Origin of the sequence: Massilia sp. AB1, from assembly GCF_018119385.1 — a bacterium.
GTDB lineage: Bacteria > Pseudomonadota > Gammaproteobacteria > Burkholderiales > Burkholderiaceae_D > Telluria.
Map to the genome: position 1 here is coordinate 1 of NZ_JAGKSG010000040.1, position 40,656 is coordinate 40,656.

The 40,656-nt window shown below is 66.2% G+C and carries 41 protein-coding genes; 23 read left to right on the forward strand and 18 right to left on the reverse strand.

The genetic code is table 11. The features are described from left to right. Positions 1–31: 31 nt before the first annotated feature. Positions 32–538 (reverse strand): Dps family protein, encoded by a 507-nt coding sequence (locus J8847_RS18950; protein ID WP_211526273.1) that lies wholly within the window; start codon positions 536–538, stop codon positions 32–34. A 12-nt stretch (positions 539–550) separates the two neighbouring features. On the opposite strand from J8847_RS18950, the gene J8847_RS18955 reads away from it, so the two are divergent. Next, on the forward strand, positions 551–718 hold the full coding sequence (locus tag J8847_RS18955; protein ID WP_211526274.1) for a hypothetical protein: 168 nt from the start codon (positions 551–553) through the stop codon (positions 716–718). A gap of 99 nt (positions 719–817) precedes the next feature. Beyond that, a complete protein-coding gene (locus J8847_RS18960) occupies positions 818–1,603 on the forward strand; it encodes a hypothetical protein (RefSeq protein ID WP_211526275.1) in 786 nt (261 codons plus the stop codon). Here the strand turns inward: J8847_RS18960 and J8847_RS18965 are convergent. From J8847_RS18965 to J8847_RS18975, 3 genes are read right to left on the reverse strand one after another with little or no spacing between them, the layout of a single operon-like run. Then, on the reverse strand, positions 1,600–2,025 hold the full coding sequence (locus J8847_RS18965; protein WP_211526276.1) for a thioesterase family protein: 426 nt from the start codon (positions 2,023–2,025) through the stop codon (positions 1,600–1,602). The genes J8847_RS18960 and J8847_RS18965 overlap by 4 nt on opposite strands. 12 nt (positions 2,026–2,037) lie before the next feature. Continuing rightward, positions 2,038–2,994 (reverse strand): Hsp33 family molecular chaperone HslO, encoded by a 957-nt coding sequence (gene hslO / locus J8847_RS18970; protein WP_211526277.1) that lies wholly within the window; start codon positions 2,992–2,994, stop codon positions 2,038–2,040. A gap of 3 nt (positions 2,995–2,997) precedes the next feature. After that, the gene (locus tag J8847_RS18975; RefSeq protein ID WP_211518816.1) at positions 2,998–3,522 is read right to left on the reverse strand and encodes a gamma carbonic anhydrase family protein; all 525 of its coding nucleotides are present in this window, start codon (positions 3,520–3,522) and stop codon (positions 2,998–3,000) included. A gap of 146 nt (positions 3,523–3,668) precedes the next feature. Between J8847_RS18975 and J8847_RS18980 the strand changes: the two genes are divergently transcribed. Beyond that, on the forward strand, positions 3,669–4,607 hold the full coding sequence (locus J8847_RS18980; protein ID WP_211526278.1) for an alpha/beta fold hydrolase: 939 nt from the start codon (positions 3,669–3,671) through the stop codon (positions 4,605–4,607). On the opposite strand, the gene J8847_RS18985 is transcribed toward J8847_RS18980, so the two are convergent. Then, positions 4,588–5,712, reverse strand: a complete 1,125-nt coding sequence (locus tag J8847_RS18985) for a sensor histidine kinase KdpD (protein WP_229513033.1) — start codon at positions 5,710–5,712, stop codon at positions 4,588–4,590. The two genes, J8847_RS18980 and J8847_RS18985, sit on opposite strands and share 20 nt — an antisense overlap. 248 nt (positions 5,713–5,960) lie before the next feature. Between J8847_RS18985 and J8847_RS18990 the strand changes: the two genes are divergently transcribed. Together J8847_RS18990 and J8847_RS18995 are read left to right on the forward strand one after the other, a co-directional pair. After that, positions 5,961–6,794, forward strand: coding sequence for a 3',5'-nucleoside bisphosphate phosphatase (locus J8847_RS18990; RefSeq protein ID WP_211526279.1), 834 nt, complete (start codon positions 5,961–5,963; stop codon positions 6,792–6,794). A 224-nt stretch (positions 6,795–7,018) separates the two neighbouring features. Then, positions 7,019–7,228 (forward strand): cold-shock protein, encoded by a 210-nt coding sequence (locus J8847_RS18995; protein ID WP_211526280.1) that lies wholly within the window; start codon positions 7,019–7,021, stop codon positions 7,226–7,228. A gap of 78 nt (positions 7,229–7,306) precedes the next feature. Here the strand turns inward: J8847_RS18995 and J8847_RS19000 are convergent, their stop codons facing one another. Both J8847_RS19000 and J8847_RS19005 read right to left on the reverse strand, forming a co-directional pair. Beyond that, a complete protein-coding gene (locus tag J8847_RS19000) occupies positions 7,307–8,560 on the reverse strand; it encodes a sodium:proton antiporter (RefSeq protein WP_211526281.1) in 1,254 nt (417 codons plus the stop codon). An 18-nt stretch (positions 8,561–8,578) separates the two neighbouring features. Further along, positions 8,579–8,869 (reverse strand): hypothetical protein, encoded by a 291-nt coding sequence (locus J8847_RS19005; protein ID WP_211526282.1) that lies wholly within the window; start codon positions 8,867–8,869, stop codon positions 8,579–8,581. A 172-nt stretch (positions 8,870–9,041) separates the two neighbouring features. Between J8847_RS19005 and J8847_RS19010 the strand changes: the two genes are divergently transcribed. The 9 genes from J8847_RS19010 to bamC all read left to right on the forward strand — a co-directional run bounded on the left by J8847_RS19010 (position 9,042) and on the right by bamC (position 16,856). Then, positions 9,042–9,458, forward strand: coding sequence for a CopG family transcriptional regulator (locus J8847_RS19010; RefSeq protein WP_211526283.1), 417 nt, complete (start codon positions 9,042–9,044; stop codon positions 9,456–9,458). Between the two features lie 10 nt (positions 9,459–9,468). Continuing rightward, on the forward strand, positions 9,469–10,572 hold the full coding sequence (locus tag J8847_RS19015) for a PHB depolymerase family esterase (RefSeq protein ID WP_229513035.1): 1,104 nt from the start codon (positions 9,469–9,471) through the stop codon (positions 10,570–10,572). Between the two features lie 88 nt (positions 10,573–10,660). Beyond that, positions 10,661–11,536 carry a protease HtpX gene (htpX, locus tag J8847_RS19020; RefSeq protein ID WP_211526284.1) on the forward strand — a complete coding sequence of 292 codons (876 nt, stop codon included), beginning with the start codon at positions 10,661–10,663 and terminating at the stop codon, positions 11,534–11,536. Between the two features lie 27 nt (positions 11,537–11,563). Next, a complete protein-coding gene (locus J8847_RS19025) occupies positions 11,564–12,187 on the forward strand; it encodes an L-threonylcarbamoyladenylate synthase (RefSeq protein ID WP_211526285.1) in 624 nt (207 codons plus the stop codon). 64 nt (positions 12,188–12,251) lie between these two features. Further along, positions 12,252–12,908 carry a site-2 protease family protein gene (locus J8847_RS19030; protein WP_211526286.1) on the forward strand — a complete coding sequence of 219 codons (657 nt, stop codon included), beginning with the start codon at positions 12,252–12,254 and terminating at the stop codon, positions 12,906–12,908. 1 nt (position 12,909) lies between these two features. Next, positions 12,910–14,124, forward strand: a complete 1,215-nt coding sequence (locus J8847_RS19035; protein ID WP_211526287.1) for a tryptophan--tRNA ligase — start codon at positions 12,910–12,912, stop codon at positions 14,122–14,124. A gap of 8 nt (positions 14,125–14,132) precedes the next feature. Continuing rightward, positions 14,133–14,720 (forward strand): bifunctional 2-polyprenyl-6-hydroxyphenol methylase/3-demethylubiquinol 3-O-methyltransferase UbiG, encoded by a 588-nt coding sequence (locus tag J8847_RS19040; RefSeq protein WP_229429944.1) that lies wholly within the window; start codon positions 14,133–14,135, stop codon positions 14,718–14,720. A gap of 54 nt (positions 14,721–14,774) precedes the next feature. Beyond that, a complete protein-coding gene (gene dapA, locus J8847_RS19045; protein WP_211526288.1) occupies positions 14,775–15,659 on the forward strand; it encodes a 4-hydroxy-tetrahydrodipicolinate synthase in 885 nt (294 codons plus the stop codon). Between the two features lie 42 nt (positions 15,660–15,701). Continuing rightward, positions 15,702–16,856: an outer membrane protein assembly factor BamC gene (gene bamC, locus J8847_RS19050; protein WP_211526289.1), complete on the forward strand. Its 1,155-nt coding sequence runs from the start codon at positions 15,702–15,704 to the stop codon at positions 16,854–16,856. 263 nt (positions 16,857–17,119) lie between these two features. Here the strand turns inward: bamC and J8847_RS19055 are convergent, their stop codons facing one another. The 3 genes from J8847_RS19055 to J8847_RS19065 all read right to left on the reverse strand — a co-directional run bounded on the left by J8847_RS19055 (position 17,120) and on the right by J8847_RS19065 (position 19,285). After that, entirely contained in the window at positions 17,120–17,398 is a 279-nt protein-coding gene (locus tag J8847_RS19055; protein ID WP_373888841.1) for a hypothetical protein, read from the reverse strand. Positions 17,399–17,666: 268 nt separating this feature from the next. Then, a complete protein-coding gene (locus J8847_RS19060; protein WP_211526291.1) occupies positions 17,667–18,146 on the reverse strand; it encodes a hypothetical protein in 480 nt (159 codons plus the stop codon). A 17-nt stretch (positions 18,147–18,163) separates the two neighbouring features. Continuing rightward, complete coding sequence (locus tag J8847_RS19065) at positions 18,164–19,285, reverse strand: cupin domain-containing protein (RefSeq protein ID WP_211526292.1); 1,122 nt, start codon at positions 19,283–19,285, stop codon at positions 18,164–18,166. Positions 19,286–19,362: 77 nt separating this feature from the next. Between J8847_RS19065 and J8847_RS19070 the strand changes: the two genes are divergently transcribed. Next, positions 19,363–19,902 carry a peptidylprolyl isomerase gene (locus tag J8847_RS19070; RefSeq protein ID WP_211526293.1) on the forward strand — a complete coding sequence of 180 codons (540 nt, stop codon included), beginning with the start codon at positions 19,363–19,365 and terminating at the stop codon, positions 19,900–19,902. Positions 19,903–20,021: 119 nt separating this feature from the next. On the opposite strand, the gene J8847_RS19075 is transcribed toward J8847_RS19070, so the two are convergent. Continuing rightward, on the reverse strand, positions 20,022–20,969 hold the full coding sequence (locus J8847_RS19075; protein WP_211526294.1) for a hypothetical protein: 948 nt from the start codon (positions 20,967–20,969) through the stop codon (positions 20,022–20,024). Beyond that, positions 20,969–23,623, reverse strand: a complete 2,655-nt coding sequence (gene mutS, locus J8847_RS19080) for a DNA mismatch repair protein MutS (RefSeq protein WP_211526295.1) — start codon at positions 23,621–23,623, stop codon at positions 20,969–20,971. The genes J8847_RS19075 and mutS overlap by 1 nt, the downstream gene beginning before the upstream one ends. Before the next feature lie 245 nt (positions 23,624–23,868). On the opposite strand from mutS, the gene J8847_RS19085 reads away from it, so the two are divergent. Beyond that, positions 23,869–24,510: a PEP-CTERM sorting domain-containing protein gene (locus J8847_RS19085; protein WP_211526296.1), complete on the forward strand. Its 642-nt coding sequence runs from the start codon at positions 23,869–23,871 to the stop codon at positions 24,508–24,510. Here the strand turns inward: J8847_RS19085 and J8847_RS19090 are convergent. The 6 genes from J8847_RS19090 to cphA (J8847_RS19115) all read right to left on the reverse strand — a co-directional run bounded on the left by J8847_RS19090 (position 24,507) and on the right by cphA (J8847_RS19115) (position 31,566). Then, positions 24,507–25,085: an OmpA family protein gene (locus tag J8847_RS19090; RefSeq protein WP_211526297.1), complete on the reverse strand. Its 579-nt coding sequence runs from the start codon at positions 25,083–25,085 to the stop codon at positions 24,507–24,509. The genes J8847_RS19085 and J8847_RS19090 overlap by 4 nt on opposite strands. A 37-nt stretch (positions 25,086–25,122) precedes the next feature. Next, entirely contained in the window at positions 25,123–25,527 is a 405-nt protein-coding gene (locus J8847_RS19095) for a hypothetical protein (protein WP_211526298.1), read from the reverse strand. 9 nt (positions 25,528–25,536) lie between these two features. Then, a complete protein-coding gene (locus J8847_RS19100; protein WP_211526299.1) occupies positions 25,537–25,794 on the reverse strand; it encodes a hypothetical protein in 258 nt (85 codons plus the stop codon). A 60-nt stretch (positions 25,795–25,854) separates the two neighbouring features. Continuing rightward, positions 25,855–26,637, reverse strand: a complete 783-nt coding sequence (locus tag J8847_RS19105; RefSeq protein ID WP_229513037.1) for a MaoC family dehydratase — start codon at positions 26,635–26,637, stop codon at positions 25,855–25,857. A gap of 86 nt (positions 26,638–26,723) precedes the next feature. After that, positions 26,724–29,306, reverse strand: a complete 2,583-nt coding sequence (gene cphA, locus J8847_RS19110) for a cyanophycin synthetase (protein ID WP_211526301.1) — start codon at positions 29,304–29,306, stop codon at positions 26,724–26,726. An 82-nt stretch (positions 29,307–29,388) separates the two neighbouring features. Further along, entirely contained in the window at positions 29,389–31,566 is a 2,178-nt protein-coding gene (gene cphA, locus J8847_RS19115) for a cyanophycin synthetase (RefSeq protein ID WP_211526302.1), read from the reverse strand. 296 nt (positions 31,567–31,862) lie between these two features. Here cphA (J8847_RS19115) and J8847_RS19120 point away from each other — a divergent pair, with 296 nt between their 5' ends. The 7 genes from J8847_RS19120 (at position 31,863) to uvrA (ending at position 40,577) form a co-directional block, all read left to right on the forward strand. Further along, positions 31,863–34,142, forward strand: coding sequence for an ABC transporter ATP-binding protein (locus J8847_RS19120; RefSeq protein ID WP_211526303.1), 2,280 nt, complete (start codon positions 31,863–31,865; stop codon positions 34,140–34,142). Continuing rightward, positions 34,142–34,609, forward strand: a complete 468-nt coding sequence (locus J8847_RS19125) for a DUF1854 domain-containing protein (protein WP_211526304.1) — start codon at positions 34,142–34,144, stop codon at positions 34,607–34,609. Before J8847_RS19120 ends, J8847_RS19125 begins: the two co-directional genes overlap by 1 nt. A 165-nt stretch (positions 34,610–34,774) precedes the next feature. Further along, positions 34,775–35,656: an alpha/beta fold hydrolase gene (locus tag J8847_RS19130; RefSeq protein WP_211526305.1), complete on the forward strand. Its 882-nt coding sequence runs from the start codon at positions 34,775–34,777 to the stop codon at positions 35,654–35,656. Beyond that, positions 35,649–36,071 (forward strand): MarR family winged helix-turn-helix transcriptional regulator, encoded by a 423-nt coding sequence (locus J8847_RS19135; RefSeq protein WP_211526306.1) that lies wholly within the window; start codon positions 35,649–35,651, stop codon positions 36,069–36,071. Before J8847_RS19130 ends, J8847_RS19135 begins: the two co-directional genes overlap by 8 nt. Before the next feature lie 96 nt (positions 36,072–36,167). Then, positions 36,168–36,707, forward strand: a complete 540-nt coding sequence (locus J8847_RS19140; RefSeq protein ID WP_211526307.1) for a pyridoxamine 5'-phosphate oxidase family protein — start codon at positions 36,168–36,170, stop codon at positions 36,705–36,707. A 6-nt stretch (positions 36,708–36,713) separates the two neighbouring features. Then, the gene (locus tag J8847_RS19145; RefSeq protein ID WP_211526308.1) at positions 36,714–37,958 is read left to right on the forward strand and encodes a glycosyltransferase; all 1,245 of its coding nucleotides are present in this window, start codon (positions 36,714–36,716) and stop codon (positions 37,956–37,958) included. 78 nt (positions 37,959–38,036) lie between these two features. After that, positions 38,037–40,577 carry an excinuclease ABC subunit UvrA gene (uvrA, locus tag J8847_RS19150; RefSeq protein WP_211526309.1) on the forward strand — a complete coding sequence of 847 codons (2,541 nt, stop codon included), beginning with the start codon at positions 38,037–38,039 and terminating at the stop codon, positions 40,575–40,577. The last annotated feature ends 79 nt before the right edge of the window (positions 40,578–40,656 follow it).

The following is a 40,656-nucleotide window of genomic DNA, read 5'->3' on the forward strand; positions in this document are numbered from 1 at the left end:
CCAGTCCGCTCGTGACGATCCCGATGCCCTGTCAGGGCGAGGACGCATCCCCCTGCATATGCCCCTTGCCGTGCTCCAGGAAGGCGCGCAGCATCCACGCATTCTTTTCATGGATCTCCATGCGGGTGGTCAGCATGTCCGCCGTCGGGTAATCGTCGATCTCGTCCGCGATGCGCACGCTGGCGCGCAGGGTACGGATCAGGATTTCCTGGCCTTCGACCAGCTGGCGGATCATCTCGCGCGGATCCGGCACGCTCGGTTCTTCCGTAATGCTCGACAGCTCCGCATAGCGCTTGTACGTCCCCGGCGCGTAGTGGCCCAGGGCGCGGATGCGCTCGGCGATGTCGTCCAGCGCATTCCACAGCTCGGTGTACTGCTCCTGGAACATCACGTGCAAGGTCTGGAACATGGGGCCGGTCACGTTCCAGTGAAAGTTATGGGTCTTCAGGTAGAGCATGTAGCTGTCCGCCAGCACTGTCGACAGCGACTCCACGATCTTCGCGCGGTCGTCGGTGCTGATGCCAATATCGATGTCCATCGTGCTTCCTCCTTGATGTCGAAGAACCAACAGCTTAGCACCGGCGCGGCCATGCTGCCGGACCGCATCCCGGTTCATTCCCGGGCCGTGAAAATTGGTGGATTTATTCCGCCGCGCAGCCGCTACACTTCCGCACTTGTCAATACAACAAAGGAAGTGCATGAAACTGCAGTTGCGTGAGAGGGGGATGAGCTACCTGACGCCGCTCAAGGACAAGGGCTGGGACGACGACAGCCTGGTCGTGTATGAATTCCAGCATGAGAAGGAAGGCGCGACGCCATGATCAATTTGCTGTTGAAGGAAACCGCAGCGAGCAGCCGATTCAAGCGATCGCTTCCCATTTTCATTGCCATTGCCTCACTCATCGGCGCACAGATCGCATGCGCCCAGGAGACCCCGGAGCCCGAACGCGTCATCAACGTCAAGGCGCGCAAGAATCCGGGCGACCTCGACTATCGCTTCTTCTTCAAGGGCCAGCAGGAGGCCTTGTCCTATATGGCGCCGGAACCGCGCCTGCTCGATTTCCTGTTCCGCATCTCCTTCGTGGAATTATCCGAGAACGCGCGCGACAGCTATGTCCCGCCGCCGCATGCGGTGACGGTCGTGAGCGAGTCAGTCGAGGAAGAGGTGCCGGTGCGGCGAGGCGGGTACTTCGTCCTGCCCGACCTGCCGAAGGCCTACGAAGAAGACGGCACGATCATGTTCAAGGAGCAGAGCAAGCGGCGCAGCATCAACGTCCTCTACCAGTTGCGCCTGGGACCGGAGCAGCGCCTTTCCTACGCCGATTTCGGCAAGGCGCTCGCGGAATTCAAGGCGATGCAGAAGCGCATCCCGATCTATAAGCTGAAGTTCGTCCACGTCAAGTTCGCCAAGGCCGAGGGCCTCCGGGCCTGCTTCCGCGAGCCGGGCGGGACGGTAACTGTCGATGGCGGGCCCATTGCGGCGACCACAGGCTTGTGCACCGAACTCACATTCGATCCGGCGAGGGCGAGCGGCGGCGAGATCGTCTTCGACGGCCCACTGGATATCGTGCTGGTGGGCGAAGTGGGCAAGGAGGGACGCTAGCCGGCGAGCGTGGCCAGCACTTCCCTGACCGCGGCCGGAATCGGCGTCGAGGTATTGCTGCGCCGGTCGACATACACGTGCACGAAATGGCCGGCCGCCGAGGGCAGGGGCTCGTCGTTGCGGTACAGGGCGATCTCGTAGCGCACGCTGGAATTGCCCAGCTTGGCGACGCGCACGCCGACGTGGACCGTGTCGGGGAAGGAAATGGAGCTGAAGTAGGAGCAGCTGGTCTCCACCACGAAGCCGACGATCTCGTCCTTGTGGATGTCGAGCACGCCGCGGTCGATCAGGAAGCGATTGACCGCGGTGTCGAAGAAGCTGTAGTAGTTGACGTTGTTGACATGCCCGTAGCTGTCGTTGTCCATCCAGCGCGTCGGCAGGGCGAGGAAGTGGGCGAAGGCGCTGCGGGGCGTGTCACGCATCGTCGAGCTTTCTTAGTGGGTGCTGCCGCTCGGCGGCATCAGGGTCTGCACCGGGCTTTCGGTGCTGAACAGCTGGGCGCAATCCACCTTGTCGAAGGAGTAGTGCTTGCCGCAGAAGTCGCAGTTGATGCCCAGTTCGCCCAGTTCGGACAGCGCGGAATTCACTTCTTCCTCGCCCAGCATCTTGAGCATGTTGCCGACCTTGTCGCGGGTGCAGCTGCAGTGGAACTGCGGGTGCGCCGGATCGAACACGCGGATGGTCTCTTCCCAGAACAGGCGGTTGAGCAGGGTCTGGATATCGGTGCTCAGCATCTCTTCGCGCTTCAGGGTCTGGCCCAGCATCACGGCGCGGTTCCAGGTCTCCAGGTCTTCCTCTTCGGTCGCCTGCTTGGTCTGGCCTTCCACGCCGCTGTGGCGCGGCAGCTTTTGCAGCAGCAGGCCGCGCGCGATCTTGTCGTCGGCGGCCAGCCACAGGCGGGTGTCCATCTGCTCCGAGCGCAGCATGTAGTTCTCGATCACGGTCGCCATGTCGTCGCCGACCAGCGGCACCACGCCCTGGTAGGGCTGCTGGCCCGGCACTTTATCGGCCGGGTCGAGCGTGATCACGAAACGGCCCTTGCCGTGCACGTTGAACAGGTCGCGCAGGCTCGCGGCATCAGGGATCTCGGCTTCCGGCGCCAGCTTGGCCGTGGCGCGGATGCGCAGCTGGGCGTCGCACTCGACCACCAGCAGGCGCACCGGGCCGTCGCCGTGGATCTGCATGATGATGGAACCGTTGAACTTCAGGTTCGCCGACAGCAGGGCGCCAGCCGCGACCATTTCGCCCAGCACCGCGCGCACGGCCTTGGGATAGGCATGGCGCGCCTGGATCTCGCGCCAGGTGTCCGAAATCTCGACCAGCTCGCCGCGCACGGCGGCGTTGTCGAAGATGAATTTTTGCAGGGTGTCCCTGGTGTCTTGAGTCGTCATTTCTTATCCGATTTTCTTGAGCTGCGCCTTGAACAGCTGGCCGCGCGCCACATAGCTGGCGGCGCTGCCCTGCAGGCGCGTTACGTCTTCTTCCGTGAGGGTGCGCACCACCTTGGCGGGCGAACCGAGGATCAGCGAGTGGTCCGGGAACTCCTTGCCTTCGGTAACCAGGGCGCCGGCGCCGACTAGGCAACCCTTGCCGATCTTCGCGCCGTTGAGCACCACGGCCTGGATGCCGATCAGCGAACCGTCGCCCACCGTGCAGCCATGCAGCATGGCCTGGTGGCCGATGGTCACGTTCTTCCCGATCGTGAGCGGGTAGCCCATGTCCGTATGCATCACCGTGCCTTCCTGGACGTTGCTGTTCTCGCCGATGGTGATGCGCTCGTTGTCGCCGCGGATCGTGGCGCCGAACCAGACCGAGGCATTCGCCTCGAGGGTCACCTTGCCGACCAGGGTGGCCGAATCGGCCACGAAGGCCGACGCATCGATCTCGGGGGCATGCTCGCCCAGCTGGTAAATCGCCATGGATGTGCTCGCGGAAGGGTTGATATACCGCTATTTTACCCCCTGCGCTTTCGCATCGTCCGACTGGCGGCAGATGGGGACGGGGCGAGCGAAATCAACCGTTCCTCTATATAATCATGCGAACGACCGTACTATTTTGAAATGACATGAAACCGTCCCGTTCCGAATTCCTCACCTTGCGCGGCCTGCGCACCCACGTCCGCCACTGGGGCAGGGAGGGCGCGCCCAAGCTCTTCATGCTGCATGGCTGGATGGATGTCTCGGCCTCCTTCCAGTTCGTGGTCGATTGCCTGCAGGGCGACTGGCACGTGATCGCGCCGGATTGGCGCGGTTTCGGGCTGACCGAGAATACGCGCTCGGACACCTACTGGTTCCCTGATTACGTGGCCGACCTCGACCGGATCCTCGACCATTACGCGCCCGGTGAAGCCGTGAACCTGCTGGGACACAGCATGGGCGGGAATATCGCGGGCATCTATGCCGGCGTGCGGCCGCAGCGGGTCGGCAAGCTGATCAACCTGGAAGGCTTCGGCCTGCCGGCCACCCGGCCGTCCCAGTATCCAGGGCGCGTGGCGAAGTGGCTGGACGAGCTGCGCGAACCGCCTGAAATGCGCGGCTACGCCAGCCTGGCTGAGGTCGCGGGGCGGCTGCGCAAGACCAATCCGCGTTTGTCGGAGGAGCGCGCGGCCTTCCTGGCCGGGCACTGGTCGGCCCAGGGCACGGATGGGCAGTGGCGCATCCTGGGCGATCCGGCGCACAAGATGCACGGGCCGCTGCTGTACCACGTGGAAGAGATCATGGCCTGCTGGAGCGCGATCACGGCGCCGGTGCTGTGGGTAGAGGCCGAGGATACCGACATGTGGCGCTGGATGGGGCCGAAGGAGCAGGCGAGGGCGGAGATCGACCGGCGCATGGGGCATTTGCGCGAGGTGACGGCGCGCATGGTGCCGGCGGCGGGGCATATGCTGCACCATGACCAGCCGGAGATGCTGGCGGGGATGGTGGAGGACTTCCTGGCGGCCGAAGGCCTTGCACAGGCCGGGTCCGGGCCTCGGCGCGATGGTGTTACTGCCGGGGAATCCTGACGGCAAACGCCGTGCCGTTCACCTCATCGGAGTCCACGACGATATCGCCGCCGTGCGCCACTGCGATCTGTTTCGCAATGAACAGGCCCAAGCCGAGGCTGCTCGCTGGCCTTGCATTGCCTTCCTCCGCGGGAAGCTGGACCAATGATGTGAACAGATGAGGCAAGGCCTCCTTCGGAATGGCGGGCCCCCGGTTCTCCACTCGTAGCAGCACGTCGTCGTTCTGGCCAACGATCTTGATATCGATCGGTTTTCCGGGCGTCCCATATTGCGCGGCATTGTTTGCAAGGTTGGTCAAGAGTTGCTGGAGACGGGCCCGGTCGAAGGTCCCCATCAACTCACCGGTCGCATGCAGGTCGAACCGGGCATCCGGATGCGCGGCCTGGGCGTCTTCGACAGCCCATTGGCACATTTCCAGGAGGTCGCATTCTTTAGGTTCGATGGGAATCCCCTCGCCTAACTGGGTACGTGCAAGTCCCAGCAGGTTGTCGACCATGCCGCTCATCGTGGCTGCGCCGCGTTTGACGCGGACGCCGATCTGCCGGACGCGGTCGTCGAAGGCGCCGGGCCTTGCCAGGTAAGTGCCCGCCGTCGCGGTCGCCGCCAGCGGACCGCGCAGGTCGTGCCCCAGAATGGCCAGGAAGGTGTCCCGCGTCTCGTGGAGTTTATCCGAGTAGGCAACGGCGGCGTCGGCGAGCGATTGATCGATCGCCTCGTTAAAACGCATCATGTCCTCGGCATGCCGGGCTGAAAATACACCGCAGTCTTGCTGCCACAACTTGAGCACGCTCGCTCGCAGGGCGCGGTATTCGGCGATCAGTTGCAGCAGCGTAAAGCCGCTGGCGAAACGGAGCTTGCCGTGAATGACGGAGGCGCTATCGTCCGTCCCCGGCGCGGACGTTCTTCCATGCGATTTTCGCTCCGTCTGTTCCGCGGACTCCTCACGCTGGATGTCCCGTGCAACGAATTCAAGGATTTGCTTCGCGTGATCGCGCAGTTCGAGACTGGACATGTTGTCCGCGACTGCGCCGAAACTCGTGGCGAACGCCTCCCATTCCACCAGGAGCTGCTCCATATGGTCGGTGATGAATGCTGAAATCGTCATGGTGTGCCACCTCGGGGCTGGATGGGCGGAGGGGCAGAGCAGGCGCCCTCATCGAAGCATGCAGCTTACCCTACATTTCCTGCCGATCCGTTTCTGGGGCATGTGGAAGAAGCGGCCGCAGCGGTCGCCACTCGCCCGGGGCCCCATGCGGCAGCCTCGCCGACGCGGATCGAGGCGCGTCGGGCGCCGCAAAGCGCGTACAATGCTTCGTTTCAGAACGCGTTATTGCATATGTGCTTTTCGGGACCATGTTGAAAGTCGACCTCCACTGCCATTCCAACGTCTCCGACGGCGTGCTCGCACCGGCCGCGGTGGCCGCCTACGCCCGCAAGGGCGGCGTGGACGCCTGGGCACTGACCGACCACGACGAGGTCGGCGGCATCAAGGCGGCGCGCACGGCCGCGAACGAGCTGGGCATGCGCTTCGTGGCCGGTGTCGAGATCTCGGTAACGTGGGCCAGCGAGACCGTGCACATCGTCGGCCTGCGCATCGACGAAGACAACCGCGCCCTGATCGACGGCCTGGCCGCCACCCGCAACGGCCGCGAAGCACGTGCCCGCGAAATTTCCGCCCAGCTCGAGCAGGCCGGCATCCCCGGCGCCTACGAGGGCGCGCTCAACTACGTAGGCAATCCGGACCTGATGTCGCGCACCCACTTCGCCCGCTACCTGGTCGAGATCGGCGTTTGCGGTTCGACCTCGGAAGTGTTCCGCCGCTACCTTACCGATGGCAAGCCGGGCTATGTGCCGCACCGCTGGGCCTCGCTGGAGGATGCGGTGGGCTGGATCCGCGGCGCCGGCGGCATTCCCGTGATCGCCCATCCGGGCCGCTACAAGTTCAGCGAGACGGCGCAAGGCGCGCTGTTCGACGCGTTCCGCCAGCTGGGCGGCAACGCGATCGAGGTCGTGACCGGCAGCCATACGCCCGACCAGTACGCCACCTATGCCGAACTGGCGCGCCGCTACGGCTTCCTGGCTTCGCGCGGCACCGATTTCCACGCCCCCGGCGAGGCGCGCGTCGAATTCGCCGAGCTGCCGCCGCTGCCGGCCGGCCTCACGCCCGTCTGGCACGATTGGTTCTGAACAAGTGTGCGGACGGCAAGTTCTGCACTCAGCAGTAAAAAATCTGCGAAATGATTAGGCGAACCGGGTGCTGTCCTGTATCTTTGATCGGGCACTACATCAAGTCGTCTCGTTGGTCTCTCTCCCGTCTTGCCTTTGGGCAGTCCTGTTTGATTCCCTACTTTGTACCCGCTTGCTTGCATGTGCGTTTCGGCATTTTGCCCAATTCACTCAAGGTTCTTAACATGACTACTCAAACCGGCACCGTCAAATGGTTCAATGACTCCAAGGGCTTCGGCTTCATCACCCCTGACGCAGGCGGCGGCGACCTGTTCGCGCACTTCAAGGACATCCAGTCGGACGGCTTCAAGAGCCTGGCCGAAAACCAGCGCGTCTCTTTCGAGCGCGCCAATAGCCCGAAGGGCGAGAAGGCCAGCAACATTCGCGCGATCTGAGCGCAGCCGGATGCCCGCGGGCATCTGGAATAGACAAGCCCGCCTCGGCGGGCTTTTTTCTTCCATGGACCGCCAGGCTCAGTCCCAATAGCGGTCCAGCAAGGCCTTGACGCTGGCGCCGTGCACCACGATCGACAGGATGATCGTGGCCAGCGTGATCGTGACCAGCTCGCGGGCGAGCGCAGCCGGCACGCCGTGGTTGATGGCATACATCAGGTAATAGATCGAACCGATGCCGCGCACGCCGAACCAGGCGGCGATGGCGGTTTCGCGGGTACCGGTGCCCGAACCGGCCAGGCTCAGCACGACGCTGAGCGGGCGCGCCACGAAAATCAGGAAGACAGCCACCAGCCAGGCCCGCGGCGAGAACAGGTCCGCGGTCATCGCGCCGCCCAGCAACAGCACCAGTCCCAGCTCGGACAGGCGTTCCAGATGCTCCTTGAAGACCAGGCTGCCATGGCTGACCGTGGCCTGCCCGCTGGCGCCGGCGTCGCCATGGACCAGCCCGTGCCCGTCCGGCGGCGCCTCGGTCAGGCGCCATTCGGTCTGGCGCAGGGCCACGCCGGCGAAGAACACCGCCAGGAATCCCCATCCGCCCAGCAGCAGGGCAATGCCGTAGGCCAGGGCGATCAGGCCAAGGCCGAGCAGGTCGTCGAGCAGCTGGTGGCCGGGATGGTGGCGCCGGATGACGTAGCTGCAGCCCGCCATCGCCGCGCCGCACACCAGGCCGGTGCCGACGCCGACCAGGGTGGCGAGCAGGGCGTCTTCCCAGAACCAGTGGGCCAGGTCGGGCCCTTCCAGCCCCAGCAGCAGGCCCAGCACCACGAAAGGAAAGGCGGTGCCGTCGTTCATGCCGGCTTCGCAGGTCAGGGCGAAGCGCAGGGAGTCCTTGTCGCCCGCATGGCGCAGCTGCACGTCGGTGGCAAGGACGGGATCCGTGGGGGCCAGCATGGCGCCCAGCAGGATGGCCGCTCCGGCCGGCAAGCCGAGCACCGCCGCGGCGAACACGGCGCACAGCGCCACGGACAGGCTCATCGCCACCACCGCCAGGCGCAGCGACACCGCCCAGCGCCGCAGGTTGAAGGGTACCGGCAGCTTGACGCCGGCGGAGAACAGCGAGACCAGGATCGCGACTTCGGTCAGGGTCTCGAGCAGGGGCGCTTCGCGCACGGGATCGAAGGAGAATACCCCCAGCACGGCCGGGCCCAGGACGATCCCGATCAGGAGGTAGATACTGGCCGAGGTGAAGGGCAGGCGCGCGATGGTCGAGCCCCACAGGCCTCGCGCTAGCATCAGGCTGCCGACCAGCACGAACCAGTGTGCGATCTCCATGGGCGGAAGGCCGGCGCCTCAATGCAGCACGGGACTGGACAGCCAGTCCAGGCGTCCGAGCCGGGCCAGCAACTCCCGGGTGCCGTTGCCGCCGTTGGCATCGGTATCGAATTCGTGAAGGTAATACACGCTGGATTCGTAAGTGGCGACCAGCACGCACGGACTGTCGAGCAGGTAGGTGCGTCCCTGCAAGTCCAGGATGGCGTTCTCGGCGCTGCGCGGATCGGTGGTCAGGGTGTCGGTCCATGCGAGGATCGCGCCTTCTCCATCGCGCACATAAATGCGGAAGGTGCCGGATTGCCGTTTCATGCTCGCTTTCCGAAGTCGCCGACGAGGAGGAGAACCCATGGTACACCCCATTTCCACGCCGCGCCGGACGGCAGGCGCGCCGTGCCGGGGGCCAGGAAAGAATCCGGTCCCGCCCCTTGAAATACTCCGGCTATACTCCATATGGAGTATAGAAAACGAAAAGGGGATGGCCATGAAGCTCGTAGCATCGCAACACAAGCTGCCCGACAGCGACAAGGTCACGGTCAATGTCGGCCTGGTCGACCTGGCCCAGCTGGACCTGCTGGTCGAGGAAGGCTTTTATTCCAACCGCACCGATTTCGTGCGCACCGCAATTCGCAACCTGCTGCAGGTCCACGCCGAGACGATCCGGCAAACCGTGGTGCGCAAGCGCTACGTGATGGGCATGCACCGCTACTCGCGCCGCGAACTCGAGCAGGTCGCGGCCGGCGGGCAGCAGCTGGACATCCAGGTGCTCGGCCTGGCCGTCATCGAGGACGACGTCGCTCCCGAGCTGGCCCGCACGGCCATTTCATCGGTCCAGGTCCTTGGCGCATTCGTCGCCCCCCCAGCCGTCAGGGAAGCCCTGGCGGACCGCATTCACATTTAGAAGGACAGGCATGAAACCTATCGATCGCTTTATCTCCCAGATGGTGGAGTCGGCCAGGCTCGCGCAGACGCAGGACGCGTCGGCGGCCACGGCATTGATCCAGAAGGCGCTGGCCGAATCCGGCCTGCTGCCGCATGGCGTCCAGGCGCCCCAGGCGCCTTTCGCCAACCCGGGCCAGGCGCCCTTCGTCGATCTCAACCCGGCGCCCCGATGGAGCGCACGGATGGGCCGCCGACACGCGCCGGGCGCACGCCAGGCCAAAGCGGACCCGCGCGCTCCCGGCCGCTTCATCGATGGCAGCTTCAGCTGCGGCGCCGGCACCCGTCACTACAAGCTCTACATCCCGGCGCAGCCCGCGAAGCAGCCGCGCGCCCTGGTCGTGATGCTGCACGGCTGCACCCAGAACCCGGACGATTTCGCGACCGGCACCGCCATGAACGCGCTGGCCGAGGAGCACGGCTGCCTGGTGCTCTATCCGGCGCAGGACAAGGGCGCCAACCACAACGGCTGCTGGAACTGGTTCGAGACCGCGCACCAGGCGCGCGAGCAGGGCGAACCCGCCATCCTGGCCGGCATGACCCGCCAGGTAATGGCCGAGCATGAGGCCGACCCGGCGCGTGTGTTCGTCGCCGGCCTTTCGGCGGGCGGCGCGATGGCGGCCATCCTGGGCGCCGAATATCCGGACCTGTATGCGGCGGTCGGCGTCCATTCCGGCCTGCCCGCCGGCAGCGCCAGGGACATGATGTCCGGGCTGAAGGCGATGCGGGAGCCGGGCAAGGCGAAGAGGCTGCGCAAGGGCGTAGCGGCGATCGTGATCCACGGCGACGCCGACCACCTGGTCAACGCCGGCAACGGCGAAGCGGTGCTGGGCCAGTTCCTGAAGGCCCAGGCGGCGCCGCTGCACAAGCACAGCGAGGCGCACGACCACGCCGGCCGGCGCTGTACCCGCAGCACCTGGCGCGACGAGGGCGGACGCACTGTACTCGAGCACTGGCAGCTGCACGGCGCCGGCCACGCCTGGTCCGGCGGCAACCCGGCCGGGTCGCATACCGATGCCTCGGGACCGTCCGCCTCTGCCGAAATGCTGCGTTTCTTCCTGGCCCAGGGCGCCTGAGTCCCGCTCTGCCGCGGCGCCCTTGAATTTTCCGCATTGCAGCCCAATCTTGGCATCCTGTCATCGATAGCTGTCAGGAGGCCTTCTCATGAAGCGCATTGTCCTCTTCCTTGCCACCAACCTGGCCGTGGTGCTGGTGGTGTCGCTCGTGCTGAACCTGCTCGGCGTGGGCCGGGCCGTCACGGGGCAGGGGATCGATGTCGGCGCGCTGGCGGTGTTCTCGCTGGTGGTCGGCTTTACCGGCTCCTTCATTTCCCTCCTGCTGAGCAAACCCATGGCCAAGTGGTCGACCGGCGCGCGCGTCATCGACCAGCCGGCCAACTCCACCGAGATGTGGCTGGTCGATACCGTGCGCCGCCTGTCGGAGCGCGCCGGCATCGGCATGCCGGAAGTCGCCGTGTACGAGGGCGAGCCGAACGCCTTCGCCACCGGCGCCTTCAAGAATTCCGCCCTGGTGGCAGTCTCCACCGGCCTGCTGCAGGGCATGAACCGCGACGAGGTCGAAGCGGTGCTCGGCCACGAAGTGGCCCACATCGCCAATGGCGACATGGTCACCTTGACCCTGATCCAGGGCGTGGTCAACACCTTCGTCGTGTTCCTGGCGCGCGTGGTCGGCTACTTCGTCGACAAGGTTCTGCTGCGCAGCGAAGGCGACCGTCCGGGCATCGGCTACATGGTCACCGTCTTCGTGTGCGAGATCGCCTTCGGCATCCTGGCCTCGATCATCGTGGCCTGGTTCTCGCGCAAGCGCGAGTTCCGCGCCGACGCCGGCTCGGCCAGGCTGCTGGGCAGCCCGGTGCCGATGCAGCACGCGCTGGCCCGCCTCGGCGGCCTGGCCCCGGGCGCGCTGCCGCAGTCGATGGCCGCTTCCGGCATTTCCGGCAGCGGCGGCGGCTGGGGCGCCCTGTTCTCGACCCACCCGCCGATGGAGCAGCGCATCGCCGCGCTCCAGTCGCTGCGCTGACCCTGATTCAATAAGAACCGCTGCCTGATGAGCCAATACTTCGAGATCCATCACGAGAACCCGCAACCGCGCCTGATCAAGCAGGCAGCGCAGATCGTCGGTGCGGGCGGGATCGTCGCCATTCCCACCGATTCAGCCTATGCGCTGGTCTGCCGCCTGGACGACAAGGCGGCCGTGGAAAAGCTGCGCCGCATCCGCGGCGTCGACGACAAGCACCACCTGACCCTCCTGGTGCGCGACCTGTCCGAGATCGCTCTCTACGCGCGCGTCGACAATGCCCAGTACCGTCTGCTCAAGGCCACCATGCCGGGACCCTATACGGTGATCCTCGAAGCCACGCGCGAACTGCCGCGCCGCCTGTCCCACCCGTCGCGCAAGACCATCGGCCTGCGCGTGCCGGAAAACCGCATCACCCTGGCGCTGCTGGAAGAACTGGGCGAGCCGCTGATCGGCACCACCCTGCAGCTGCCCGGCGACGACCACATGCTGTCCGATCCGGAAGAGGTGCAGGAACGCCTCGGCAAGCAGATCGAGCTGGTGATCGACGGCGGCGCCGGCACCCTGGAACCCACCACCGTGGTCGACCTGACCGGGCCTGCGCCGGAGCTGGTGCGCGAGGGCAGGGGAGACCCGTCCGCGTTCGGCCTCTGAGGCCGCATTCCCCCACCTTTTCGCCTGCCGGCCTGCCCGGCGGGCGCTCTGTTAGAATTCCCTTATGGATCCAGAAATTGTACGCAACATCGCAGTCTACGCACTGCCCGTTCTTTTTGCGATTACCCTGCACGAAGCCGCCCACGCCTATGCCGCCAAGTACTTCGGCGATAACACCGCCTATTCACAGGGGCGCATGAGCCTCAATCCCCTGGTGCACATCGACGTGCTGGGCACCATCGTCATTCCCATCGCGCTCTACCTGACCAGCGGTTTCGTGTTCGGCTACGCCAAGCCGGTGCCGGTGGACTTTTCCCGCCTGCGCAATCCCAAGAAGCAGATGGCCTGGGTGGCGCTCGCCGGTCCCGGCGCGAACTTCCTGATGGCCTTCCTGTGGCTGGTGATGGCGGCGCTGCTGGTCGCCTTCCAGGTGAACGAAGCCTTCCCGCACAAGGTGGCCCAGGCCGGTGTGTTCACCAACCTGCTGATGTTCGCCTTCAACCTGTTCCCGATTCCGCCGCTGGATGGCGGCCGCGTCGTCACCAGCCTGCTGCCGCACCGCCTGGCCTACAAGTTCGCGGCGATCGAGCCGTACGGCTTCTTCATCGTGCTGGCGCTGATCTTCTTCAAGCTGCTGGGCTTCTGGGTGATCCCGGTGATGGCGCTCGGCGAGATCATGCTCAAACTGATCGCTTCGCCCTTGTATTTACTTTTGAGCTGACATGTATCCCGACCGCGTCGTCTCCGGCATGCGCCCGACGGGCGCCCTGCACCTGGGGCACTACCATGGCGCGCTGAAGAACTGGATCACCCTGCAGGCCGAGCATCCCTGCCTGTTCTTCGTCGCCGACTGGCACGCGCTGACCACGCACTACGACGACCCTGGCATCGTCGAGCGCAGCACCTGGGACATGGTGATCGACTGGCTCGCCGCCGGCATCGACCCGTCCCAGGCGACCATCTTCATCCAGTCGAAAGTCCCGGAGCACGCGGAACTGCACCTGCTGCTGTCGATGGCCACGCCGCTCGGCTGGCTCGAACGGGTGCCGACCTACAAGGACCAGATCGAGAACCTGGCCAGGAATCGGGCAAATACGGACCTCGCCACCTACGGCTTCCTCGGCTACCCGCTGCTGCAGGCCGCCGATGTCCTGATCTACCGCGCCAGCATGGTGCCGGTGGGCGAGGACCAGCTGCCGCACGTCGAGATGATGCGCGAGATCGCACGCCGCTTCAATCACATCTACGGCAAGGAAAAGGGCTTCGAAGAGAAGGCCATGGCGGCCGTGAAGAAGCTGGGCAGCAAGCGCGCCAGGCTGTACCTGGAGCTGCGCACCGCCTACCACCAGGAAGGCGAGACCGACGCCCTGGAGCAGGCGAAGGCCATGCTGGACGACGCCGGCAGCCTGTCGAACATCGACCGCGAGCGCCTGTTCGGCTACCTGGAAGGCAGCCGCAGGATCATCCTGGCCGAACCGCAGGCCTTGCTCACCGAGTCGTCGCGCCTGCCGGGACTGGACGGCCGCAAGATGTCCAAGAGCTACGGCAACGCGATCGGGCTGCGCGAGGAGCGCGGCAGCGTGGAAAAGAAGATCCGCACCATGCCGACCGACCCGGCGCGCGTGCGCCGCCTTGATGCGGGCGATCCGAAGCGCTGCCCGGTGTGGCAGCTGCACGAGGTGTATTCGGATGCGCCGACGCGCGAATGGGTGGTGAAGGGCTGCACCAGCGCCGGCATCGGCTGCATCGAGTGCAAGCAGCCGGTCATCGACGGCGTGCTGGCCGAGCAGGAACCGATGCGCGAACGCGCCCAGCCCTACCTGGACGATCCGACGCTGGTGCGCGCGATCGTGGCCGACGGCTGCGACAAGGCGCGCAAACTGGCGCAGGAAACGATGCGCGATGTGCGCGAAGCGATGGGGATTTCCTACACCTGAAGATGAGCATGACAAATTCGCCGATCAACATGATGAACCTGCCGGCGTCGAACTGGGTCCAGCGCTTCGCGCCCTTGGTCCCGGAGGGCGAGGTGCTGGACCTGGCCTGCGGCACCGGCCGCCATACGCGCCTGCTGGCCGCCCTCGGCCACCCGGTGCTGGCCCTGGACCGCAAGCCGGAGGTGCTGGCCACCAGCGCCGGTCCCGGCGTCACCACCATGGAATACGACCTCGAGGACGGTTCGCCCTGGCCCTTCGAGGAGGGGCGCTTCGCCGCCATCGTCGTCACCAATTATCTGTATCGCCCGCTGTTCCCGCACCTGGCCGCGAGCCTCCGCCCGGACGGCATCCTGATCTACGAAACCTTCGCGCAGGGGAACCAGATCTACGGCAAGCCCTCGAATCCGGAATTCCTGCTGGCGCCGGGCGAATTGCTGGCGCTGGCCCAGGCCGGCGGCCTGCAGGTGCTGGCCTACGAGGACGGCCACGTCGACCGGCCTAATGCCGCCCAGGTGCAGCGCCTGTGCGCGGCGGGCCCGGCATTCGGCAAAACCGAAGCCAAGCTCGACCATATTGTGGTCAGGAATGAACCATAGCGGCGGGCGATCCGCTACAATCAGACTTTTATTTACTGGCACGGTCCAAAGATTATGATTAAGGGCAGCATCGTAGCAATCGTCACCCCGATGTTCGAAGACGGCAGTCTTGACCGCGACTCCCTGCGCAAACTGCTCGACTGGCACATCGCGGAAGGCACCGACGCGGTCGTCATCGTCGGCACGACGGGCGAATCGGCCACCGTTTCCCCGGAAGAGCACTGCGAACTGGTGAAGCTGGCGGTCGACCACGTCGCCAAGCGCATTCCCGTGATCGCCGGCACCGGCGGCAATTCGACCGTCGAGGCGATCGCGCTGACGCGCCACGCCAAGGAAGTGGGCGCCGACGCCTCGCTCCAGGTGGTGCCGTACTACAACCGTCCGACGCAAGAAGGCATGTACCGCCACTTCCGCACCATCGCGGAAGCGGTCGACCTGCCGATCATCCTGTACAACGTGCCGGGCCGCACCGTGGCCGACATGAGCAACGAGACCATCGCGCGCCTGGCCCCGATCGACAACATCGTCGGCGTCAAGGACGCCACCGGCAACCTCGCCCGCGGCATCGACCTGCTGCGCATGGTCGACAAGTCCTTCGGCGTCTATTCCGGCGACGACGCGACCGCGATGGCGCTGATGTTCTGCGGCGGCGCCGGCAATATCTCGGTCACCGCCAACGTCGCCCCGCGCGCCATGCACGAACTGTGCGTGGCCGCCATGGCCGGCGACATCGCGCGCGCGATCGAGATCAACAACCGCGTGCTGGACCTGCACGGCAAGCTGTTCATCGAACCGAACCCGGTGCCGGTGAAGTGGGCGCTGGCCGAGATGGGCAAGATGCCGGCCGGGCTGCGCCTGCCGCTCGCGCCGCTGTCCGCGCAGTACCACGACACCGTGCGCGCCGCCCTGGTGGCCGCAGGCGTCCACCAACAGTCCTGAATCCGCAAGGATTCGGGTTCCTAGTACCTGACATCGAACGACATGACTATTCGCAAGAAAACGACCCTGGTTTCCGCTTCCGCCGCCGGCCGTGCGCTGACGCTCACCGCGCTCGCGCTCAGCCTGGCTGCCTGCACCACCGTGTTCGAATCGGACAGGGTGGACTACCGGGGCGCCAAGAAAGCGGCGCCGCTGGACGTGCCGCCGGACCTGACCCAGCTGCAGCGTGACAACCGCTACGCCGTCCCGGACGGCAAGGGCGTCGCCACCGCCTCCAGCTTCCAGCAATCGCGCGGCCAGCAAGGTGCGGCGCCGGTGGCCGGCGCGGCGGAAGCAGTGGGCCCGATCTCGAGCGAGTCCGTGCGCATCGAGCGCGCCGGCGACCAGCGCTGGCTGGTGGTCAAGCAGACTCCGGAACAGCTGTGGCCGCAGCTGCGCCAGTTCTGGGAGGACAACGGCTTCGCCCTCGAGGCCGAATCGGCCGCGACCGGCACCATGGAAACCAACTATGTCGAAGACCGGTCGAAGATCCCCCAGGACTTCCTGCGCAACACGCTGGGCCGGGTGTTCGACAAAGCCTGGTCGACCGGCATGAAAGACAAGTTCCGCACCCGCCTGGAACGCCTGCCTGACGGCTCGACCGAGATCTACGTGAGCCATCGCGGCGTCGAGGAAGTGCTGACCGGCCCGGCGAAGGAAACCACCACCTGGACCGCGCGTCCGAACGACCCGGGCCTGGAAGCGCAGTTCCTGGCGCGCATGGTGGCGCACCTGACCGGCAGCAAGGACGTCAAGACCGCCCAGGCGACCGTCACCAACGCGCCGCTGCAGCCGCAGCACGCCAAGCTGGCGGGCGACAAGGTGGAAGTCGACGAAGGCTTCGACCGCGCATGGCGCCGTGTCGGCCTGGCGCTGGACCGCGTCGGCTTCACCGTCGAGGACCGCGACCGCGTGCAGGGCATCTACTTCGTGCGCTACGTCGATCCGGACGCGTCGAAGACGGAAGGCTTCTTCAAGCGCCTGTTCACCTTCGGCGAGGACGAGAAGGCCAAGGAAGCGCAGCGCTACCGCGTGCTGGTCAAGTCGCAGCAGGGCGCCAGCGTGAGCGAAGTGACGGTGCAGACCAATGACGGCCAGGTGGCGAATTCGCCGACGGCGGCCAAGATCCTGAAGCTGCTGACTGACGAGCTGAAGTGATCTGATCTTCGCCTGCAACTGAAAACCGGCCCTTGTGGGCCGGTTTTTTTATGCGCTGGCGCTATGCGGGCAAACTTGGCCGGAACAATGCCGGTGGCATTGTTCCGGCCTTCGCCGGGACGACGGATCGAGCGCTAGTGGCAAGCCCAAAGGCCGTCGTCCCGGCGCAGGCCGGGATCCAAGTTCAACGCACGCGTGCAATATCTACGGACGAAAAAAAACCGGCCCGCAGGCCGGTTTCTTCGGAATCAGAAAAATTCTGATTACTGCTTAGCAGCTTCAGCAGCGGTCGAAGCAGCTTGCGAAGCAGCAGCAGCTGCGTCAGCAGCGGTCGAAGCAGCAGCCGAAGCGGCAGCAGCAGCGTCAGCAGCCGGAGCAGCGACGGTAGCGTCAGCAGCCGGAGCAACGGTAGCGTCAGCAGCCGGAGCAGCAGCCGGAGCTTCGGTAGCAGCCGGGGTAGCCGGTGCGGTTTCTTCAGCTTTCTTGCTGCAAGCAGCCAGAGCAACAGCCATCAGGGAAACGATCAGCAGGGATTTTTTCATGATTTTCCTTAATATTTCAAAAGTAGTACTGCTTGTTGCGAATAATAATTACCGGTAATTATTGCTCGGCGGAATTCTCGTGCTTCAAAAATAGCAATACTGCCATATAGGCAACGGAACCTTCCTGACCTGATATTATAGCCAAATTTACTGAATCGCAATAGCGAACACATGCCACAGTGAAAGTATTTTGTGAAGAGTTAAGCTTCATATTGTTACAAGATGCAACCGGCAGCCAAAATGCTGTCATCTAGGCAATTTTTTGTACTTACAGCCCGGTTGTCGTCGGCTGCAAGACGATCCGGGACTCTTCCCAGATCGCCGCGAAACGGTGCTCCGGCACATCGCATGCCTCCGCCGAATGGAAGACCGCCTCGCCGCGCAGGTGGTCGCTGTGAAAGCGCCGCACCACATGTTCCCCGTCCCCGATACAGAAGGAATCGGTCAGGTTGCGCAGGCCGCGCCCGGTCTGGCGGCACTCGCACAGGTGGCCATAGTCGCGCAGCAGGCGCAGGAAGCGCGGGTAATGGCGCTCGATATGGGAAGGATCGTGCAGCGCCAGGCGCAGGATGCCGCCGCCCGCCAGGAAGGCGCGCAGGGCGGCGTCCACGTCCGGCGACCCGAGCGGGAAGACGGCGAAGTCCGGGTCGAACAACTCCAGCCTGGCCTTGGACGCCGCCACGCAGGCGCGGAACTGCGCCTCGCATTCGCGGCGCGTATCGAAGCGGATGGTGAGCGGCTCGGCCATGGCTGGGTTTGCTTCCCTTAGCCCAGTTCGATCCAGCCGTCCTGGTACCAGGTGTACAGCGCTTCCAGCACGTCGTCGGTGGCGCTTTCCAGCTGCGCGCCCGCGAGGCGGCGTTCGTTGGCCAGCGCGTCCAGCACGGCCTTGTCGGCACGGCTGACGGCGAAGGATTCGCCGTTGATGAACACGTGCTTGCCGCGGTAGAGCATCAGGGTCTTGCTGGAGAGCTTCAGGCCGCGCTTGGCCGCCGTTTCCATGAAGCGGCCCACGGTGAGCGGCTTGGCCGGGCCGGTGAAGAACACGTTGTGCTTCGGTTCGGACATGTGCTCGCCCAGGAACACGGTCACGTCTTCTTCGTCCCAGCGCACCTTGTTCAGTTCTTCGGTGATGGTGGCCAGCATCTCGCGCGGGATCTCGGCCGGGTTCTTGGCCGGCTGCAGGCCCGGGTCGGCATAGCGGCCGGGCAGGTCGATCGAGTCGGCCATGAACTGCAGGAAGGCTTCGCCCAGTTCCTGGAAGGAGGGGGAGCGGAAGCCGATCGAATAGGTCATGCATTCGCCCTCGGCCACGCCGTCGTGGGCGTAGTGCGGCGGCAGGTAGAGCATGTCGCCCGGCTCCAGCACGAATTCCTCTTCCGGCTCGAAGTTGGCCAGGATCTTCAGCGGCAGGCCTTCGACCAGGCTCAGGTCCTGCTGGGCGCCGATGCGCCAGCGGCGCTTGCCCTGCGCCTGCAGCAGGAACACGTCATACGAATCGAAGTGGGGACCGACGCCGCCGCCGTCGCTGGCGTAGCTGATCATCAGGTCGTCCAGGCGCGCGTCCGGCACGAAGCGGAACTGGCGCAGCAAGTCGTCGGCGCGCTCGTCGTAGAGATTGGCGCCCTGGACCAGCATGGTCCAGCCCGGTTCAGTGCGGGCCGGCAGTTCCGGCAGCGGACCGTGCTGCATGTCCCATTGGCCATCGCGCTGGGTCACGAGGCGCGATTCGACGTGGTTCTGCTGGGCCAGTTCGGCCAGCTTCTCGAACTTGAGCAGGGGCTTGAATCCAGGAATGGCTTGGCGGATCAGAAGGGGTTTCTTGTGCCAGTAATCGCGCAAGAACTGAGCGGGAGTAATATCCCCAAGAAGCTGTAATTTTTTCATGCGCCATTATAACCACCGGAGCGGGGCGGTATCCTGTTCGAGGGTATAATCCGCACCTTACAACGAAAGGATGTGCGATGAAGATTGCCAAAGATACGGTCGTGACGGTGAACTACAAACTGTCGGACGCGCAAAACAACCTGATCGAAGAAGGTTCGCAGCCGATGGTCTACCTGCACGGTGGCTACGAGAACACCCTGCCGAAGATTGAGGAAGAGCTCGATGGCAAGGAGCCGGGCTATTCGTCGACCATCCAGGTGGAACCGGAAGATGCGTTCGGCGATTACGATCCTGCACTGGTGAAAGTCGAAGACCGCAACCGCCTGCCTGAGCCGATCGAAGTCGGCATGCAGTTCGAAGGCATGGCCGAGGGCGGCGACGAAGAGCCGACCATCTTCACCGTGACCGACATCGCCGATGACAAGGTCGTCCTGGACGGCAACCACCCGCTGGCCGGCATGGCGCTGCGTTTCGACCTGTCGGTGATCGACGTGCGCGCGGCGACCGCCGAGGAAGTGCAGCACGGCCACGTGCATGGTCCGCATGGCCATCACCATGGCCATGAGATGGAAGACAGCGAAGAGGGCGATCAGTTCCGCAGCCAGCCGCTGCAGTGATGCCTGAGTGAGCCGCAGTGCTTGTCCCTTTTGGAGGGGCGGGCTGCGGTTTGCGCTGAACTTGGGTCCCCGCGCAGGCGGGGACCCAAGTTTGTTTGATCAGCCAAGAACGCCAGCGTTCACCGCTTCGCATCCCCCACCTCAAACACCGCTCCCTTCTCCGAAGACACCTTCACCTCCACGGCCTTCTCCCCAACGGAAAGCTGCCCCAGGTTCCCCTTCCAGGTAATCACCGGCCGCTTGCCCTTGAGCGCGCCACTATCCACCAGCAGCACCTTCCCCTTGAACCTGGCCGCCCGCGCCTGGATCTGCTTGCGCATCTCCTCGAATCCGTCCTGCACCGCCGGCTCCCTGCGCAGCAGCCCGCGCAGGCCCTTGGCTTCTTCCTGCTGCAGCGGCTTGACGTCGCCTTCGGCGAACAGTACCAGCGCCTCGGCCTTCTCGTTGCGCGCGATCGCGAACAGGCGGTTCAGCCAGAAACGGTTGGCCACCGTGCGGTCTTCATACTCGCTGTTGCGGCCCGCCGCAGGAAGATAGTGGTTGTTCTCGGCCGGCAGGTTGACCGTCGCGTACAGCACCTTCCCGACCTGCCAGTGCGCATTCTCCGCATAGCTCCGGAAGCGCGGGCTGCTGGACAGGCGCGATACCGGCAGCTTGTCTTCGCCCAGCGATGCGGGCTCGCCATACAGCAGTTCGCGCAGGCGGTTCAGGCGTTCGATGGCATTGGTGCGGCCGGCCGAATTGCGGCAGCCGGTCCAGTCGCTGCCTGCGAGCGAGACGATCACCGGCCGCCGCGCGCCGTCGATCAGGTCGCGCCGCTTCTGGTACAGCCGGTCGCCGCAGTTCTCCTTGTCGCCCTTGATGCCGGTGAGGACCACGAAGGCCAGCGACTTTTCCGACGTCTCCTTCAGCACGCGCTTGAGGCGCGCTTCGCCGTCGTCGTCCGCGCTGTTCCCGACAAACGCGAATTCGTGGCTCGACGCGTCCTTGTTCCTGTCCTTGCCGTGAGCCGGCGCCAATGCCAGCAGCGCGGCCGCAAGGAGGAGGGACGTGCGTACTATCCGCATCAGGCGGCGAGGCGCTTGAGCTCGTAGAGACGTTCGAGCGCTTCGCGTGGGGTGAGCGCATCCGGATCGATGGCGGCCAGCGCATCGCGCAGGCCGTCGTCCGCCGGTGCATACGCCTCCGGCGCCGCTTCTTCGACTTCCTCGGCCGGCGCGGCGAACAGGTCGAGCTGCGGCGTGGTGTCGAGCGCCTGCGCTTCGAGGCGCGCCAGGTGCTTGCGCGCGGCCTTGATCACGGCCGGCGGCACGCCCGCCAGCTGGGCCACCTGCAAGCCGTAGCTTTGCGAGGCCGGGCCCTCTTGCACCGCGTGCAGGAACACGATGCTGTCCTTGTGCTCGACCGCCGACAGGTGCACGTTGACCGCGCTCGGATGGGTCTCGGGCAGCTGGGTCAGCTCGAAGTAGTGGGTCGCGAACAGGGTGAAGCTGCGGCTCGACTCGATCAGGTGGCGCGCGATGGCCCAGGCCAGGGCCAGACCATCAAACGTAGAGGTGCCGCGGCCGACTTCGTCCATCAGCACCAGCGAATGCTCGGTGGCGCCGTTCAGGATGGCCGCCGATTCGGTCATCTCGACCATGAAGGTAGAGCGGCCGTTGGCCAGGTCGTCGCTGGCGCCGATGCGGGTGAAGATGCGGTCGATCGGGCCGATGGTGGCCTGGGTGGCCGGCACATAGCTGCCGATGTAGGCGAGCAGGGTGATCAGGGCCACCTGGCGCATGAAGGTCGATTTACCGCCCATGTTCGGGCCGGTGATCAGGAGCAGGCGGCGGTCGTTCGACAGGCGGCAGTCGTTGGCGATGAAGCGTTCGATCTGGTTTTCCACCACCGGATGGCGGCCCTCGACGATGGTCAGGCAAGGCTCGCTCACCAGCTGCGGCGCGCACCAGTTGTTCTTGAGCGCGTGGCTGGCGAGGGCGACCAGGGTGTCGATCTGCGCCAGGCCGCGCGCGATGGTCTGCAGGCAGCCGATGTGCGGCGCCAGCTCGGCGAGCAGCTGGTCGTACAGCATCTTCTCGCGCGCCAGCGCGCGGTCCTGGGCCGACAAGGCCTTGTCTTCGAAGGCCTTGAGTTCCGGCGTGATGTAGCGTTCGCAGTTCTTCAGGGTCTGGCGGCGGCGGTAGTCGTCCGGCACCTTGTCGGCCTGGCCGTTGGTGACCTCGATGTAGAAGCCGTGCACCTTGTTGTACTCGACGCGCAGGTTGGCGATGCCGGTACGCGCGCGCTCGCGCGTTTCCAGGTCGACCAGGAACTGGCCGGCGTTCTCGGACAGGGCGCGCAGCTCGTCCAGCTCGGCGTCGAAGCCGCGTGCGAACACGCCGCCGTCGCGCACCATCGCGCTTGGCTCTTCCATGATCGCGCGCGTCACCAGGTCCAGGCAGGCTTCCGGCGTGGCGAGGTCGTCGTGGATCTCGTGCAGCAGGCAGGAGTCGCCCGGGATGAAGCAGCGCGCCACCTGCTGGCGCAGCGCCGGCAGCTGCTTCAGGCCGTCGCGCAGGCTGGCCAGGTCGCGCGGGCGCGCCGACAGCAGCGCGATGCGCGTGGTGATGCGTTCGATGTCCGGCACCTGGGCCAGCGTGGCGGACAGGCCGCCGCAGGCGTCCGCCTGGGCCAGCGCCTCGATGGCTTCGTGGCGCGAGCGGGCCACGGCCTGGTCGCGGCGCGCGTGGTGCAGCCAGTGGCGCAGCAGGCGCGAGCCCATCGCGGTGCGGCAGCCGTCCAGCAGCGAGAACAGGGTCGGCGACTCCTGGCCGCGGATGGTCTCGGTCAGCTCCAGGTTGCGGCGCGTGGCGGCATCCAGACCGATGAATTCGTTTTCGAGCTCGCAGGTCAGGCTGCGCACGTGCTGCAGGCCACGGCCCTGGGTCGACTGCGCATAGCGCAGCAGCGCGCCGGCCGCGCCGAAGGCGGCGCCGAGGCCGTCCGCGCCGAAGCCGGTGAGGGTGGCGACGCTCAGCTGCTCGAGCAGGGCCTGGTGGCCCTTGATGACGTCGAAGTGCCACTCCGGCACGCGTTGGGTGTGCGCGATCGGGGACGCCTCGAACAGGTCGGCGCCGTCGGCGCGCAGGATCTCGGCCGGGGCGATGCGCTCCAGCTCGTGCGACAGGCGCAGCTCCACCGCGCGCTGCTCGCCCGAGAATTCCATCAGGCGCAGGGCGCCGCTGGCGAGGGACAGCCAGGCCAGGCCGGCGGTGACGGTCTTGCGCTGGTTGATCAGGTAGAGGGCCAGCAGCGGACGCTCGGCCTTTTCGGGCAGCAGGTCGGAATCGGTCAGGGTGCCTGGCGTGACCACGCGCACCACCTTGCGCTCCACCGGGCCCTTGCTCAGGGCCGGGTCGCCGATCTGCTCGCAGATCGCGCAGGATTCGCCCAGCTTGACCAGCTTGGCCAGGTAGCCGTCCAGCGAGTGGAAGGGCACGCCCGCCATCTTGACCGGATTGCCGCCCGAGGCGCCGCGCGCGGTCAGGGTGATGCCCAGGATGCGGGCCGCTTTCTCGGCGTCGTCGAAGAACAGTTCGTAGAAATCGCCCATGCGGTAGAAGACCAGCATGGTCGGGTAATCGGCCTTGATGCGCAGATATTGCACCATCATGGGAGTGTGTTTTTCGGTCGCGCTGTGCTTGAGGGCGGCGGCGTTGATCTCAGTGGGGGCGTTCATGTCTTCGGAATTCGGTACGGCGGGGCAGGTGCGCAGCCAAGGCTTGCCATTTTACCGCGTTCGACTCGGCCGGATGCTGCAAAAATCGCATCCCGGTTTGTGCGATCACCGGATCGGCGATGTCGAGTTTCCTTACATTTAGTTGGTACTGCGAAACTAATGTTGAATCAAGTTATTGATTCCGCAGGATTTCGTGGTCGTGGTGCGATTATTGCTTACAAGCAGGGATCGACTAGGGAGAACAAATGAAACGCAACATCATCAAGATCGTCGGCGCGCTGATGCTGGTCTTTGGTGTGGCCAATGCGCAGGCTGGCGTCATCGCCACCGATAACGCCTATGGCGTGTTCGACAACAGCAGCGGCCAGCGCTACCTGGACGTCCAGAGCCATGGCCTCATCGCCGACCTGAACATCCTGGTCTCCTTTGCCAAGTGCGACAACCCGGTGCTGGGACTGGCCGGCGGCCAGTGCATCGGCAAGGGTACGCCTTATGAAAACGAGATCGTCCTGCGCCTGACCAGTCCCGGCGGCATCAAGGTCGATCTGGTGACGCAAGACACCTTCACCCAAGGCAGCACCGGTGCGGGCCAGGTCGCGGTCACCTTCGACGACGAGGGGGCGGTGCGCGGCCCGCAGGTGCAGGCGGGGGTCTTCCGCCCGGTCGGCAAGCTGAGCGCGTTCGACAGTCTCGACATGTTCGGCCGCTGGACCCTGAGTATCGGCGACACCAGCCGCCAGGATCCGCTGGAATACTATTATTCGCAACTGATCGTCACGCTCGAAGGCGAGGACCAGCAAGGCGATCCGGCGCAGGTGCCGGAACCAGCCACGCTGGGCCTGCTGGCGCTCGGCCTGGCCGGGCTCGCGATGCTGCGCCGGCGCTAGGGCGCCCCCAAAGGCGCTTCCTTTGCCCCGGATCGCTCCGGCTGCGGCCGCAGCCAGATCTCGACCCGCCGGTCCTTGGCATTGCAGGCCAGCGTTTCCCTGCTCAAGGTCTTGCCTGGACACTCTCCTGGTTTAGTCAGGGGAGAGCGGTTCCCGACACCGACATGGCTGACGAGCGCCGGATCAATGGTTTTCACCAATTCGTTGCGCACTTCAAGGGCGCGCGCCGTCGACAGGCGCTGGTTTTCGCCGGGCGCGCCGAAATGATCCGCGTGGCCGATGACCAGGATGGCATTGCGCGCGGGCGCGCCGATGCCGGCGGCAACTTCCCGAATTTTTGCCCGGCCCTCGGCGGTGAGATCGCTTTTGCCGAACTCGAACAAGGTGTCCGCTGGCAGCGTGATGCCGTGCGTCGGCTGGTCCGGCCAGAAAACGATAGGCGGCGCAGGCCTTTCCGGACGCATTGTCTTGACCGCATGGGGAATGATGAGCAGCGCCAGCGCAACCGTAATCATGGGGACGAAGCGGTTGGCCCACGTGCCCAGGCTTTCGAAAATCCTGTCGAGCGACACCATGTTGTCCCCCTGACGATGTGCGTTGATGCGCTACCGGTCAAGTGTCGGAACTGCCCTGGCCGGTTCTGTTCTGGGTTGCCTGGATGCCGAAGTAAAAGCCGATGACCGAAGACAGCAGGGTGGCGACGGGGCCGACGATGACGTCCAATAAGGACTTCAGGTGCTGGAAGCGCCTGTCGATCAGCGCCACGTCGTCGTCGAGGAACAAGGTAGTGAAGGCGAGCCCGATCACCAGGAAGAACAGGGCGATCAGCCAGACGGTAATGATCTCCCGCATGCCGCGCTGGGAGCGGCGGTCATGGTAGGAATCGCGGAAGATGTCGGTATCCGCCTGGACCACCCTGGGGTCCCAGGCAACGGTGCCAGCGGGTTCATGGCCGAGATCGCCGATCGGATCGACTCGGTCCACCCTGGGATCCCAGCCGCTGGTCGGATCGGTCATGAGACACGCTCAGCGGCTGGTAGGTACCTTGGCAGGAAGATGCGGGGTTGCAATCTGGACAACAGGATCCCGGTCGGCATTGGCCGAGACCACCGCATAACCCTGGTTGGTTTGCTCGACGGCCCATTTATAGACCGCCAGGGCTTCGCGCGCCACATCGTTGGCGCTCAGCGCTTTGTCGGATGGGCTGCGTCCGTTTATTTGCCGGAGTTTCTCATTGATCGAATCAATGATCGACTGTGGGACTTCAAGTCTGATTTCTGGCATATGGCCTCCTGGAGGAACTGCAGACGGGCTGCATCGACGCATCCAAGATTACTCCACTTTTCATCCGGTCGCAACCGAGACGCGGCCTTCGGCCGCCACGCGGTCCTTGCCGAGCACCGTGAATTCTCCCTCGCCGGGACCCGCCGTGAGCCTTGCCTGCGCACCCAGCGGCAAGGGGCTGCGGAAGCGGCACCAGACCGACGCCAGCCGGCCTTGTCCGGCGCGTTCCAGGTGGGCGCAGGCTTGCGCCATCGTGTGTGCGCCGTGGATGATCGGTGCGCGCATGCCCATCAGGCGCGCGCTCCACGGCCACAGGTGGATCGGATTCCAGTCGCCCGACAGGGCGGCGTAGCGGCGCCCGGCGTCATCGGCCAGTGTCCAGCTCGCGAGCGGCGTGGCGGCCGGCGCGATGGCTGGGGACGGCTTGCCTTCTCCGCCCTTGCTTCCGCGCCTGACCAGGTAATCGCTGCTGCACACGAACGCCAGCCGCTCACCGTCGAAAGCCTGGGTCTCGAGCAGGCAGTGGATGGCGCCGTTCGCCGCAGGAGGCTGCAGCGCCGCCTTCGTCGTGATCGCCAACGGCCGCGCCGGATCGACCGGGCCGTGCATGACCAGCGTATTCTCGACGTGGATCAGCCCCGGAATCCTGAACGGCGTCGGCCGGTCCAGCATCGTCGCCAGCTGGGCGCGCTGCGCGAGCAGGTAGAGGAAGGTGAGGGGTACGGCATCGCCCTCGAACCCGAACGCCGCCTGGTAGCGCCGCACATGGGCCAGGTCGATACCGGGTAAGAGATAAGTGGCCTGGATGTCCGCGCCGGCATGGCGCACAGGACGTTTGAACATCGCGCGCAAGAGCATGCGCGCGCCAAGGGGAGGGAGGAGCGGATGAGTCATCCGGCTAGGATAACCCACCCGCCTTCGTCAGGCCATCAGGCTGCCTGCTGCGATTCCGCGATGCGCTTGGCGATGTGGGCCAGCGCCTCGTCCACCTGGTCGATCAGGATCAGGCACAGGTCGCCCGCTTCGAGGCGCGACAGCGCACGGTCGATGGCGACGAACTCGCCATTGATTTCCTCGACGTGGCTGGTGCGGGTGGCGCCAATCAGGCCCTTGCGCAGCAGCGCGAGCACTTCGCCGTCGGCGCGGCCGCGCTGGCACTGGTCCTGGTACAGCAGTACGTCGTCGAACACCTTGCCCAGGATTTCGGTCTGCTGCGTGATGTCCTGGTCGCGGCGGTCGCCGGCGCCGCTGATCACCACCGAGCGGCGCTTGGCAGGCATGCCCTGCACGGCGGAGCTCAGCGCGGCGATGGCGTCCGGGTTGTGGCCGTAGTCGGCAATCACGGTCGCACCCTTGTAATCGAACACGTTAAAGCGGCCCGGGGCATTGTCGCTCTCGCCCACGAAGGTCTTCAGGCCGCCGCGGATCGATTCCCACTTGATGCCCACCGCCCAGGCAGCGGCCACCGAGGCCATCACGTTCTCGACCTGGAAGCCGACCGTGCCGTTGCGGGTGATCGGCACCTCGTTGAGCGGAATGCGCTCTTCCTGCTTGCCCAGCGCGCAGACCAGGTGGCCGTCGTCGACGAAGACGACGCGGCGGCCCTGGGCGCGGTGCATCGACATCAGCGGGTTGCCGATGTCCTGGGCGAAGAAGGTCACGTCGCCGCGGGTCACTTCGGCCATCGCGGCCACCACCGGGTCGGCGGCGTTCAGCACCGCCATGCCGTTGTCGGCCACGTTCTGCACGATCACGCGCTTGAGCACCGCCAGGTCCTCGAGCGTGGTGATGTAGTTCAGGCCCAGGTGGTCGCCCGCGCCGATGTTGGTCACCACCGCCACCTGGCAGCGGTCGAAGGCCAGGCCTTCGCGCAGCAGGCCGCCGCGGGCGGTCTCGAACACGGCCGCGTCCACGTCCGGATGCAGCAGCACATTGCGCGCGCTGCGCGGGCCGCTGCAGTCGCCGCTGTCGATGCGGCGGCCTTCGATGTAGACGCCGTCGGTGTTGGTCATGCCGGTGCGCAGGCCCGATGCGGTGAGCAGGTGGGCGATCAGGCGCACGGTCGTGGTCTTGCCGTTGGTGCCGGTGACGGCCACCACCGGGATGCGGCCGTCGTCGCCGGGGCCGTACAGGGTGTCCATGATGGCTTCGCCGATCGGGCGGCTCTTGCCGAACGAGGGCGAGAGGTGCATGCGCAGGCCCGGCGCGGCATTGACTTCGACGATGCCGCCGTGGAGTTCCTCGATGGGCTTGAGCACGCTGTCGCACACCAGGTCGACGCCGCAGATGTCCAGGCCGACCATGTGGGCGGCGGCGATGGCGCGCGCCGCGACTTCCGGATGGACGTCGTCGGTGACGTCGGTGGCCGAGCCGCCGGTCGACAGGTTGGCGTTGTTGCGCAGGACCACGCGCTGGCCGACGGCCGGCACGGAGTCCGCGTTCAGGCCTTGCTTGGCCAGGGTGGCCAGGGCGATGTCGTCGAAGCGGATCTTGGTCAGCGAGGTGGCGTGGCCGTCGCCGCGGCGTGGATCCAGGTTCACCTGTTCCACCAGCTGGCGCACGGTCTGCTTGCCGTCGCCTACCACTTGCGGCGGGTCGCGGCGCGCGGCGGCCACCAGCTTGTCGCCGATCACCAGCAGGCGGTAGTCGTGGCCCGGCAGGTAGCGCTCGACCATGATGTCGTCGCGGAATTCCGAGGCCGCGTGGAAGCCGGCGGTCAGCTGTTCCCTGGTGGTGACGTTGACGGTCACGCCCTTGCCCTGGTTGCCGTCCTTCGGCTTGATCACGACCGGCAGGCCGATCTCCTGAGCCGCAATCCAGGCGTCGTCCGGATCGGTCACGGTGCGGCCGTGCGGCACCGGCACGCCGGCGGCGTCGAGCAACTTCTTGGACAGTTCCTTGTCTTGCGCGATCGATTCGGCGATGGCGCCGGTGGCGTCGATCTCGGCGGCCTGGATGCGGCGCTGGCGGCTGCCCCAGCCGAACATCACCAGGCTGCCTTCGGTCAGGCGGCGGAAGGGGATGTTGCGGGCCACCGCGGCCTGCACGATCGAACCAGTCGACGGGCCGAGGCGCACGTCCTCGTCCAGCTCGCGCAGGCGCGCCAGCGCGCCGGCCAGGTCGAAGGGCTGGTCGTCGACGGTGGCCTTGATCAGTTCCTGGGCCAGTTCCAGGGCCAGGCGGCCGACGTCTTCTTCGCTGTACTCGACCACCACCTGGTAGATGCCGCGCTCGAGCGTGGCGGTGGTGCGGCTGAAGGTCACCGGGCAGCCGGCTTCGGCCTGCAGGGCCAGGGCCGCGTGCTCGAGCACCTGGGCCATCGGGACGGTGTCGTCATGGCCCATCGGCTGCAGCTGGCCGATCTGCGGGAAGCGCGTGCGCAGCCGCTTTTCGAACTCGGGCAGGGCGCCGATCGATTCCTCTTCGGGCGAGCACGAAACGATCGCCTCGACCGAAGTGTGGTGGCTCCAGAGGTTGGGGCCACGCAGGGCCCGTACGCGTGATACTTCCATAAACCGTCAGTCCTTTCGCGGGCCGCCCCGGCAGGGCAAAGGCGGACACCAAGGCCCGGCGCCTGCCGGGCCGATTCAAATATTAGTTGTTTGCTTTCTTCGGGGTCGCGTCGAAAGCACGCAGGCCGCCGCAAATCAGGTCCGCGGGCACGTCCAGCGCCCAGGCCGCCGCCACCGCCGCCAGCACGTTTTCCGGATGCTTGACCGTGGACGGCTTCATCTTCGCCAGTTCCAGCAGCGGCGTCTCGTTCTGGCCTTCCGCCAGCACGATGCGGCCGTCGCGTGCGAACACGATGCGCTCGCCCTTGGCGCGGTGCCCGGCCATGACGGCGTTGTGCTCGTCCAGCGCGTAGAAGATCACGCGGCCGTCGCTCAGCTCGGCCAGCGCGGCGACGCGCTCGTTGGCGGCGTTCAGCACGGCCGCGCCTTCCGGCAGGATCACGTCGACCTGGCTGCGGATCACGTTGCGCATCGCGTCTTCGTCGCGGATGTAGAACTCGGCCACGTCGTCCATGCCTTCCATGTCCGTCACCACGCCCACGGTGCAGCGGTCGTAGGGCAGGCCGCCCGACAGGATCGAGCGCGCGTTCGATTCGAACACGGCGGTCTGCACGGTGCGGTTGATCAGGAGGCGCTGGCCGGCTTCGGCGCCGGTGGAGTCGCGGTGCGAGACTTCGCGCGCGTCCAGGTACAGGCCTTCGCCGTTGGCCACGCCCACGTGCTTGCCGGTGATGTGGACCAGGCAGCCGATCAGGCGGGCGATCAGGCTGGTGCCCAGGGTGCCGGTGACGCCCACGACCGGGATGCGGCCGTTCTCGTTCGGTCCGAACAGGTGGTCGACGATGGCCTGGCCGACGTTGCGCGGCTGGCCGCTGGCCGGCTTGATGTGGGCCAGCAGGCCCGGGCTGGAATTGACTTCGATGATGGCGCCGCGCTGCTCGGCAAGCGGACGCGAAATGTCTTCGCACACCAGATCGATGCCGGCGATGTCCAGGCCGACCACGCGCGCGGCCAGGGCCGCGGCGTGCGCGACTTCCGGGTGCACCAGGTCGGTGACGTCGTCGGCGACGTTGCCGTTCAGCTGGATCAGGACCTTCTGGCCCGCTTGCGGCACGGAGTCCGGCGTCAGCCCCTGGCGCTTCAGGTCGAGCAGGATCTCGTCGCTTTCGGCCGGCTTGACCAGGCCGAGCGGATGCTCTTCGCTCTCGCCGCGGCGTGGATCGATGTTGATCTGGGTTTCGCACAGTTGGCTGACACTGAGCTTGCCGTCGCCCGTCACCCACAGCGATTCGCCCTTGGCGGCGGCGACCACCTTGCGGCCGACCACCAGCAGGCGGTGCTCGTTGCCCGGGATGAAGCGCTCGACCAGCACCGATTTGCTGTCGCCTTCGACGGCCGCGATCTCGTAGGCGGCCTTGACGTCGGCCTCGGTCATGAGATTGAGCGACACGCCGCGGCCGTGGTTGCCGTCGATCGGCTTGACGGCGACCGGCAGGCCGATGTCCTGGGCTTCGTCCCAGGCGTCCTCGGGGCTGCGCGCGATCGAGCCTTCCGGCACCGGCACGCCGCAGGAGGACAGCAGGGTCTTGGTCAGGTCCTTGTCGCTGGCGATGCCTTCGCCGATGGCGCTGGTGCGGTCGGTCTCGGCGGTCCAGATGCGGCGCTGCGCGGCGCCGTGGCCGAGCTGCACCAGGTTGCCTTCCGTGAGACGGATCGACGGGATCCTGCGGTCGGTGGCGGCGTCGACGATGTGCGCGGTCGACGGGCCCAGGCAGTAGCGGTCGACCAGGTCGGTCAGCTGCGCCACGGTAGCGGGCAGGTCGAAGGAGGTGTCGTTGATCGCGGCCATCAGGAGGGCATGGCCGGCGTCGAGGGCGGCGCGGCCGACGAGCTCGTCGCGGGTGCGGAAGGCCATCTTGTAGATGCCATGCTCGCCGGTGGAGCGGGTCTTGCCGAAGCCGGTCTTCATGCCGGCCAGGTTCTGCAGCTCGAGCACGATGTGCTCGAGGATGTGGCCGGCCCAGGTGCCGTCGTTCAGGCGTTCGATGAAGCCGCCGCGGTGGCCGACGCCGCAATGGTGCTCGACCAGGCCCGGCAGCCAGGCGGTCAGGCGCTCGGTGAAGCCGGGCAGGGTGTTCGAGGGGGATTCTTCAAGCTCGCCGATGTCGAGCCATGCCTCGATCACCGGGCGGTAAGTCCAGATGTTCGGACCGCGCAGGTAGCTTACGCGGAGAAACTTGATGTCGTTCTTCTTGTTCATTTAACAATATCTATGTCCACGTGTCCGTTTGCTCACCTGGACGATTACCTTATCGTCGACGCCTGCCGCGGGGACTTTTCCGCAACACGCATCATGTATACTGAGGGGAACGGAGCTTACCGTGCCGCATCATTTTCTGCCAGCATCGCCGTTTGTCATCCAAAGGATAGACGAGAACGTTAAGTCGCTCTGTGGAGCGTTTCACGCAGCGGTGCTGTTAGCAGCCCTTTTGTGCTTGCCGAGCCGGCTGCCTTGCTCATCCCTCCAGAACTTTTGCCTGTCACCGGGCGCAATACATGACAACTCAACAACTTGCTAGTCCGTCGTCGCTGGCGGTAGCCGCCAGTTTTTTGCCTGAACACTGGCAAAGTGACGTCGCGAAACAGCTTGCACCAGGGGAAAACGTTTTGAGCAGCGTGGAGGTTGACCTCGACGCGAAATTACGTTTCGTGAAGGGGCTGGTCGTGGTGACCACCCACCGGCTGCTGGCCCGCGCCCCGGGCGAGAGCGCCTGGCGCGACTGGCCGCTGCGCGCCGGCCTGGAACTGCGCCACCACGATCACGCCGGCGTCGGCCACCTGGAACTGGTGGATGCGCACGGCCTTCTGGGCGCCTGGCGCTTCACCCTGGGCCAGAACCTGCAGGCGATCCGCGTGGTGGATCAGTTCAAGGACCAGGTCGAGAGCGTGGCCACCGGCATCGCGGTGGAGCCGCCGGAGCAGCATACTTGTCCGAGTTGCAAGGCCCCGCTGGAGCCCGACCAGGAAGACTGCCCGATCTGCGAAAAGGTGCTGCATACCCCGCCGTCCACCTGGACCCTGTTCCGCCTGTGGCGCTTCGCCAAGCCCTACCAGGGCCAGTTGCTGGCCGGCTTCCTGCTGATGCTCGGTTCGACCGGCGCGCACATGATCCCGCCTTACCTGACCAAGCCGCTGATGGACAACGTGTTGATTCCTTATCAAAACGGCCAGACCATCGACACCTCGCTCGTCTATTTATATATGGGCGGCCTGTTCGGGGCGGCGATGCTGGCCTGGGCGCTAGGCTGGGGCAAGACCTACGTGCTGGCGCTGGCTTCCGAGCGCATCAGCGCCGACCTGCGCTCGACCACTTATGAACACCTGCTGCGGCTGTCGCTCGAATACTTTGGCGGCAAGCGCACCGGCGACCTGATGTCGCGCATCGGCAGCGGTTCGGACCGGATCAGTGTCTTCCTGTCGCTGCACCTGCTCGACTTCCTGTCGGACGTCCTCCTGATCATCATGACCGGCGTGATCCTGTTCAGCATGAATCCCTGGCTGGCGCTGGTCACGCTGGTTCCGCTGCCCTTCATCGCCTGGATGATCCACGTGGTGCGCGACAAGCTGCGCACCGGCTTCGAGAAGATCGACCGGGTCTGGGGCGAGGTCACCAACGTGCTGGCCGATACCATCCCCGGCATCCGGGTGGTGAAGGCCTTCGCCCAGGAAAAGCGCGAAGCCGCCCGCTTCCGTGAAGCCAACAAGCACAACCTGGCCGTCAACGACAAGCTGAACAAGGTCTGGTCGCTGTTTTCGCCGACCGTCTCGCTGCTGACCGAGATCGGCCTGCTGGTGATATGGTGCTTCGGCATCTGGCAGGTCTCGCGCGGCGACATCACGGTGGGCACCCTGACGGCCTTCATCGCCTACAGCGGCCGCTTCTACGTGAAGCTCGATTCCATGAGCCGCATCGTCTCGGTGACGCAAAAATCGGCCTCGGCCGCCAAGCGTATCTTCGACATCCTCGACCACGTGTCGAGCGTGCCGGACCCGGTCAATCCGGTGAAGGTGGACAAGGTGCGCGGCGACATCGAGCTGCGCGAAGTCGGATTCCGCTACGGCAACCGCGCCGTGAACCGCGGCATTTCGCTCAAGATCAAGGCGGGCGAGATGGTGGGCCTGGTCGGCCACAGCGGCTCCGGCAAGAGCACCCTGGTCAACCTGATCTGCCGCTTCTACGACGTGGCCGAAGGCGCGATCCTGCTGGATGGCAAGGACATCCGCTCGTTCGCGGTGGCGGATTACCGCCGCAACATCGGCCTGGTGCTGCAGGAACCTTTCCTGTTCTTCGGCACGATCGCCGAGAACATCGCCTACGGCAAGCCGAGCGCGACCCGCGAGGAAATCATTGCCGCCGCGCGTGCGGCGCATGCCCACGAGTTCATCCTGCGCTTGCCGCAGGGCTATGACTCGATGGTGGGCGAGCGCGGGCAGGGCCTGTCGGGCGGCGAGCGCCAGCGTATTTCGATTGCGCGCGCACTGCTGATCGACCCGCCGATCCTGATCCTGGACGAGGCGACCTCGTCGGTGGACTCGGAAACCGAGAAAGAGATCCAGAAGGCGCTCGACAACCTGGTCCAGGGCCGCACCACGATCGCCATCGCGCACCGCCTGTCGACCCTGCACCGCGCCGACCGCCTGGTCGTGCTCGACCGCGGCGTGGTGGTGGAAGAGGGCAACCACGACGAGCTGATGGCGCGCGAAGGCGCCTACCACCGCCTCTACGAAGCGCAAGCGCGCAACGTGGACCAGGACATGGACGACAAGGACGACTAATGGCGACGAATTTCCAACTGCGGCGCGACAGCTTCGGCAAGCTGGTGATTACCCTGGAAAGCGGCGAAGAGCACGTGGGCGTGATTCCGGTGCGCGCGTTTCCGATCCAGGCGCCGACCAAGGGGATTTCCCTGGTGCGCGACGGGGGCAAGGAAGTGGCGTGGATCGATGACCTGCTCGATGTGCCGGAGCAGATTCGCAACCTGGTGCAGGAAGAGATCGAAGGACGCGAGTTCATTCCAGAGATCCTGCACATCAGGGATGTATCGAGCTTCGCGACGCCGTGCACCTGGTTCGTGAAGACGGATCGCGGGGAGACCGAGTTCGTGCTCAAGGTGGATGAGGATATCCGGCGCGTGGGGGAGGCCTCGCTGCTGGTGGCGGATAGCCATGGGATCAACTTCCTGGTGCGGGATATGTACCGCATCGATAAGCACAGCCGCAAGATTCTCGATCGGTTCCTGTAGTTCTTTACGCTGCTAGCTGTTCACACAAACTTGGGTTCCGGCGAAGGCCGGAACCCAAGTTCGCAGCACTTCCCCCAACTTCGACTCTTCCCTCTAATCGCATCATTGCACGCCCCAACTAACGCATGCTAATTTAGTTAACACGTTAACGATCCGGAGCGCACCATGCAAATCAGCGAAGTGGCCATCCCCGTCGCCCACACCACTCTGGCCACGACCTGCCGCACCGTCCCCAACGCGCAAGCCACGGTCCTGGTCCATCCCGCCACCGCCGTCACGCAAGGCTTCTACAGCGCCTTCGCCGACTACCTCGCCAGCCGCGGCTTCAACGTGATCACCTACGACTACCGCGGCACAGGAAAATCCCGCCCCGCCAGCCTGCGCGGCATGGAAGTGATGATGTCCGACTGGATCGACCAGGACGTCCCCGCCGTCACGGCCTGGGCCGCCACCCGCTTCTCCGATCTGCCGCTGCTCGCCGTCGGCCACAGCGTCGGCGGCCACGCCCTGGCCCTATCCCCGAGCACCAGCCAGCTGCGCGCCGCCATGCTGATCGCCGCCCACGCCGGCGCGACCCGCACGGTGCGCGGCTGGTTCGAGCGTCAGCGCGTGCGCTTCGTGCTCAGCGTGCTGGCCCCGGTGCTGTGCCGCCTGCTCGGCTACATGCCTGGCAAGCGCATCGGCCTGGGCGAAGACCTGCCGCGCGGCGTGATGCTGCAATGGTCCGGCTGGTGCGCCCAGCCGCGCTACTTCTTCGACGACCCGGCCGTCGGCGCCGCACGCCGCATGGCCATGCAGCGCATCCCAATGAAGGTACTGAGCTTCACCGACGACCCCTGGGCCAACCCGGTCGCGGTCGACATGCTGGTCTCGCCCCTGCCGCAGGCCCGGCTGCAACGTCGCCAGGTGTCGCCGCGCGAGGCGGGCGTGCCTGCCATCGGCCACATGGGCTTCTTCCGCCGCCGCTGCGAAGCCGTGTTGTGGAAGGAGACCGCCGACTGGCTGCTGGCGCACTGCACGCAAAAGGAGAGGGCAGAGCATGCCTGAGCATAAGCCGCCACGCTTCGTCGCCCTGGTCAACCGCGCCCAGCGCGCCATGCAGCGCTGGATCGAAGGCCGCCCGGAAGCCTGGGAAGGCGCCAGCGCCGCCCAGGCCGGGCTGCTGTTCCTGCTCACCGCGCGCGAAGACGCGGCCATCGGCGAGATCGCCCAGGCCCTGGACGTCGCCCCCGCCGCCGTCACCAACCTGTCCAAGCGCATGCAGGCGGCCGGCCTGGTCGAACGCATCGGCGATGCGAACGACGCACGCCTGACCCGGCTGCGGCTGAGCGAGACGGGCAGGGAAGCCAGCCGCCAGGCGACCAGCGCGCTGGCCGAACTGAATGCGCGGCTCGCCGAGGGCTTTACCCAGCAGGAGCTGGCGGTCGTCGCGCGCTGGCTGGAGCAGGCGACCCGCCTCTGAACCAGCTTGATACCGGTTTCTGTACGTGCCCTCACATACAGCACAAGCAATGCCGCGTAGAGTCTTCCTATCGGCCGCAAGGCCATCGGAGGTCTCATGGATTCCATCAACCAACAACAGCCGGAACTGAACCGCCGCGACTTGAGCGGCCCCGGCGCCATCGAGCGCGTCAAGGATATGACCGAGGACGCGGACAGCTGCTTCTTTTGTACTGCCGCCAGTCTGGGCCCGAGCCGGGGTGTGCGCCCGATGAGCGTGCGCGAAACGGACGATAACGGCACGCTCTGGTTCCTCAGCAGCATCGACAGTCACAAGAACCAGGAAATCGCGATCGACCCGAACGTGAAGCTCTACTTCCAGGTCAGCAAGCATGCGGGCTTCCTCGAACTCGACGGCCATGCCGAGATTTCGCAAGACAAGGCCCAGATCAAGCGGCTCTGGAACTTCATGCTGCGCACCTGGTTCACCGAAGGCGAGGACGACCCGCGCATCACCGTCATCAAGGTTACCCCGCGCAGCGGCTACTACTGGGACAACAAGCATGGCAACGCGGTCGCTGGCGCCAAGGTGGCGGTCGGCGCCGTGGTCGGCGTGACGCTGGACGACTCGATCGAGGGCAGGCTGACCTTCGGCTAAGCGTCGATGCACGCTGTCGTCGTCACCATCGGTTCGGCGGGCGACCTGTTTCCCTTCCTGTGGATGGGCAGGGCGCTGCGCGAACGCGGCCACCGGGTCGACTTCCTCGGCCCGGTCCAGCACGAACCCTATGTGACCCGGGCCGGTTTGCCTTTCCACGGCTTGCCGGCCGACCCGGCGGTGCTCGACCATCCGGACTTGTGGCATCCAACCCGCGGTTTCGCGGTCGTCTGGCAGGCCACCCGGCCCGCGATGGCCGAACTGCCGGCCTATATGGAAGCGCTGCCGCCCGGCGAGGACCGCGTGCTGCTCGCCCATCCGCTGGCCTTGCCCGAGGCCGACCTGTGCCGCGCAGCCTGTCCCGGACTGAAGATCGCCGCCGCCTACCTGGCGCCATCCAACCTGCCCACCGTCCATGACCCATTGATGCTGGGACCCTGGCGCGTGCCGCGCTGGGCGCCGCATGTGGCGCGCCGCTGGCTGTGGCGCCGGCTGGCGGCAAGCCTGGTCGATCCTGTCGCGCTGCCGGACGTGAATGCCGCTCGCGCCGCGCGCGGCCTCCCGCCGGTGCACGACCTTGTCAAGCACATCACCGGCGTGCCGGATCTCTCGGTCACGCTGTTCCCGGGGTGGTTCGCGCCGACCCAGCCGGACTGGCCGCAGCCGATGATCAGGACCGGTTTTCCTTTATATGACCCGGCGCCCGATGCGGCGCTGGGCCCCGAGCTGCAGGCTTTCCTCGCATCTGGTCCTCCACCCGTGGCCTTCACGCCCGGCACCGGCAATCGCCAGGCCGGCCGCTACTTCGAGGCCGCGGCGCAGGCAACACGCCGCCTCGGCCTGCGCGCCATCTTCCTGACGCCGCACCGCGAGCAGCTTCCCGCTGAACTGCCCGAACATTTCCTGTGGCAGGAGTACGTTCCGCTGAAGGCTTTGTTGCCCCATGTGGCGGCGCTGGCCCACCATGGGGGCATCGGCACCACCGCCGAAGCCTTGCGCGCCGGCACGCCCCAGCTGGTGGTCCCGCTGGCGCACGACCAGTTCGACAACGCGGCCCGCGTGGTCAGTCTTGGCGCGGGCGCGAGCCTGCATGCGTCGCGCGTCACCGCCGAACGCGTGGCGCAAGCCTTACGGCGGGTCGTCGGCAGAGAGGAAGTGGGAGGGCGCTGCCGCGAGATCCGCACGCGCTTCAATGCGCCATCGGGCATCGACCAGCTGTGCGCGAGCCTGGAAGCATTGGCGGTCCCCTAAGGCTACTGTTGGGAATCGCACCGACGCCCTCCCGTCGGCGCGCTCTAATACCTCATCGTCGATGATGCCGGAGGGCACATGCCCAGCAAGAAACAGAACATCGCCGGACGCGAGCCGGCGCCCGAAGGCTACGTGCGCGTACGCGGCGCGCGCGAGCACAACCTGAAGAACGTCAGCCTGGACATCCCGCGCGGCGCGCTGGTGGTGTTCACCGGCGTGTCCGGCTCGGGCAAGTCCTCGCTCGCCTTCGGGACCCTGTACGCGGAAGCGCAGCGGCGCTACCTGGAATCGGTCTCGCCCTATGCGCGCCGCCTGTTCCACCAGATGCCGGTGCCCGAAGTGGAAGAGATCGAAGGCTTGCCGCCCGCCGTCGCCCTCCAGCAGCAGCGCGGCACGCCGACTGCGCGCTCTTCGGTCGGCAGCGTGAGCACCCTGTCGAATTCCCTGCGCATGCTGTACTCGCGCGCCGGCGACTATCCGCCGGGGCAGGAGCTGCTGTATGCGGAATCCTTCTCGCCCAACACGCCGCAGGGCGCCTGCCCGCGCTGCTCGGGCATGGGCCGCATCTACGACGTGACCGAGGATTCGATGGTGCCGGACGACAGCCTCAGCATCCGCGAGCGCGCGGTGGCCGCCTGGCCGCCGGCCTGGCATGGCCAGAACCTGCGCGACATCCTGGTCACCCTGGGCTACGACGTCGACACGCCCTGGCGCGACCTGCCGAGGAAAGACCGCGACTGGATCCTGTACACCGAGGAAACCCCCACGGTGCCGGTCTACGCCGGCCTGACGCCCAAGGAAACCCGCGCCGCCCTGCGGCGCAAGGAAACCCCCAGCTACCAGGGCACCTTCATCGGCGCGCGCCGCTACGTGCTGCAGACTTTCGCCAACACCGAAAGCGCGTCCATGAAGAAGCGCGTGGCGCGCTACATGGTCAGCACCACCTGCCCGGAATGCGAAGGCAAGCGCCTGCGCAAGGAGTCGCTGTCGGTGACCTTCTCCGGCGTGGACATCGCCGAGATCTCGCGCATGCCGCTCGAGCGCCTGGCCACGCTGCTGCGTCCCTACGCCGAAGGCAAGGACAAGGACAAGGGCGAGCTGTACGCCGAGCAGCTGGTCGTGCGCCGCCGCATCGCGGCCGACCTGTTTGCGCGGCTGGAAGTGCTGCTGGCGCTGGGCTTGGGCTACCTGGCGCTGGAGCGCAGCACGCCGACCCTGTCGCCGGGCGAGCTGCAGCGCCTGCGCCTGGCCACCCAGGTGCGCTCCAGCCTGTTCGGCGTGGTCTATGTGCTGGACGAGCCCTCGGCCGGCCTGCACCCGGCCGACGCCGAGGCCCTGCTGGATGCGCTGGACCAGCTGAAAGCGGCAGGCAATTCGCTGTTCGTGGTCGAGCACGCGCTGGACGTGATCCGCAAGGCCGACTGGCTGGTCGACGTCGGCCCGATGGCGGGCGAGCGCGGCGGCCAGATCCTGTACAGCGGCGAGCCGCAAGGACTGCGCGCCGTGGAGAAGTCGCAGACGCGCCGCTACCTGTTCGACGAGGCGCCGCTGCCCAAGCGGGCGCCGCGCACGCCCACCGGCTGGCTCAAGCTCGAAGGCGTGCGCCGGAATAACCTGCACGGCATAGGCGTCGCCTTTCCGCTGGGCGTCCTGACCAGCGTGACGGGCGTGTCCGGCTCCGGCAAGTCCAGCCTGGTCAGCCAGGTGCTGGTCGAACTGGTGGGCGCCGCGCTGGGCCACGCGCCGGCGGAGGAAGAAGAGACCCCGGGCGAACCGGACCTGGAGCGCGACGAGGCGCTGCCGCTGGAAGGCCGCATCGTCAGCGGCATGGAAGGCGTGCGGCGCCTGGTGCGGGTCGACCAGAAGCCGATCGGCCGCACCCCGCGCTCCAACCTGGCCACCTACACCGGCTTGTTCGACCAGGTGCGCAAGCTGTTCGCGGCCACCCCGGACGCGCGCAAGCGGCGCTACGACGCCGGGCGCTTTTCCTTCAACGTGGCCAAGGGCCGCTGCGAGCACTGCGCGGGCGAAGGCTTCGTCATGGTCGAGCTGCTGTTCCTGCCCAGCGTGTACGCGCCTTGCCCGACGTGCGAGGGCAAGCGCTACAACGCCAAGACCCTGGAAGTGAGCTACCGCGGCCGCAATATCGCCGAAGTCCTGGGCATGACGGTCGGGGAGGCGATCGAATTCTTCAAGGACGAGCCCCTGGTCGAACGCTCGCTCGAAGTGCTGGCGGAAGTGGGCCTGGACTACCTGCGCCTGGGCCAGCCGGCCACCGAGCTGTCCGGCGGCGAGGCCCAGCGCATCAAGCTGGCCTCGGAACTGCAGCGCGCTACCCGCGGCAACGCCTTGTACGTGCTGGACGAACCGACCACCGGCCTGCATCCGCTCGATGCCGACCGCCTGATGGTGCAGCTCAACCGCCTGGTCGACGCGGGCAATACCGTGGTCGTGGTCGAGCACACCATGCGGGTGGTGGCCGGCAGCGACTGGGTGATCGACATCGGTCCGGGGGCGGGCGAGGCCGGCGGCAAGCTGGTGGCCTGCGGTCCGCCGGCGGAGGTGGCGCGCAACAAGACCAGCCGGACGGCCCCGTATTTGCGCAAGCATTTGCCGTAGGGTTGGGGGGGGGGGCCCCCCCCCGGGGGGGGGGGGGGCCCCCCGCCCCGCGGGGGGGGGGGGGGGCGGGCCGCCCCCC

Bases quoted from the DNA above. Each gene is read 5' to 3' on its own strand.
- J8847_RS18950 (WP_211526273.1), bottom strand. From the start codon at position 538: ATGGACATCGATATTGGCATCAGCACCGACGACCGCGCGAAGATCGTG.
- J8847_RS18960 (WP_211526275.1), top strand. From the start codon at position 818: ATGATCAATTTGCTGTTGAAGGAAACCGCAGCGAGCAGCCGATTCAAG.
- J8847_RS18965 (WP_211526276.1), bottom strand. From the start codon at position 2,025: ATGCGTGACACGCCCCGCAGCGCCTTCGCCCACTTCCTCGCCCTGCCG.
- hslO (WP_211526277.1), bottom strand. From the start codon at position 2,994: ATGACGACTCAAGACACCAGGGACACCCTGCAAAAATTCATCTTCGAC.
- J8847_RS18975 (WP_211518816.1), bottom strand. From the start codon at position 3,522: ATGGCGATTTACCAGCTGGGCGAGCATGCCCCCGAGATCGATGCGTCG.
- J8847_RS18980 (WP_211526278.1), top strand. From the start codon at position 3,669: ATGAAACCGTCCCGTTCCGAATTCCTCACCTTGCGCGGCCTGCGCACC.
- J8847_RS18985 (WP_229513033.1), bottom strand. From the start codon at position 5,712: ATGACGATTTCAGCATTCATCACCGACCATATGGAGCAGCTCCTGGTG.
- J8847_RS18990 (WP_211526279.1), top strand. From the start codon at position 5,961: ATGTTGAAAGTCGACCTCCACTGCCATTCCAACGTCTCCGACGGCGTG.
- J8847_RS18995 (WP_211526280.1), top strand. From the start codon at position 7,019: ATGACTACTCAAACCGGCACCGTCAAATGGTTCAATGACTCCAAGGGC.
- J8847_RS19000 (WP_211526281.1), bottom strand. From the start codon at position 8,560: ATGGAGATCGCACACTGGTTCGTGCTGGTCGGCAGCCTGATGCTAGCG.
- J8847_RS19005 (WP_211526282.1), bottom strand. From the start codon at position 8,869: ATGAAACGGCAATCCGGCACCTTCCGCATTTATGTGCGCGATGGAGAA.
- J8847_RS19010 (WP_211526283.1), top strand. From the start codon at position 9,042: ATGAAGCTCGTAGCATCGCAACACAAGCTGCCCGACAGCGACAAGGTC.
- J8847_RS19015 (WP_229513035.1), top strand. From the start codon at position 9,469: ATGAAACCTATCGATCGCTTTATCTCCCAGATGGTGGAGTCGGCCAGG.
- htpX (WP_211526284.1), top strand. From the start codon at position 10,661: ATGAAGCGCATTGTCCTCTTCCTTGCCACCAACCTGGCCGTGGTGCTG.
- J8847_RS19025 (WP_211526285.1), top strand. From the start codon at position 11,564: ATGAGCCAATACTTCGAGATCCATCACGAGAACCCGCAACCGCGCCTG.
- J8847_RS19030 (WP_211526286.1), top strand. From the start codon at position 12,252: ATGGATCCAGAAATTGTACGCAACATCGCAGTCTACGCACTGCCCGTT.
- J8847_RS19035 (WP_211526287.1), top strand. From the start codon at position 12,910: ATGTATCCCGACCGCGTCGTCTCCGGCATGCGCCCGACGGGCGCCCTG.
- J8847_RS19040 (WP_229429944.1), top strand. From the start codon at position 14,133: ATGACAAATTCGCCGATCAACATGATGAACCTGCCGGCGTCGAACTGG.
- dapA (WP_211526288.1), top strand. From the start codon at position 14,775: ATGATTAAGGGCAGCATCGTAGCAATCGTCACCCCGATGTTCGAAGAC.
- bamC (WP_211526289.1), top strand. From the start codon at position 15,702: ATGACTATTCGCAAGAAAACGACCCTGGTTTCCGCTTCCGCCGCCGGC.
- J8847_RS19055 (WP_373888841.1), bottom strand. From the start codon at position 17,398: ATGAAAAAATCCCTGCTGATCGTTTCCCTGATGGCTGTTGCTCTGGCT.
- J8847_RS19060 (WP_211526291.1), bottom strand. From the start codon at position 18,146: ATGGCCGAGCCGCTCACCATCCGCTTCGATACGCGCCGCGAATGCGAG.
- J8847_RS19065 (WP_211526292.1), bottom strand. From the start codon at position 19,285: ATGAAAAAATTACAGCTTCTTGGGGATATTACTCCCGCTCAGTTCTTG.
- J8847_RS19070 (WP_211526293.1), top strand. From the start codon at position 19,363: ATGAAGATTGCCAAAGATACGGTCGTGACGGTGAACTACAAACTGTCG.
- J8847_RS19075 (WP_211526294.1), bottom strand. From the start codon at position 20,969: ATGCGGATAGTACGCACGTCCCTCCTCCTTGCGGCCGCGCTGCTGGCA.
- mutS (WP_211526295.1), bottom strand. From the start codon at position 23,623: ATGAACGCCCCCACTGAGATCAACGCCGCCGCCCTCAAGCACAGCGCG.
- J8847_RS19085 (WP_211526296.1), top strand. From the start codon at position 23,869: ATGAAACGCAACATCATCAAGATCGTCGGCGCGCTGATGCTGGTCTTT.
- J8847_RS19090 (WP_211526297.1), bottom strand. From the start codon at position 25,085: ATGGTGTCGCTCGACAGGATTTTCGAAAGCCTGGGCACGTGGGCCAAC.
- J8847_RS19095 (WP_211526298.1), bottom strand. From the start codon at position 25,527: ATGACCGATCCGACCAGCGGCTGGGATCCCAGGGTGGACCGAGTCGAT.
- J8847_RS19100 (WP_211526299.1), bottom strand. From the start codon at position 25,794: ATGCCAGAAATCAGACTTGAAGTCCCACAGTCGATCATTGATTCGATC.
- J8847_RS19105 (WP_229513037.1), bottom strand. From the start codon at position 26,637: ATGTTCAAACGTCCTGTGCGCCATGCCGGCGCGGACATCCAGGCCACT.
- cphA (WP_211526301.1), bottom strand. From the start codon at position 29,306: ATGGAAGTATCACGCGTACGGGCCCTGCGTGGCCCCAACCTCTGGAGC.
- cphA (WP_211526302.1), bottom strand. From the start codon at position 31,566: ATGAACAAGAAGAACGACATCAAGTTTCTCCGCGTAAGCTACCTGCGC.
- J8847_RS19120 (WP_211526303.1), top strand. From the start codon at position 31,863: ATGACAACTCAACAACTTGCTAGTCCGTCGTCGCTGGCGGTAGCCGCC.
- J8847_RS19125 (WP_211526304.1), top strand. From the start codon at position 34,142: ATGGCGACGAATTTCCAACTGCGGCGCGACAGCTTCGGCAAGCTGGTG.
- J8847_RS19130 (WP_211526305.1), top strand. From the start codon at position 34,775: ATGCAAATCAGCGAAGTGGCCATCCCCGTCGCCCACACCACTCTGGCC.
- J8847_RS19135 (WP_211526306.1), top strand. From the start codon at position 35,649: ATGCCTGAGCATAAGCCGCCACGCTTCGTCGCCCTGGTCAACCGCGCC.
- J8847_RS19140 (WP_211526307.1), top strand. From the start codon at position 36,168: ATGGATTCCATCAACCAACAACAGCCGGAACTGAACCGCCGCGACTTG.
- J8847_RS19145 (WP_211526308.1), top strand. From the start codon at position 36,714: ATGCACGCTGTCGTCGTCACCATCGGTTCGGCGGGCGACCTGTTTCCC.
- uvrA (WP_211526309.1), top strand. From the start codon at position 38,037: ATGCCCAGCAAGAAACAGAACATCGCCGGACGCGAGCCGGCGCCCGAA.